Source organism: Streptomyces sp. NPDC104096 (assembly GCF_055584385.1).
Genome location: NZ_JBVJMD010000033.1, coordinates 1 through 55,540, shown reverse-complemented (window position 1 = coordinate 55,540; position 55,540 = coordinate 1). Strand labels below are relative to the sequence as shown.

Genomic DNA, 55,540 nt, shown 5'->3' with positions numbered 1-55,540 from the left:
CCGGTGACCACGATCAGCGCGTACATCTCGGGCACCGCCTGCGAGGTCTGCGCCACCGCGATGCGCGAACCCAACCCCGGTGCTCCGATGACCAGTTCGGCGGTGATGGCGAGGATCAGCGCGACCGCCGCGGCCAGCCGGACCCCGGTGATGACGTACGGCAGCGCGGTCGGCCACAGCACATGCCGGATCCGCGCCCAGGTGCCCAGGCCGTACGACCGCGCCGTCTCCTCCGCGACCGGGTCGACGTCCTGGACCCCGTAGAGGACCTGGATCAGCACCTGCCAGAAGGAGGCGTACACGACCAGCAGCAGCACCGAGCGCAGTTCGGTGCCGTAGAGCAGCACGGCCAGCGGGATCAGCGCGACGGACGGGATCGGACGGAGGAACTCGATCGTCGAGGCCGTCGCCTCGCGCAGACGGGGGACGACCGAGACGAGGACCCCGACCACGATGCCCGCGCCCACCGCCGTCCCCAGGCCCAGCGCCCAGCCGGTCAGGGTGTCGCCGAGGGCGCTCCAGAAGGCTCCGTCGGCGAGTTCGTCGGCGAACGCGCCCGCGATGCGGCTGGTGGGCGGGAAGTAGGCGGCCTTGACCAGGCCGAGCCGCGGCACCGCCTCCCCGAGGGCGAGGAAGGCGGCGAGCCCGGCCGCACCGAGGAGTGCGTTCAGTCCTTTCACGGCAGCAGCTTGTCCAGGTCGGGGGCCGTCTTGAACAGGCCGTCCTGCTGGCCCAGCTTCTCCAGCGCCTCGATGGAGGCACGGTCGGCGGCGGCCGGCCACTTCGGCAGGGTGACCTGGGCCAGCACCGAGGCAGGGATCTTGGTGTAGGTGGTCACGATGTCCCGGACCTCGTCCGGGTGGGAATCGGCGTAGGCGAGGGACTCGGCGGTGGCCTCCTGGAACTCCTTGACCACCTCCGGGTTCTGCTGCGCGTACTGCGTCGAGGTGAAGTACATGGCGACGGTGAGGTTCGGGGCGACGTCGACCAGGGGCGAGGCGATCTCCACGCCGCCCTGGCTCCTGACGGTGGCGAGCGCCGGTTCGACGACCATCGCGGCGTCGATCTGGCCGCTGTCGAGGGCGGCGGGCATCTGGTCGAAGGCGAGCTCGACGAACTTCACCTTGTCCGGGTCGCCGCCCGCCTTGCGGACCGACTCGCGCACCGCGGTCTCGTTGATGTTCTTCAGGGTGTTGATGGCGACCTTCTTGCCCTCCAGGTCCTTCGCGGACTTCAGGGGGCTGTCCTTCTTCACGGTGATGGCCCCGAAGTCCTTGCCCTGCGCGCCCGTCGAGGCGATGCCGTTGGCGATGGCCTTCACCGGGACGTTGTTGGACTGGGCGATCATCAGCGAGGTCATGTTGGAGAACCCGAACTGGAACTGGCCGCTGACCACGCCCGGCACGATCGCCGCACCACCCTGCGCGGTGGTCAGGGACAGTTTCAGGCCGTGTTCGGCGTAGAAGCCCTTCTTCACGCCGAGGTAGACGGGCGCCACGTCGACGATGGGGATGAGGCCCAGCTTGACCGTGGTGGTGCCGCCCGTCGTGGAGGACTTGCCCGACGTGCCGGAGTCCCCGGACGAGCCGCAGGCCGCGGTGGCGAGCAGAAAGGTACCGGCCGCGAGACCGGCGAGCAGACGACGCATGGCTCCTCCTGTGCAGACAACGGTGTTCCGACAGGCTGTGCGCAGACCGCACAGTAGTGCTCAATGGCTCAAGCGGGAACGTAGGTGCGGCTGTCCGGCCGGGTCAATGCCCTTGGCTGACAAAATTGTTGACAGTTATTGAATCGAGCCCCCAGCGTGTGGGGAACCGTGTCCGTGCGACCACCGGAGGCGACGATGTCCACGGCAGCCCGTGCAGCGCATTTCGTACGGTCCTTCGAGCGGGGGCTGGCCGTCATCCGCTCCTTCGACGCCGAGCGGCCCGCGCGCACCCTCAGCGAGGTGGCCCGCGCCTGCGGACTGCCCCGCGCGGCCGTCCGGCGCCTGCTGCTCACCCTCGTCGACCTCGGCTACGTCCACAGCGACGGCCGCCTCTTCCGGCTCACCCCCCGGGTGCTGGAACTCGGCTACGCCTACCTGGCCGGACTGACCCTGCCGCAGATCGCCCGGCCGCACCTGGAGCAACTCGTCGCCGAAGTACGGGAGTCGTCGTCGCTGTGCCTCCTCGACGGTGACGACATCGTGTACGTCGCCCGGGTCCCGACCCGCCGCATCATGTCGGAGTCGATCACCGTGGGCACCCGGTTCCCGGCGCTGGTGACCTCCGTGGGCCGGGCGATCCTCGCCCACGCCCCGGACGGGGAACTCGACGCCCGGCTCGCCCGGGCGTGCCCGCGCCCGCTGACCGCGCGCACGATCGTCGCCCCCGACGCCCTGCGCGCCGAACTGCGGCGCGTGCGGCGGCAGGGCTACGCCCTCGTCGACCAGGAGCTGGAGGAGGGACTGCGGTCCGTGGCCGTCCCGGTGCGGGGCCGGGACGGCACCGTCGTCGCGGGTGTGAACATCGCCGTGCACGCCGGCCGCACCACCGTCGCCGCCGTCCGCCGCGACCTGCTGCCCCCGCTGCTGGCGACCGTGGCGCGGATCGAGGCGGACCTGCGGATCCCCGGTCCGGCACCGGCCGCCGCCGACGCACCCCGCGAGGCCCGGGGGCCGCATCGGTCCGGGCCGCCGCGGACACCCGCCGGGTGAGCCGGTCGTCCGGCCGGTGGGCCCGCGTCCGCCCGGTGCGTACGGGCGTACGGGCGTACGGGCCTGCGGGCGCCCGTGGGACCGGTCCGCCGGCCACACGGGCGCCGGGTCCCGCACGGGCGGCCGCGGGGCGAGGTCCCGGCGGGGCCGTTCGGCGGCGGTCGGCGGCGGTCCTCGCGCTGCTTCGGCCGGGACGCAGCAGGATGGGAGGAGCGACGGACCGTTGCGCCTGCGACGGACCGTTCCGGATCCGATGAGGAGGCCGCCCGTGGTCGAGCCGCAGCGTGTGATCGCCCCGCCGGCCAGGTCCGCCGTGGTGCTCGTGGCCACTGTCACGCCGGGGCGCGAGGACCTGGTCCGCGCACTGCTGGAGGACGTGTCGGGCCTGCGCCGCTCGGTCTCCTTCCGCGCGCCCGACGACGAACTCGACTGCGTGGTCGGCATCGGGTCGGCGGCCTGGGACCGGCTCTTCGCCGGACCCCGGCCACAAGGTCTGCACCCGTTCGTGGAGTTGACCGGCGAACGCCACCACGCCCCGGCCACCCCCGGCGACCTTCTCTTCCACCTGCGGGCCCGCCGCATGGACCTGTGCTTCGAACTGACCCGGCTGATCGGGGAGCGGCTGCGCGACGCGGTCACGGTGGTCGACGAGGTCCAGGCCTTCAGGTACTTCGACGAGCGGGACCTGCTCGGCTTCGTGGACGGCAGCGAGAACCCCGAAGGGAGGCGCGCGGACGACGCGGTCTTCATCGGCGAGGAGGACCCCCGCTTCGCCGGGGGCAGCTATGTGATCGTGCAGAAGTACCTGCACGACCTGACCGCCTGGAACGCCCTGCCCGCCCAGGAGCAGGAGCGGGCCATCGGGCGCACGAAGTCGGCCAACGTCGAACTCCCCGACGACGTCAAACCCGCCGACTCCCACGTGGCCCGGACCACCGTCACCGACGAGGACGGCACCGAGCGCAAGATCATTCGCGAGAACATGCCGTTCGGCACGGTCGGCAGGGGCGAGTTCGGCACGTACTTCATCGGCTACGCGCGGACACCGGACGTGACCGAGCAGATGCTGCGGAGCATGTTCCTCGGCGACGGCCGGGCCACGCACGACCGCATCCTCGACTTCTCGACCGCGGTCACCGGATCCCTGTTCCACGTGCCGACCGCCACCTTCCTCGACGACCTGCCCGCCCGGCCGGCCTGAGCGTCGGCGCGGACCCGGCCGGCCACGGGCCCCTGCGTACGACCGGGCGCCGCACCGCGGTCGTGACCCGATGCCGTGGACGGGTCACGCTCCGCCAGGGACGGCTTCCCCGGTGAGGTGTCCGCCGGGTGTGCCGCGAGGCGTCCGCCGCGTGCCGCCGCGGTTGCGCGACTACCCTCGTTCCATGGTGCGCGACAAGGGAACGGAAGCGCTGTTCCCGCCTCGCGGAAGCAGTACTCCGCGAGGAGCCGACCATGCGCTCGGCCCGTGCCCGGGGGTGTCCCTGCCCACGGGTGATCGCTCGGGCGCGCACCGGAGGAGGACGGACACATGGGACACCACCACAAGTCCAACCAGGCGGTCGAAGGCGCCACCGACTACAGCCGGAGCAGGGGGATGCCCCTGCGGCCCGACCTCGACGCCCTCGAACTGCGCGCGGACCGCGACCGCCGGGAGATGGCCCTGCCCACCGCGACCCCGCTGACCCCGCAGGCCGCGTATCTGGAGGTGCAGGCCGAGGTCGACCGCCGGGCGAGCACGGGTGAGCTCCCGACGGGCACGGTCACCCGCAAGACACGTGCCCCCTTCCCGCCGACCGGCTACCAGGAGTGAGAGCTCCAACAAGCCCGCGACGGTCCGCAGATCATCCCTGTCCCTCGGGAGGCGTCCCGAGGGACACCACCACCGCCGTCACCCTGCGCTCGGGCGTGTCGTAGTGCACCGGGTCGCCCGCGCCACGGCCGAGGAGCGCCCGACCGAGCGGACTGTCGGCCGTGACCAGGGTCTGGTCCGAGGCCTCGGCCCGCTCGCCGATCTGGAAGGTCTCCGTCGAGCCGTCGGCGAAGCGCACGGTGACCGTGCTGCCCACACCGACCCGCTCGGTGGAGGGCCGGCCTGCCTCGGCCGCCTGGCCGAGCCGCGTGGTGATCTCCGAGATACGGGCGTCGAGCCGGTCGAGTTCGTTGGCGCGCTGCAACTCGTCGGCCTCGTCGGCGCGGTCGCCGACCGTGTCGGGGTCCCGCAGGGTCGCCGCGACCGTCTCGCGTTCCGCGCGGACGTCGGCGAGCTCCTGTTCGAGGGCGCGCCGGCCGGCGTCGCTGATCGGCGCGGGTTCGCTGGTCATTCCTGCTCCTCGGGACGGGCGGGGCGGGTGGGATGAATAGGGCGAAAGGCCTTATTTCTGCGCATCCTAACGGAGGTGGTGCGGCGTCACAGGGCTCGGTCGCACCGCCGAAGCGAGGCGTCGGGCCTGCCGCGGGCCCGTCCCGTGGCGCCCGGTGACCCGCCGGAATAGCCTGAGGAGGAGCGACGACCATCGGGCCGGGCGGTCACCGGGCCGGACCTCGACGGTCGAAAGGGATGAGTGCCTTGAACGCCTCCCACGCGGACCAGGGGCGACCGGAACCCCGAGTCGGCCCCGTCCCCACGGAAGAACCGCGCTTCCATCCGTACCACCATCCGGCCGCGGGCTGGGGCGCCGCCAAGAGCGTGACCCGTGTGCTGACGCGTGAGCGCGCACTCGTGGACGGGCCGCGGGCGATCATGCGGATGAACCACGAGAACACCGGTTTCGACTGCCCGGGGTGTGCCTGGCCGGACGACACCAAGGGTCTTCACCTGGACATCTGCGAGAACGGCATCAAGCACGTCACCTGGGAGATGACCCGCAAGCGGGTGGGCCGCGAGTTCTTCGCCGACCACACGGTCACGGAACTCTCCGGCTGGAGCGACTTCGCCCTGGAGGACCAGGGCCGGCTGACCGAACCGATGGTGTACGACCCCGAGTCCGACCACTACGTCCCGATCGCCTGGTCCGACGCGTTCGGGCTGGCCGGCCGGATCCTGCGGGAACTGGACGACCCGAACCAGGCGTCGTTCTACACCTCGGGCCGCCTCGGCAACGAAGCCACCTTCCTGTACCAGCTGTTCGCCCGCGAACTGGGCACGAACAACCTGCCCGACTGCTCCAACATGTGCCACGAGGCCAGCGGCCGCGCCCTTCAGGCGTCCCTGGGCACCGGCAAGGGCACGGTCGACCTCAAGGACTGGGAGACCACCGACGCCCTGTTCATCATGGGCGTCAACGCGGCCTCCAACGCGCCCAGGATGCTCACCGCGCTCGCCGAGGCGTACCACCGCGGCGCCCGGATCGTGCACATCAACCCGCTGGTCGAGGCGGCCGCCACCCGCACCATCGTGCCGCACGACTTCATGGACATGGCCCTGATGAAGACGACCAGGACCAGCACCCTGAACCTCCAGCCCCGGATCGGCGGCGACATGGCGCTGCTGCGCGGCATGGCCAAGGCCGTGCTCGAAGCGGCCAGATACGATCCGAAGGCGGTGGACCACGAGTTCATCGACCGCTACACGGCCGGCTTCGACGACTACCGCAAGGTGTGCGAGACGACCACCTGGGAGGAGATCGAGCGGCAGGCCGGTCTCGACCGCGCCGACATCCTCGCGGCGGCACGCGTCTACGGCGACGCCGACCGCAGCATCGTCAGCTGGTGCCTGGGCGTCAGCCAGCACGAACACGGCGTCGACACCGTCCGCGAGATCGTCAACCTCCTGCTGCTGCGCGGCAATCTGGGGCGCGAGGGAGCGGGACCGTCGCCGGTGCGCGGGCACAGCAACGTCCAGGGCAACCGCACCTGCGGCATCGACCACCGGCCCACCGAGGACTTCCTGGAACGCCTGGCAGAGGTCTGCAAGATCGACCCGCCGCACGAGCACGGGCTCGACACCGTCGCCACCATCCACGCCATGCACCGCGGCGACGTCAAGGTGTTCGTCGGCATGGGCGGCAACTTCGCCCTCGCCGCGCCCGACACCCCGTACACCTACGAAGCCCTGCGCAGGTGCGAACTCACCGTCCAGGTGAGCACCAAGCTCAACCGCAGCCATCTCGTCCACGGCCGCCGGGCGCTCATCCTGCCGTGTCTGGGCCGCACCGAGAAGGACGAACAGCGCGGTGGCCTCCAGAGCACCTCGGTCGAGGACTCGATGAGCATGGTCCACCTCTCCCTCGGTATGAAGCGGCCCGCCTCGCCGCACCTGCTGTCCGAGCCCGCCGTCATCGCCGGCCTGGCCCGCGCCGCCCTCCCCGGGAGTGACACTCCGTGGGAGTGGTACGTCGAGGACTACGACCGCATCCGCGACACGATGGCCCAGACCCTCGACGGCTTCGAGGACTGCAACCGCAGGGTGCGCCTGCCGCTCGGCTTCCGCATCAGACAGCCCGCCCGCGAACTGGTCTTCCTGACCCCCTCCGGGCGCGCCGAGTTCTCCGCCGCCCCGCTGCCCGACGTCGTCCCGCCCCCGGGCACCCTGGCGCTGGGGACCATGCGGTCCCACGACCAGTGGAACACGACCATCTACTCCGACGACGACCGCTACCGGGGCGTCAAGGGGCTGCGCACGCTCGTCTTCATGAACGAGGACGACATGCGCGAGCGCGGCGTCCGCGAGTTCGACCCGGTCGACATCACCGGCACCGCCAAGGACGGCAGCCACCGGCACCTCGACGGCTACCTCGCCATTCCGTACGACATCCCGCGCGGCTGCGCGGCCGGCTACATGCCCGAGATGAACGTGCTGTGCGCGATCGGCGACTACAGCACCCAGAGCGACCAGCCGTTGATGAAGCACGTCAAGGTCACCATCACCAAGGCTGCCTGACCCGCGGCTGCTTCAGGTGTCGGCGCCGGCGTCGGCGGCCGCGTCCTGGACGTCGTGGTGGCTGTGTGTCATCAGCTCGCCCATGTCGCCGACCGAGGGGTCGAGCTCCGCGGCCCGCGGCGCGACGCGTCTCAGGAAGTCGGTCGTGGCCAGGGCGGTCTCGACGGCCTTGTCCATCTCATGGTCGGCGAGATGCTCCTCGATCCGGAAGGCGAGGCCGGCGAGCGTCTCGTCGTCGGTCTCCGGCAGCAGACAGCCCTGAAGACCCGGCGGGACCGGCGTCTGCTCGCGGAACTCGCGCAGCGACGTGACCACGGCGGAATTCCCGCTGAACTCGTCGAGCAGACCCATCACGACGTACAGCCGGGCCGTCAGCCGGGGGAGGCCGGGGAAGCCGTCCAGCCAGCGCATCAGCTTCTGCTGACTGCCGACGTGCTCCAGGATCTGCGACATGACCGACGCGTAGGTGTTGGTCTGCGACCAGTGGAAGGGCAGCATCCCCGCCACCTGCTGGGCCAGTTGCACCTGCTGCTGCGGCGAGAGGGCGTCGTCGACGAAGCCGGCGGCCAGCTCGCCGTCGATCCCGAAACCGGGGGTCGGCGACCGGTGCTCCGAGGTGCGCGACAAACCGTGGCGCAGGCGCAACAGCTCTTCGCCGATCTTGCTCAGCGGCTTCTCCCGCATGGATCCTCCCGGCCTTGAGGTGCTGGTCGTCCCTGGTGGGCGCGTCTGGGCCCGCACCAACACCCTGCCGTCCAGGACCGGGGAGCGCGCGCCCGATGGCCCATGCGGGCTAGGACCTGTCGTTCGGATCAGGCCGGCCATGACCGACGTGACTGCTCGGCGGCCGGCCGGGCCGGCCGTGACGGTGCGGCCGCCGTGGTCGCCGTGGCGGCCGGAACCGGGAGCGTCCGTTAATGTCCAGATCCATGCGTATCTGGCTGCCGCTCTCCGCCATCCCACGGCTGGCCTGTGCCGGGCTCGTCGGGGCCGCGGTCGGCGCCGCCGTCGCCGTGCCGACCGACGTACCGCTCGGTGTGCTGGCCGGCATCGCCGCGACCGAGGCCTTCTTCGTGGTGACGGGCTGGATCGTGCTGTGGCCGATGGACGCCACCGCCACGCAGCGGCACGCCCGGCGCGAGGATCTGCGACCCGTGGCCGAGGAACTGGCGGTGATCGGGACCGCGGTGTGCGGACTGGTCGGCATCGTCGTGCTGCTGCTCGGCAACTCCGACCCCGGCCACGGCGTGACGGCACTCCTCGGCGTGTTCGCCGCCTGGTCGGCCCTGCACCTGATGTACGCCACCCGGTACGCCTACCTCTACTACCCGCAGTCCACGGGCGGGATCGACTTCAACTCCACGGAGCCACCGGCGTACCGGGACTTCATCTACTTCAGCTACAACCTGGGCATGACGTACCAGGTCTCGGACACCAGCGTGTCGAGCACCAGGATCCGCGCCATGACGCTGCGGCACTGCCTCCTGTCGTACGTCTTCGGCACCAGCATTCTCGCCAGTGCCATCAACCTCTTCGTCGGCATCGTCACCCGCTGAGCCCGCCGGGGGAGCATCACAGCTCCAGGACCAGCCGTTTCCCCCGGCAGCGGGAGACGCAGATCATCATGGTCGTGCCTTCCGCCCGCTCCTGGTCGGTCAGCACGGAGTCCCGGTGCTCCGGGGTGCCTTCGCGCACGTCCGTCTCACAGGTGCCGCAGGTCCCCTCGGCGCAGGAGTACAGCACCTCCACACCGGCGGCGCGCACGGTCTCCAGCACGGAGACACCCGGGGCGACGGTCAGCGTACGACCGCTCAGCGCCAGCTCGACCTCGAACGCGAACTCGCCCCCGGACGCTTCCTCCCGGCCCGTCGGCGGCGGCTTCGGCCGGAACCGCTCGACGTGCAGGACACCGGACGGACACCGCGCCTCGACGGCGTCGAGCAGCGCGCCCGGTCCGCAGCAGTAGACCAGGGTGCCGTCGGGGAGCCCGTCGAGCGCCGACCCGAGGTCGAGCAGACCGCACTCGTCCTCGGGCACGACGGTGACCCGCTCCCCGTACCCGGCCAACTCCCCGGTGAACGCCATGGAGTCGCGGCTGCGACCGCCGTACAGCAGCGACCACCGCGCGCCCCGGGCCTGGGCCGCCGCCACCATCGGCAGGATCGGGGTGATCCCGATGCCGCCCGCGACGAAGAGGTATCCGGGCGCGGGCCGCAGCGCGAAGTGGTTGCGCGGGCCGCGCGCCCGCACCGGGGCGCCCTGCCCCAACCGCTCGTGCACATGGGCGGATCCGCCCCGGCCGGCCGGCTCCCGCAGCACCGCGATCCGCCACGCGGTACGGTCCGCCGGATCGCCGCACAGCGAGTACTGCCGCTCCAGGTCCGGGCCGAGCAGAAGGTCGATGTGGGCGCCGGGCTCCCAGTCGGGCAGCAGTTCGCCCCGAGGGTGGCGCAGGGTCAGGGCGAGCACTCCGTCGGCCGCGAACTCGCGCCGCTCGACGACGAGTTCGACGTCGGGGACGGTCATGAACCGTCACCTCGGGGCTGGTGTCCTTCAGGGTGGCCGAGCATCCACTCCCACATCTGGACCGGGTCCTGCGCGCGGTGCTCGGCCCCGCAGTGGCAGGTGCCGTGCAGCACGTCGGTCCCCGGCAGCCAGTCGACGCGGTAGATCTCGCGCGGCTCCCGCGGCGGGAGGCCGCTCACCGGGCCCGCTCCACCGGCTTGCCGCCCTCCTCGACCAGCCGGGCGAGGATACGGCGGGCGGCCAGACCACCGGTGTCGATGTTGATGCTCAGCTCCTGGTGACCGGCGCGCTCGCTGCCGAGCGTCCGCTGGAGCAGGTTCAGCGCGTCGACGTCCTGCATGACGACGGTGTGGTTGTTGCTCCGCAGGAACTCGGTGACCTCCTCGTCGTCCGTCGCCCAGTCCCGCGACACCGCCCAGAAGTCGTACACCCTGCCGTCGGACGACGGCGTGATCGCGTACGTGATCTCGGTGTGGAAGCCGCCCGGGTCGCTGCCGTCCGCCTCGGGCAGCACCCCGGCCGGGGCGATCCGGCTGTGCAGCAGGTACAGACACGGCGCGTGGTACTCGATGTCCTGCCAGCGGGTGATCCGGCCCTCGATCCCGGTCGAACGGGCGTAGAACGGCGGGCACTCGGCGTCGTCCATGCGCCGGCTCACCCGCACCACCCCCGCGCCCTCGTCCACCTCGGTGCTGATCGGGGTCTCGGCGACCTCGGGCGTGCCGATGTAGCCGCCGTGCAGATACGTCTCGTGGGAGAGGTCGAGAAGGTTGTCGACCAGCAGCCCGTAGTCCGCGTCGATCGGCTCCATGCCACGGACCGTGGTCCAGCCGGGGGAGTCGAGATGCCGGGCGCGCGGAATCGTCCCGGGGTCGGCCGACGCCGGGTCGCCGATCCACACCCACACCAGCGAGTCCCGCTCGGCCACCGGGTACGAGGCGACGCGGGCCGTGCGCGGGATGCGCCGCTGGCCCGGCACGTACACACAGGTGCCCGTGGTGTCGTACGTGAACCCGTGGTAGCCGCACACGATCCGGTCGCCGTCCAGCCGGCTCTCCGACAGCGGGAAGCGCCGGTGCACACAGCGGTCGTGCAACGCCACCGGCGTCCCGTCCGCCTCCGTCCGGTACAGGACCAGCGGTTCCCCGAGAACCGTCCGTCCGAGCAGCTCCGCGCGCCCCACCTCGTGGCTGTAGGCGGCGACGTACCACTGGTTCCTGGCGAAGGCGGTCGTATGAGGCATGGCGTCCCCGTCCCTGGGAGCGGGGCCTCGTCGCCCCGCCTGGTGTGGTTCGAGCCAGGGTCCCGACGGCCGTGCCCGCCGCGCAACGCGCCTTCCGTCAGGCGGAAGTCCGGTCACAGGGCCCGTCCCCCGGCGAGTTCGGCGTCCGGATCCCGCTCGGCCCCGCGTCGCCCGGACGCCCGAGGGCGAAGCGTGGCGGCGCGGCTCCGGACTCCTGCTGGGCGAACCCCTGTATGGCTCGTGACCCGAACCGGAACACACGGGCGGCCGCCCGGCGGTGGTCAGCGCAGGCGGGCCGCCGCGGTGCGGGCCAGGGACAGGGTGCGGGAGCGGGCGGGGGCCGTGGGGCTGCCGGCCTCGCCGAGGATCACCAGGGTCGTGCCGACGACCACCAGCACCAGGTTCTCCTGCACGGTGAACGTCTCGCTGGTCACGGTGATCGTGGCATGCCACGAGACGTCGCCGATCCCCGCCGGGCCGAGCGCCGACACATGTTCCGTACCCGTCATTCCGTCGCTCCAGCCGATGCTGAACGTGCCGCACCCGGACAGCACGTTCGCCGCGTGCGCCAGCTCCTCGCGCGCGCCCCGACCGGGCGAGCGGCGCAGCACTTCCTGGAGGAAGGGCCCGCTCTGGCTCTGGGCGAAGGTGACCCTGGCCTCGACGGCGCCCGCGCGGGTGGTGCGGTAGGACTCCAGGGCGTTGAGCGTGTCGAGGCAGGCGACGTGGTCGGAACGGGTGGGCGGATCGTTCTGCAGCACCGTCTTCACGTAGCCGGACGGCAGTTGGGCGGTCGTCAGGAGGGCTGCCGAGAGGGGAGGGGCGGCGGAGGGCTTGGGGGCTGCGGTCCTGGTGGGCGGACGGCCCGAGCCGCCGGATCCACCTGAACCGCCGGACGTGCCGGACCCGCCGGACCCGCCTGAACCACCTGTGCCGCCGGACCCGCCGGTGGTTCCCGACCCGCCGGAAGTGCGCGATGTCGCGGAGGGCGAGGCGGAGGCGGGGGCCGAGGTCCTGGGCGTTCCGGAGGCCGGACCCGCAGTGGTGGGAGAGGCGCTGGTGGCGGAGGGCGCGGACGCGGTGGGTCCGGTCGGTACGACCATGCCCGACCCGTCGGAAGCGCTGCCGCACGCGGTCAGGGCGGTGGCCAGCATCGACACCGCGAGCGGTACGACGGCGGCGTACCGGCGTCGGCCGACGGGGGACCTCGAAGCGAGTGGCTGGTTCACGCGTGTCTCCTGGGGAGGCCGGTCGGGTCGGGCGGGTGCGCTTGTGCCGTGGGTCAGCGGTGGTAGCGGTAGTAGAGGTCGCAGCGCAGGAACGAGGCGATCACCGCCTCGTTGTCCACGGGTCCGGCCGGATCGCGCAGCAGGACGGTGGACGCGGCCCGCAGCACGGCGTCGTCGACGCCGCCCAGCTGCTCGGCCGTGTCGTGCCGGCGCCGCGGGTCGGTCCAGATGGCGGTTCCGCCGAGGGTCAGCGCTCGGCACACGAGGGCGGGGTCCGAGCGGGATCCGTCCGTCCGCTCCTCCTCGGGCGGGAGGACGGGGAGTTCGTCCAGGGGCACGGTCCGGTCACCGGAAGCGTCCGGTGAGCCGGTCGCTCCGGGTGGAGCGCTCACGGCGGTGGCCGGGGCCGCCGAGGGCACGGATCCCGGTGTGGTCCGCGGCCCGGCGGACCGCACCGCCGACGCCTGGACGAACCGGCCGCCGGCCGCCGCCCACCCGGCCCCCGCCGTGACGAGCACGCCCGACAGCACGAGCGCGAGCACCGGAGCGGGGCGCGGCCGGCGTACGACGACGGTTCCTTCGTGATGCCGACCAGGGACCGCGGCCGCATCGGGCGCCTGCGTCCGGCCCCCTGAGCGCAGGGCCGACCAGATGACGGGGGTCAGCGCGCCGACGACGCTCACCGCGACGCCCGTCACCCACCAGGGCGAGTCGACCACGCTCCAGCGGATGCCGGCCGCCGCGCGGGCCGCGGTCAGCCGGGCGAACAGGAACCAACTGCCCAGCGGTACGGCGAGCAGGAGCCCGGACAGCACGAGGACCGCCGCGCACAGGGAGGCCGAGCGCGGCCCGGTCACCGAGGCCTGTGCGGCGCGGGCGAGACCCCTGGTCCACAGCGCGAACAGCGAGCCGCCGATCACCAGGACCGCCGCCAGCGCCAGCACCTGCGCCAAGGGAGCGCCGGCCAGCGAGAGCTCCGTGGCCAGTCCGTCCGCGGTCCTGGTGTCGCGCACCCAGTCACCGGCCGCCCGCCCCGACAACTGGCTCCCGGCGAACAGGCCGAGGCCGAGCAGGGCCCCGGCCCCGGCCGGGCGCAGGCCGGCCGCGTCCCGGTGGCCCACCGCGACGGCCCGCCACCACGCCACGGTCACCACGCCCGCGATCGCCCAGCCGGTCAGCAGCCCCGTCACCGTGTACGCGAGCTGGGTCCGCGTCGGCATCAGGGCGGCGACCAGCAGGGCGAGGTCGGTGAAGAGCAGTCCGGCGGCCAGGCCCGTGGCCAGGGACTCGAAGGGCGAGACGCCCCAGGACCGCGCCGGGTCGGCGAGCACGTCGAGGCGGGCCGCGGGGGTGGGATGGCTGGCGAGACCCACGGCCCGCAGCAGTCGCCGACGCGGGCCCGGCGGGCGGTCGGAGCCGATGTGGTCGGCGGCCGCGCCCCGCGGCGCACGCGGATCCGCGTCCGCGCCGAGATCGGCGTCGTGCTCCCGTACGCGCAGCACCGAGTACAGGGTGAGCCGTACGGTCAGCAGGACGACCGCCATCCGCACCAGCAGGCCGGTGCCGAGCAGAGCCGGCTCGACCAGCAGCGCGACGCCGACCGGGAGGACGACGGCGGCGAGCAGGATCCACCAGGCCGCGGTGGCCAGCCGTACCCGGCCCACGTCCCGCAGACGCAGATGGGTCAGCTCGTGCCGGAACATCGCCTCCACCTGCCGGTCGGGGAGGTTGAAGACGTTGGAGTCGGCCACGATCCACGGCCTGCGCCGGGTGCCCGACGCGCGGGCCTGGACGCCGACGCGCCGCCCGCGCACCCACAGCGCGGGCCGGGGGCCGTCCGGGTCGGCCAGGGCCGCGGTGAGCCGGTCGGTGAGCGACGAGTCGTCGGGCCTCGCCCGCCACCACCACAGGTCCAGCCGGACCCTGGCGGCCCGGTGCACCAGGGCGAGGACCAGCAGGGCGAGCGGCCCGCACAGCACCACCGCCGCCTGGGCCAGCCGGACGTCGTCCACGCAGCCGGTGAACCGGGCGAGCACCGCGTCCGGGGACGGCCCGGCGCCGGGCAGACAGGCGAGTTGGGCGGCCGGCCAGTTGTCCTGCCCCAGGACCAGCCACCACCAGGTGCCGAAGGAGGCTCCGGCGGCCGCGACGAGGACGAGCAGCGCCAGCCGGGTGGTGGTCGGCAGGGGCAGCGGGCTGGACACGAGCGTGCGGGCGACGGCGCGCGGGTCGGCGCCGGGAGGGGTGGCGGGGGAAGGGGCGGTGGGGGGAGGGCCGGAGTCCGGCGTGGCGTCCGGCGTGGTGGTCATGAGGCGGGCGGGCTCGCGGGTGTCTGGGGTGTCTGGGGTGTCTGGGGTGTCCGGGCGTCGTCCGGTGCGTCGGGGGGCCGTGACGCCGAGCCGCCGGCCCGGTCCTCGGCCGGCGGTATCACGGCCATGACGATGACGAGGGCGCACCTCTCGGCCTGGGTGTGCGACAGACCCGCGTCCCGGCCCCGGTCGAGCGCCCAGTCCGTGAGTTCCTGGCGTGTCACGCCGGAGAGCTCGGGCACGGAGCCGGTCAGCGCCTCGCGTCGTTCCTCGGCCGCGGCGTGGCGTGAGCGGCGCTGCCGCCAGCGTCGGACCAGCCCGCCGCCGTGTTTCCGGATGCTCCCCGAGGCGAGGTCGGCGAGGACCTGCGCCACCACCGGCACGAGGATCGGCAGCAGGACGGTGGTCTCGACGCCGATGCCCAGCGGGTCGCTGCCGGGCCGGTGCAGCGGCTGCGGCGGGTAGGGCCGGGCCGCGTAGGCCCGGCAGGTCTCGTCCACTTTCGGCAGTTCGGCCGGGGCCAGGCGACGGGTCACGTCGCGCAGGACGTCCTGTCCGGTGCGGTGGTGCATGAGTTCCTCCCGTGGGGACGGACCTTCAGGGCGCGTGGGCGCCCTGTCATGCGGTGTGTTCGACGGGCCGTGTCCCATGGCCCACGACCCGTCGCAGGAGCGATCGGCGCGCAGGCCCCGGACGGCCCCGGGCCGCGCGGGTCAGCCCCGTCGGTCGCGGCGCAGGCGCCGGGCCAGCGCGAGGGCGGTGCCGGCCGCGCACACGAGCGCGGCCGCGCCGGCCACGGCGGTCAGGCCGGGAGTTCCGGTGTCGGCGAGCTGGTCACCCTCCGTACCGCCGGACAGCGGCGAGGGGGCGGGCGCGTCGGAGAGGGTCGGCGCGGCGGACGTAGTGGAAGGGGAAGCAGCGGCGGAGGCCGACGCGCTGCCGCTCGGTGTCGCCGACCCGCTCGCCGACCCGCTCGGCGTGGCGCTCGCCGAGGTGCTGGGCGTCGTCTTCGCGACGACGGAGTAGGACGCCTTGCCGTCCATCAGGAGTACCGGATCGATCTCCGGGAGGGGCTGGATGAGCCCCTGGGCGACGAACTGGAGGGTGGTCCCGGCCGGTACCGCGGCGGCCAGCGAGACGCGCAGGGAGATCCGGGCGGTGCCGCCCGCCGGGAGCGAGCCCACCGACGGCAGCCCGGCGTCCGTGCTGAGGTAGCCGGTGAGCGCGGTCTCGCTCGGGGTCAGTTCCACCGGGCGCCACACGGACGCGGCCGAGTCCAGCCACTCCACCGTGACCTGATCGGGCGTCAGCGCTGTCGCGGGCGGCGCCAGCCGCAGCCCGACGGCGACGATGAAGCTGTCCGTGATGTCGGTGTCCAGCGTGTTGTGGAACAGCGCGTCCATGGCCAGCGGGGCGCCGCCGGGCACCACCTGGCCGGAGGCGGGTGTCAGCTCGGCGTACGGCGCCACCGGGTCGGCGGCGCCGGCCGGTACGGCGGACAGGACCAGCGAGAAGAGGACAGTGGCGCAGCCCAGCAGGGCAGCGAGAAACGGTCTACGGCGCATGGCAGATCAGCTCCCCCGAAAGCGCGCCCCCAGCGCGCTTCTTGGCGTGATATCGGCGAGTTTAAAGGATGAAACGCTTGTAAGGGGAGAGGTGTTTCATTCCGACAATAAGGGGCGACGGTGAATCAGAGGGTCGGGTGGGGCGAATGAGAATGCGCATGTGAATCGCCGCACGCATGTGAATCGGCCCGCAGCTGTGAATCGTCGCGCGCATGTGAAGGGGAGCGCGAACGGAAAGGGGGTGCGAGCGGAAATGGAAAGTGAACGGGGACGAGGGGCTCGGTTCCGGGTCAGCAGGCCCGGCGCCACGTCCCCAGTTCCCGTTTCTTCAGCATCGACGACAGCTTCAGCTTGCGGGACTCCGGGCAGAAATCGCTGGTCGATCCCTTGTACTCCACGTGGAAGACCGCCTTGCCGGCCTCGACGAACGGAGTGAGCTCGGCGCACTCGCCGTACTGGGCGCATTCCTCGTTGACGGCGAAGTCGAAGTCGTTCAGCAGCTGGGGAATCTGCGGGAGATCGTTCTTGAGGCCCACCGGCAGGCCGCGGTCGTGCGCGATTTCCGAGATCATCCGGTTGTAGGCGAGCTGGTCGTGCGCGGTGAGCGGGAATCCGGTGTGGTTGTCGTAGCCCTCCACCAGGTCCGGCTCCACCGCGTCGAAGCCTTTGCCGCGGCACATGTCGAAGCGGCGTTCCATGATCGGGCGCAGCGTGGAGAGCTGCCGGATGTCCAGCCAGCGTTCGCCCTCCCAGCCGTTGGGCGCGCCGAGCAGGGCCTGCGGGAAGTCGCTCCGGTCGGGACGGAAGTCCTCCCAGGCGCCGACGTTGACGTAACAGATGACCTTGCGGCCGTCGCGGTGCAATCGGGCCACGTCCGCGGCGGAGTTCTCGAAGCCGTCGATGTCGTAGACGGACACGTCGGCGGCTGTCGGGTCGACCTTCCCGTCGAGCTGCCACTGCCAGGCCGCCCCCGGGCGCGGCTGCCAGCGCCCGCCGGTGGAGGAGCCGGCGGAAGGGTTGCCGGAAGACCCGGCGGAAGGCTTGCCGGAAGGCGTTCCGGAACATCCGGTCAGCGCCCCCGCCGCCAGGGTGGCCAGAAGTGTCGCGCAGATCAGTGCCGTGCTGTTTCTCATCGTTCCGTCCAGGTCAGGGCCGGGATCAACTGATATCAGGGGCGCGGCGGTCGTCCCGTCGCGGGTCCGCGGGCCGCGGCGCACCCGCACGTACCGGTGACTTTCACATCCCCGCCATCGCACCCTTCCCTGCCGTTCGGCGCCCTTGGAAAACTCCTTGCGCGCACGTCCCGTCACATTCCCGCCAGCCGTGTGCGTCACGACGAGAGGGGTACCTCAACCATGTCCGAGGTCAACCGGCGCCGATTCCTCCAACTCGCGGGCGCCACAACAGCGTTCACGGCCCTGTCGAGCAGCATCGCGCGTGCCTCCGCGCTCCCGGCCCACCACCGCACGGGGTCCATCGAGGATGTCGAGCACATCGTCGTGCTGATGCAGGAGAACCGATCCTTCGACCACTACTTCGGCTCCCTGCGCGGTGTGCGCGGCTTCGGCGACCCGCGCCCGGCCTCGCCCACGCCCGGCCGGACCGTGTGGCGCCAGTCCGACGGCACCAGGGACGTCCTGCCCTTCCACCCCGACGCCGACGACCTGGGCATGGCGTTCCTCCGGGACCTGCCGCACGGCTGGAACGACGGCCACGCGGCCTTCGCCGGGGGCAGATACGACAAGTGGGTGTCGGCCAAGTCGTCGACGACGATGGCGTACCTGACCCGCGACGACATCCCGTTCCACTACGCGCTCGCCGACGCCTTCACCATCTGCGACGCCTACCACTGCTCCTTCATCGGCTCCACCGACCCCAACCGCTACTACATGTGGACCGGTCACACCGGCAACGACGGCCTGGGCGGCGGCCCGGTCCTCGGCAACGACGAGGCCGGCTACGGCTGGACGACCTATCCCGAACGCCTGGAGCAGGCGGGCGTCTCCTGGAAGATCTACCAGGACGTCGGCGACGGCCTCGACGCGGCCGGCGGCTGGGGCTGGATATCCGACGCCTACCGTGGCAACTACGGCGACAACTCCCTTCTCTACTTCGACCAGTACCGTGACGCCAAGCCCGGCGAACCGCTCTACGACAAGGCCCGCACCGGCACCGACGCCCGCAAGGGCGAGGGCTTCTTCGACCAGCTCAGGGCCGACGTCACGGGCGGGAGACTGCCGCAGGTCTCCTGGATCGTCGCCCCCGAGGCGTTCACCGAGCACCCCAACTGGCCCGCCAACTACGGCGCCTGGTACATCGCCCAGGTCCTGGACGCCCTGACCGCCGACCCGGCCGTCTGGGCGCGGACGGCCCTGTTCATCACGTACGACGAGAACGACGGCTTCTTCGACCACCTGGTACCGCCCTTCCCGCCGGCCTCGGCCGCGCAGGGCAGGTCCACCGTCGACCCCGGCCCGGACGTCTTCAAGGGCGACAGCGGCCATGTCGCCGGCTCCTACGGCCTGGGCCAGCGGGTGCCGATGCTCGTCGTCTCGCCCTGGAGCAAGGGCGGTTACGCCTGCTCCGAGACCTTCGACCACACCTCGATCATCCGGTTCGTGGAGCGCCGCTTCGGGGTGCACGAGCCGAACATCTCGCCCTGGCGGCGGGCCGTCTGCGGCGACCTCACCTCGGCGTTCGACTTCTCCCGCGCCGACACCCGGCCGGTCGTCCTGCCGGACACCGACGGCTACCGGCCGCCGGACGGCAACCGTCACCCCGACTACGTGCCCACCCCGCCCGCCGATGCCGTACTGCCCCGGCAGGAATGCGGCTCGCGGCCGACCCGGCCGCTCAAGTACGCCCCGGTGGTGGACGGTTCGGCCGACCCGGACGCCGGGACGTTCACGCTCGCCTTCGCCTCCGGCGCCCGGGCGGGCGCGGCCTTCCTCGTCACCTCGGGCAACCGGACGGACGGCCCCTGGACCTACACCACCGAAGCCGGCAAGTCCGTCTCCGACGCCTGGAACACCGCGTACTCCGCGGGCTCGTACGATCTGACGGTGCACGGCCCGAACGGCTTCCTGCGCGCCTTCAAGGGGTCGGGCGCCGCCGCGGGCCCCGAAGTCACCGCCCGCCACCACGGCGACGCCGTCGAACTGACCCTCGCCAACAAGGGCTCGGCGACGGTGGAACTGAAGCTGGCCGACGGCTACGGCGGACGCGCGCGCACCCTCGAGGTGCGTCCCGGCGCCACGGTCCGGCACACCGTCGACCTGACCGCGAGCCGGCGTTGGTACGACCTCACGGTCACGTCCGCCACCGACGCGGCCTATGTGCGGCGATTCGCCGGACATGTGGAGAATGGTCGACCCGGTGTCAGCGACCCCGCCCTCGCCACCGGATGACCCGGCGCGCGGTCGTCGCGGACAGCCCTTTCCAGGGGCTGGTCAGGTCCCCGCATGTGCAGGGTAGTGTGCCCCGGTGACCACGCATTCGAACACACCTGCAGGCTGGTACCCGGATCCGCACGGGGCGTCCCAGACGCTCCGTTACTGGGACGGCGCGCAGTGGACCCAGCAGACCGCCCCCGACCAGAAGCAGGGCGGACAGGCCCCCGCGGCGCCGCACATTCCGCAGCAGGCCGACCCGCGCGTGCAGCAGCAGGTGCAGCAGGAAGCCGGGGTCGCCCCGAGCGGTCCCGGCGGCGGCACCTTGTTCTCCGAGCCGGTCCTGGTGGTGAACCAGAAGGCCAAGCTGATCGAGCTGACCAACGAGTACAAGGTCATGGATCAGAACGGCAACGCGCTCGGCTCGGTCGTCGAGGTCGGCCAGGGCGTGCTGCGGAAGATCCTGCGCTTCGTCTCCAGCCTCGACCAGTACCTCACCCACCGGCTGGAGATCCGGGACGCCCACGGCCGGCCCGTCCTGCGGCTCACCCGCCCGGCCAAGATATTCAAGTCCCGGGTGATCGTGGAGCGTGCGGACGGTCAGCCGGTCGGCGAGATCGTCCAGCAGAACATGATCGGCAAGATCAACTTCGCCATCAACGCCAACGGTCAGAAGATCGGTGCCATCAAGGCGGAGAACTGGCGCGCCTGGAACTTCGCGATCGTCGACCACGCGGAGAACGAGGTCGCCCGGATCACCAAGACCTGGGAGGGCCTGGCCAAGACCCTCTTCACGAGCGCGGACAACTACGTCCTCCAGATCCACTACCAGCTGCCCGAGCCGCTGCTGAGCCTCGTGGTCGCGACGGCCCTGACGGTCGACACGGCCCTGAAGCAGGACGCCAGGGGCCTCGGCTGACGCCGACGGCGGGGAACTCGCCCACGGACACACGGAATCCCGCGCGCCGCACCACTGCGGCGCGCGGGATTCCGTGTGTCTCGCCCCGGGTGTCCGGGTTCCCCGATGCGTGGTCACGTGCTCACAGCGGGGTCAGCTGTCCCGGACCCGGCGGGCGGGGCAGCAGCGCCGGTTCGGCCGACGCGGTCCTCGGCTCCAGCGCCAGCACCGCGGCCACGGGGTGGTCCTCGTCGACCGCCCCGACCGATTCGGCCGAGTCGTGGGCGGGGAGCGGGCCGGGTGCGTCGACCGGCGCGGGCGGCTCCGGTGCCGTACGCGACAGCAGGACGACACCCCACGCCGCCAGGCCGGCGCCGGCCAGCGCCAGCAGCACCCCCGGCGCCCCGCCCCGGAGGCGTTCGCCCAGCAGGGCGAGGCCGATCGTCGCGGCGGCCATCGGGTTGGCGAGCGTCACCACCGCCAGTGGCGCGCCCAGACCTCCCCGGTAGGCGGTCTGCGACAGCAGCAGCCCGCCGGCGGCGAAGGCCGCGACGAGCAGCGCCACCCCGATCACCTGCCAGCTCAGCACCCGGCCCGAGCGGTCGGTCGCGGCCACCGTCACCGTCTGGGTGAGTGCCGAGGCGACCCCGGAGGCGAAGCCGGACGCGGTCGCGTGCCGCAGGCCCGGCCGCGCGCCCGGACGGGACAGCAGTCCGATGAGCGCCGCTGTCGCCGCGGCGACCGCCAGTGCCTCGGGCGGGCTCAGGATCTCGTCGGGCGCGGACCCCGAGGCCATGACGAGGATCGCGGCCAGCCCGGCGAGGGTGTACGCGGTGCCGCGCCACTCGTCCGCGCTGACCCGGCGGCCCGCGAGCCGGGCACCCAGCGGCACCGCGGCGACCAGGGTGAGCGCGCCGAGCGGCTGCACCACGGTGAGCGGGCCGTACTTGAGGGCCACCACGTGCAGCAGGGCGGCGGCGGCGTTGAGCCCGACCGAACTCCACCAGGCGCCGCTGGCCAGCAGACGCAGCGTGCCGGATCCGGAGTCGGGTCCGGGGCCGGAGGTCCGGGAGGCGAGGCGTTCCTGGCCGACGGCCGCGGCCGCGTAGGCGACGGCGGAGAACAGCGACAGGACGACGGAGAGCAGGGTGGCGGTCATCGGACGCCCCCCGCAGGCGCGAGCGCCCCCGCAGGTGCGCGGTCCACGGTCGGTGCACGGTCCTGCGTCGGTACGAGTTCTTCCGGCGGTACGCGGTCCTGTGCCGGTACGCGGTCCTCGTGGACGTGTCCCGCGGTCGTGGCCGTCCGGTGCGGCGGGTGGATCAGGGCGAGCGCCAGGCAGAGCAGGGCGCCGGCCGTGATCGCGTCCAGCCAGTAGTGGTTCGCCGTGCCGACGATCACCAGCAGGGTCAGCAGCGGATGCAGCAGCCAGAGCGGGCGCCAGGGTGAGCGGGTCGAGGCGATCAGGCCGATCGCGACCATCAGCGCCCAGCCGAAGTGCAGCGAGGGCATCGCGGCGTACTGGTTGGAGAGGTGGTCGCTCGACGGAGGGCCGTACACGGAAGGCCCGTACACCTGTGCGGTGTCGACGAGTCCCGTCGCCGCGAGCATCCGCGGCGGGGCCAGCGGGAACGTGAGATGCAGGACCAGGGCGGCCGCGGTGAGCGCGGCCAGGACCCGGCGGGCCCAGACGTAGTGGGCGGGGCGGCGCAGATAGAGCCAGACCAGGAAGGCCACGGTGGCGGGGAAGTGGACGGTCGCGTAGTAGGTGTTCGCGAGGTGCGCCAGGGCTTCCCGGTGCAGCAGCGGGGCCTGGACGAGGCCCTCGCCGGGCAGGTGGACCGCCCGCTCCAGGTCCCACACGTGCCGGGCGTCGCGGAAGGCCTCGCCGGTGTGGCCGCTCGCCAGCTGCCTGCCGAGCTTGTAGACGAGGAAGAGTCCTGCGACGAGCAGGAACTCACGGACGAGCGGTGGCCGCGCTGTCGCGTCGGACTCCGCTTCTTCAGGCTCGGTTCGGTTCATCCCCCCGGCCCCCTTGCTGACGATGGTGCGTGCGCGCTGCGGCGAGCTCGGTGCCCGTCTCTCTGCGTACGCGTATGTGTATAAGGCAACGACACGCCGCCGTACCGATACGGTAGTGTACCGATACGTTGGTGTACCGGTACACTGACGTATCGATTGCATGCGACACACTGGAGAAGGGCCCGTCGGGCCTGTCGGACAGCAGTGAGGGGAAATGCCGATGACGTCGCAGGCCGCGGACGGACCGGAGACGGTCGTCGCCTCGCGCCGCTCCAAGCTCACCCGCGAGCGTGAGCAGGAGTTCTTCGACGCCGTCCTGGAACAGATCCGTGAATGCGGCTACGACTCCGTCACCATGGAGGGCGTCGCCGTGAGCACCCGGTGCAGCAAGTCCACGCTCTACCGGCAGTGGGGGACGAAGCCCCACTTCGTGGCGGCGGCGCTGCGCTCCACCCGACAGGCGCGCTTCGTCGGCATCGACACCGGAACGCTCGCCGACGACCTGCGCGCGGTGGCGCGGGCCGCGGGCGACTGGTCGGGCAAGGACACCAGACTGCTCCAGGCGCTCGGCCACGCCGTCATGCAGGACCTCGAACTCCAGAAGGCGCTGCGCGAGGCGCTCGTGGAGCCCGAGATCGCCGAGTTGGAGCGCATCCTCCGGCGCGGGGTCGAGCGCGGCGAGGTCGCGGCCGGCCATCCGGCGCTGGCCTACGTGCCCGCCATGATGTTCGGCGTCCTGCGGGTACGGCCCGTGCTGGTGGGCGAGTACGCCGACGGGGACTACCTCGTCGGGTTCGTGGAGGCCGCCGTGCTGCCGGCACTCGGCCTCGCCTGATACTCAGGCCGCCGTCCTCGGGATGACCGGACGGTGACCTGCTCGCGCCGCACCGTGGGGACGGGGGCGGCGCGCACCCCCCGGCCGGGTGGGGTTCCTCTTGAGCGGAGAGGTTCCCCACCCGGCCGACCGGCTTCTCGGGGCCGGTCAGACGTTCTGACCGCTGCCACTGCCGGTCGACACCTTGATGCCCGCGGTGATCTCGTCGATGACCGAGACCTTCTGGTCCGTGTCGACACCGAAGCGGACCACGGCGATCCGCGCGGGGTTCGCCGGAGAGGGGAACGCCAGCGACTCGACATAGCCGTCGGCACCCTTGCTCGTGACCGCCTTCCAGCGGACCAGATAGCCCTTCTGCCCGGCCACCGTCACCGCCTTGGAGGCCAGCACCTGATGCGAGGTGATCTTGCCGTAGGTGGTGCCGCCGTAGGACTCCTCGGCGTTCGTGGCGATGTCCGCCTTGGCGACCGCCTCCGCGGTCGAGCCCTTGGTGCCCAGGGCGATGGCGGGGGCCGAGTAGGCGCCGCCCTTGGTGCACTTCTGGGAGGTGTCGCCGGGGCAGGCGTACGAGTTGTTCGACGTGACCTGCGCGCCGACGCTGATCTCCTGGCCGTACCAGTCGTCCGGTATGGGGATGCTGATCCCGCTCACCGCGTCGGTGACCGAGCCGCTCTTGATCTTCGGCGCCTCCGACCGGTCGGGCGCGGGCGACTGTCCGCCGTCGCCCGAGCCACCGTCGCCGCCGGAGCCCCCTGGGCCGCCCGGACCACCCTGGCCGCCCGACTCGCCGAAGGGGCCGCCCTGCCCGCCGGAGCCGTTCTGGCCGCCCTGGCCCTGCCGTGCGTCGTCCGTGCCGCCGCCACCGTCGTCCTTGGTCAGCGCGAACACGCCGATGCCGATGCTGGCGAGCACCGCCACCGCGACGCCGACGGCTATGCCGGTCCGCAGCCCGCGCCGCCGGCCGTCCGTCGGCGGCTGCGCGGGGTAGCCGGGATATCCGGGGTAGCCGGGATATCCCGGCTGTGTGGGATAGGAGGAGTCGGGCGAGACGTACGGCTGCGTACCCTCGGGCGACACCTGCATCGGCGGACCCCAGCCGGCGGCCTCTCCCGCGGGGCGGGTCTGGTCCGTCCACGTCTTGCCGTCCCACCAGCGCTCGGTGGGGGGACCATCACTTTTCTGCCCGGGGTCGGGGTACCACCCGGGAGGAGTCACCTGCGTCATGCCCCCACCGTATGAGGCGTCGGTGAAAGAGGGATGAGAGGGATCCCGTCTTCGCTTCCGCGCCCCCTTTCCGCCACCCCCCGGCGTGCCCCGAGCCACCCCCGGCCCGCCACCGGGTCACCCGCCCCCGGCGTGCCACCGGGCCGTCCCCGCGGCGCGTCCCCGGACCACCGGGCCCGGTGCGCCACCGGGCCACCCGTTCCCCGCGCGTCCCGCACCACCCCCCTCGCGGCGCGCCCCCGGATCGCCGGGCCCGGCGCGCCACCCGACCACCCGCCCCCGGCGCGCCACCGGACCACCCCTCGCCGCGCCACCGAACCGCCACCCCGGCCGGCCCCCGCCCACGTGAGTTCACCGTCAATTCGCTTTTTCCGCAACGCCGTTGACGCTCGGCAGTCGTCCCGCACGGGACCCCGCGTCGTCCCGGCGTACCTGCCGTCACCCTTGACGGCAAGAGGTGCGCGGACCGGCCTCCGGTTCGCGGGCGGGGCGGCTACGCTCGAGGTCTGTACGTCGTTCGGGCGACTTCGGGAGGTAGCGGGATGACGGAGGCCAGGCCCGGGTCGGCCGCCTCGGCTTCCCTGTGGGAGCGCGACGAGGAAGTCGCCGCCATCGCTCGCGCGGTGGAGACCCTGTGCGCCGACCGGTCCTCCGCGGGGAGCCTGGTGGTGCTGCGGGGCGAGGCGGGCCTCGGCAAGACCGCGCTGCTGGCCGAGACGCGTCGTATCGCCGAGGCCCGTGGCTGCACCGTGTGGTCCGCGCGTGGCGGTGAGACCCTGAGGTCCGTCCCCTTCAACGTCGTAAGGCAGTTGCTCCGGCCCGCCCTGATGTCGCTGCTGCCGGAGGAGGCTCGCGAGTACCTCGGCGACTGGTACGACGTCGCGGGCCCCGCCCTCGGCATCACGGAGCCCGGCGAGCGCCACGCCGACCCGCAGGGCGTCTGCGACGGACTCGTCGCCGCCGTGCGCCGGCTGGCCGGGCGGGACTGGCCGCTCGTCCTGCTGATCGACGACCTCCACTGGGCGGACCAGGAGACCCTGCGCTGGCTCAGCGCCTTCACCGAGCACCTCGACGACCTTTCCGTCCTGGTCGTCGTGGCCCGCAGGCCCGGCGGGGTCGGCGGCGAGAGCGCCCGCCTCCTGGACGGCATCGCCGCGGTGGGCGGCCCCGTCACCCAGCTGAGCGCCCTGACCCCGGACGCGGTGGCCGGTCTCACCCGGGCCGCGCTCGGTCCGCACGCCGACGCCCCGTTCTGCCGGGAGGTGTGGGCCGTCACCGGCGGCAATCCCTACGAGACGATCGAACTCCTCGTCAAGGTGCGGAACAGCGAGCTGGAGCCGACCGAGTCCTCGGCCGGCGAACTGCGCGCCCTGAACCGCTCGGCCCGCGGCGGTGGCCTCGTCGCCCGCCTGGAACAACTCGGCATCGACGCCACCCGGTTCGCCTGGGCCGCCGCCATCCTCGGCAGCGGCATCTCGGTGGAACTCGTGGCCCGGCTCGCCGCGATGCGCCACGACGAAGCCGTGCGCTGCGCCCGACTGCTGTGCGACGCCCGCTTCCTGACCGAACCGGACCCCAGCGCGGGCCCGGTGGCGGTGGGGGAACTCCAGTTCCTCCACCCGCTGATCGCCTCCGCCGTCTACAACTCCATCCCGGACGCGCTGCGCACCGCCATGCACGGCATCGCCGCCCAGGTCGTCACCGACTCGGGGCGGGGAGCGGCCGCCGCGGCACGCCATCTGCTCCAGGTCCATCCGGACGACGACGAGGAACTCGTCGAGCAGTTGCGGGAGGCCGCCCGCGAGCATCTGTCCGTCGGCGCCCCGGACGCGGCCCGCGCCTGCCTCGAACGGGCCCTGCTGGAACCGCCCCGGCCCGAGGTGCACGCCCGGGTGCTGTACGAACTGGGCTGCGCCGCCCTGCTGACCGCGCCCGCCCGGACCATCGGCCATCTGCGGACCGCCCTCGGCATGCCGGGCCTGGGCGGTGTCGAACGCGTCGACGCCGTCGTCCGCCTCTCCCAGGCGCTGCTCCACAACGACCAGTTGGAGGAGGCGGTCCGCACCGTCGAGGCGGAGGCCGCCCGGCAGGGGGCCGGACCCGCCCGGATGCGGTTGCAGGCCGTGCAGTACATGTGGGAGGGCGTCTTCGGCGAGACGACCTCACCGGGCCGGTCGGAGCGCCTCGCCGAGCTCGCCCGCACCTGCGCCGGCCGCGACAACTCCGAGCGCGCCGTGCTGATCCTGCGCGCCTTCGACCTCATGTCACACGGCGGGAACGCCGAGGAGGTCGTGGAGTTCGCCGACCGCGCCCTCGTCAACGGCCGCCTCGCGCCGGGCCTCGGCTGGACCGACAGCGAGTGGGGCGTCGAACTGCTGATGATGCTGGGCAGTTCGTACGTCTACGCCGACCGCCTCGACCGGGCCGAGAGCCTGTTCGCCGAGGCGCTGCGCGTCTACACCACGGCCGGCTGGAGCGGCGGCCATCTCGCCCTGGCCAACGCGTTCGTCGGGCTCGCCTACCGCAGACAGGGCCGCCTCAGGGACGCGGAGACCATCCTGCGCGAGTCGTTGCGGCTGGCCGAGCGGGTCGGCCGTGGTCTGCCCCTGTACTGGTCGGCGTCCTGCGGGCTCGTCGACACGCTGCTGGCCCGCGGCCACGTCCAGGAGGCCTGGGCGGTCGCCGAACGCTACGGCTTCGCCCCGCCGTACCCGTCGACCATCGTGCTGCCCGACCCGCGCTCCGTACGCGGCCGCCTGCTGCTGGCCGTCGGCCGCACCAAGGACGGGGTCAACGAGCTGGAGGCGGCCGAGAAGGCGGCCGCCGCCCGCGGCGGCCACAACCCGGTGCTCGCGCCGTGGACGGTCGACCTGGCCAGGGCGCTGGCCGTCGAGGATCCCGTCCGGGCCGGACGGCTCGCCGCCGACGCGCGCCGCCAGGCCGAACGCCTCGGCACGGACACCGCCATCGGCGAGGCCCTGCGCTGTGCCGCCGCCCTGGAGACCGGACAGCGCGCGGTGCGGCTGGCCGGCCAGGCGGCCGCCTACCTGGAGTCCTCGCCGTGCCAGTACGAACACGCGGCCGCCCGGGTCGAGTACGGCAGCGCCGCCCGCTCCGTCGCCGACCTCAACCGGGGCCTGGCACTGGCCCGTTCGTGCGGCGCCGACGGTCTGGTGCGACAGGCGCGCGCGGCCCTGGACACGGCCCGCGGCCCGCGCTGAGGCCGGGTGCCGCGACCGGGCCCCCCGGGGGAAGGATCCCGACGGGCGGCCCCCCGGGACCAGGGCCGTCAGAGCCACCCGCCGCGTCGCCCCGGGGCCGCGGCCGTCACCTCACCGCCGCCCCGCCTCGGCGCCACGGCCGTCGGGAGGCTCACTCGCCGCCCCGTTCCTCCTCGGCCAGCACCCGCTGGGCCGTGGCGAACGCCGAGTTCGCGGCCGGGACCCCGCAGTACACGGCCGTCTGCAACAGCACCGCGCCGATCTCCTCGGGGCTGAGCCCGTTGCGCCGCGCCGCCCGGACGTGCATGGCCAGCTCCTCGTAGTGGCCGTGCGCCACCAGCGCCGTCAGCGTGATCATGCTGCGTTCGCGGCGGCTGAGCGTCGGATCGGTCCAGATCTCCCCCCACGCGTAGCGCGAGATGAAGTCCTGGAAGCGTGCCGTGAACGGCGTCTGCCGGGCCTGCGCGCGGTCCACGTGCGCGTCGCCGAGGACCTCGCGCCGGACCTCCATCCCGCGCCGGGCGGCTCCGCCGAGGTGCGCCCGCAGCGCCGTCAGCACGGCCTCCGGGCACTGCGCGGGCGCCAGGTGCGAGGCGCCGGGCAGTTCGACGAGCGTGGCCTGCGGCACCGCGTCGGCGATCTCCCGCAGATGCGCGGGCGGGGTCGCCGGGTCCTGGCGGCCGGCGATCAGCAGGGTGCGCACGGAGATCTCGCCGAGCCGGTCCCGCAGGTCGAACGCGGCCAGCGCGTCGCAGCAGGCGGCGTACGCCCCCGGGTCGGCCTCCCGGTGGTCCCGGACCAGCCGGGGCACACTGAACCCGGGGGTGAACCAGCGGGCGTCCGCGCTCCCGGCGAGCCCGGCCAGTCCCTCGCGCCGCACCAGCGCGGCCCGTTCCTGCCACGGTCGCGCGCTGTTGAAGTGCGCCGAGGAGCAGATCACGGCCAGCGACGAGACCCGCTCGGGGTGGCGCAGGGCGAGGTGCAGGCCCACCGCGCCGCCGAGCGACACCCCCGCGTACCCGAACCGCTCGATCCCGAGCGAGTCGGCGAGCGCGAGCACCAGGTCGGCGAGGTCCCCGACGGTGGCGCCGGGGCCGATCAGGTCCGGCGCGCTGCCGCCGTGCCCGGGCAGGTCGAAGCGGACCACGCGGTGGGCGGCCGACAGCTCGGGCGCCACCTTGTCCCACAGTGCGTACGACGTGCCGAGGGACGGTCCCAGCAGCAGCGGGGGAGCGGAAGCGGGCCCCTCGGCCAGGTGGTTGAGGAGTGTGGCGGTCAACGTCGCTCCAGACAACGGTCGGTGAGGGCTCCGGAGGCGCCGGTGTAACGGGTGGGATCGGCCGCGTCGGTGAGCCCGATCCCTTTCGACTCCGGTTCCTCCGAGAGGAGTTCGGCCAGCGGGCGGCCTTCGGTGTGGGTGCGCCGGGCGAGGTCGGTTAGCAGCTCCTTGGCGCGGGCCCGGCCGAGCACCCCGGCCAGCTCGGCCGACAGCCGCTCGGAGACGATCAACCCGTGGGTGAGGTCGAGGTGTTCGCGCATGACGTCCGGGTGCACCCGCAGTCCCTCGGCGAGTTCGGCGGCGTCCCGGGCTGCGCCCCCGACCAGCCGCAGCAGCTCCCGCAGCGGCTCCCACTCCGCGTGCCAGGCGCCGGCCGGCCGCTCGTCCTCGGCGACCAGCGCCCCGTGGAGCGTGGCCGCGAGCTGGGGCGCCCGCCGGGCAGCCGCCACGATCAGGGTCGACCGTACGGGGTTGGCCTTGTGCGGCATGGCCGACGAACCTCCGCCGCCGCCCTCCGCGACCTCGCCGATCTCGGTGCGGGTCAGGGTGAGCACGTCCACGGCGGTCTTGCCCAGCGCCCCGGCCGTGAAGGCCAGGGCCCCGGCCAGGTCGGCGATCGGGGTGCGCAGTGTGTGCCAGGGCAACAGCGGTTCCCTGAGCCCGAGTTCGCGGGCGTAGGCGGCGGGCAGGGCGAGCGGGTCGGCGGCGCCGTACACCGAGAAGGCCGCGAGGGTCCCGGCCGCGCCGCCGAGCTGGGCGGGCAGCGTGTCGCGTACGGCGGTCAGCCGGTCGCGCGCGTCGAGCACCAGCGACCGCCAGCCGGCCGCCTTCAGTCCGAACGTCGTCGGCACGGCGTGCTGGGTGAGCGTCCGCCCCGGCATCGCGGTGTCCCGGTGCGCGGCGGCCAGCGCGGCCAACGCCCGCTCGGTACGGGCGAGATCGTCGAGGACCGGGCCGAGCGTGCGCACGGCCACCAGCATCGTCGCCGTGTCCATGATGTCCTGGCTGGTCGCGCCCCGGTGGACGTACGGACCGTGCTCCGGGCCGACCGCCTTCGTCAGGTCGGCGACCAGCGGGATCACCGGGTTCCCGCCGGTCCGGGCGCGCAGGGCCAGATCGTGCACGTCGAAGCCGGCGCCCGCGGCCGCCTCGGTCACCGCCGTCGCCGCCGCGGCCGGGGCCAGGCCCAGCGCCGCCTGTGCCCGGGTCAGCGCGGCCTCCGCGTCCAGCAGCGCCCGCAGAAAGGCGCGGTCGCCGGTCGCGGACGCGGCGGGGGAGCCCGCCCACCCGGGGGCGAGCAGGCCGGTGTCGGGTTCGGCAGCTGTCACTGGAACTCCAGGAAGACCGTCTCGCCTTCGCCCTGAAGGCGGATGTCGAAACGGTACGTGCCGTCGCCCCCGTCACGGGCGATCAGCGTGTCGCGGCGCTCCTCGGCCAGCCCCGCCAGCAGCGGGTCCGCGGCGAGCGCCGCATGGTCGCCCGGCAGGTAGATCCGGGTGAACAGGTGGACGAGCAGCCCCCGCGCGAAGACGCACACACTGAGATACGGCGCGCTGCGCCCGCGTGCGCCGGGGCGCAGGGTGCGCGCGTACCAGTGTCCGTCGGCGTCGGTCTGGATCCGGCCCCAGCCGGTGAACTGCACGCCGTTGCGGCCCAGGTGGCCGCCGGTCGCGGGATCGCGCCGCATCGATCCGTCCACCGTCGGCACCCGGCCGTCCGGGCCGGGTCCCCACAGTTCCACGAGGGCGTCGGGCAGCGGGTTGCCCTCACCGTCGTACACGTACCCCTGGACGGTGACGGTGTCCGGGTGGCCCACCGGGGCGATGTCGCCGCCGCCCGGGAACGGCAGCGCGTAGCCGTAGAACGGGCCCACGGTGTGCGACGGCGTGGGCAGCACGCTCTCCGGCCTGCTGGTGTCGATCTTCGTCATGTCCGGTCAGCGCCCTTCTTCGATCCAGGTGGCGTTCGGTCCGTCGAGGACCAGGTCCCAGTGGTAGCCGAGCGAGAACTCCGGCACGGACAGACCGTGGTCGTACGTCGCGATCAGCCGCTGCCGGGCGGCGTCGTCCGTCACGGACTGCAGGATCGGGTCGTAGGGGAAGAGCGGGTCGTTCGGGAAGTACATCTGCGTCACCAGCCGCTGGGTGAACGCCGAGCCGAACACCGAGAAGTGGATGTGCGCCGGGCGCCAGGCGTTGACGTGGTTGCGCCACGGGTACGGGCCCGGCTGGATCGTGGTGAAGCGGTAGTGGCCGGAGTCGTCGGTGAGCGTGCGGCCCACGCCGGTGAAGTTGGGGTCCAGCGGGGCGTCGTGCTGCTCGCGCCGGTGGGCGTAGCGGCCGGCCGAGTTCGCCTGCCAGATCTCCACGAGCTGGCCGCGCACCGGACGCCCGTCGCGGTCCAGCAGCCGTCCGGAGACGGTGATCCGCTCGCCGATCGGCTCGCCGCGGTGGTGCCGGGTGAGGTCGTTGTCGATCTCGGTGACGTCACGCTCGCCGAAGGCGGGGGAGCGCAGCTCCACCAGCTCCGGGTCCTGGGTCACGTCGATGGTGACCGGCGGCTGCTTCGGGTGCCGCAGCACCGAGGAGCGGTACGGCGCGTAGTCCCGTCGTGGCTGGTGCTCCACGGGCGCGCCGCCGGCGAGCCGCTTCTCGTAGGCGGCGCGTTCGGCCGCGATCTCCTGGTCGATGTCCTGCTGGGTGAGAGCCATGGGGGTCCTAGCGGTTCCTAGATAGTCAGCGCACTGAGTATTTCGGTGGGGGTTCCCTCACGCTGTCACCGGTGGGCTCGGGCGTCAAGACCCGCGAGAAATACGTGGTCAGTACCTGTCCCACTCCCAGGCAGTGTCCGATTCGGTCGCGTATTGTTCAGTGCACCTACGAATTACGACCGCTGACTACGACCACGGGAGCGCACATGGCCGCGGTGGACCTCACCACCCACCCCGGGCACCTGGCCCGGCGGCTCCAGCAGGCCCACCACCTGCTGTGGAACACGATGGTCTCCGAGGAGATCACCTCTCCGCAGTTCGCCGTGCTCAACACGCTGGTCGCCGAGCCCGGCCTCGACCAGCGCACCGTGGGGGAGCGGGTGGGGCTGGACCGGTCCACCATCGCCGAGGTGGTCAGCCGGCTCGGCCGGCGCGGGCTGCTGGACAAGGTCCGCGACCCGCAGGACGGCCGCCGCTCCCTGCTGCGCCTCACGGACGACGGCCTGCGCACCCACCGCAGGCTGGCCGTCCGCACCGCCCGGATGAACCAGGTCTTCCTCGCCCCGCTCTCCGCCGCGGAGCAGACGCAGTTCTTCGAGCTGATCCGCCGGGTCTCGGACGCGGCCGAGGGGCTGCGCAACCCGGCGGAGCCCCTGGCCGGTCAGACCTGATCACGCCTTGGCCAGCACCACCCACACCTGGCCCTTCGCGAAGTTCACCGGCGAGCCGTCCGGGGTCGTGAACGTCGTGCCCGCGGCGGCCGTCGGCCGCGCCCAGCGGACGTCGTAGCCGCGTCCGTCGCGCAGCACCTCCGCCTTCCCGGCCCCCACCGTCTCGGTGTACGGCGTGTAGTTGCCCAGCACGTCGTGGTAGCCGGACCTGCGGATCTTCACGTACTGCACGACGACCGTCGCGGGCGCCAGCCGCCGGCCCGCGGCGGTCACCGTCGGCGTCCCGTCCTGGGTGACCAGCCAGCGGTGCCGGTCCGCGGACCAGGTGAAGGTGACGCGGGCGGCGGGGTAGCGGACGGTGCGGGTGGTGCGGGGACGCCCGCCCTCGGGCGCGGCGCCGTACCGGAAGCCGGTGGTCAGCGCCTCGGGACCCGGCGCCGAGTGCATCAGCTTCGACGGTCGCAGATACAGGTTGTGGGGTGCGACGTGGTCGCCGCCCCGGAAGTAGGCGCCGGGCACCCGGTCCGCCGGCTCGGCGCGCAGCGGCGCGCGGTCGATCAGTGGCAGCAGCTTCCCCTGCGCGCCCGAGAACGCGAGCGTCGGCCGGTCGAACTGGCCCAGCAGTTCCAGGTCGGACTCGCGGGCGCTGCGCACCGGACCGATCACCTCCGGCAACCTGGTGGCGTACACGGCCATCAGCCGGCTCAGCCCGCCCTCGACCTGCTCGACGTACACGACGTCCGCGGAGTCCAGCCCGCGCTGCGGCCGGGCCGCGGAAACGTTGTCGATCTTCACCGCGAGCACCGATCCGCTGCTCGTCCGGGTCGGGGCGGCGGAGGGGCTGGGCGTGGCGGGTGTGCTGTGCGCCGACGGCCGTGCCCGGCCCCGCTCGTCGTCGCCCGGACGGTGCGACGTCGTACAGCCCGCCGTCCACGCGGCCACCACCGCGGTGACCAGCAGCGCCGCGGTCGTCGCGGCCCCCCGTGTGCGCGTTCTTCGTCCCTTGCCCAACGTCGCCACCCCGTTCTGTGCCCATGCTTGTGCGTTCAACGTCTTTTGATGCCTCTACCCGCTCGGCACCGATCGCGTGCGTCCGCCGCGCCGCGTGATCCGGCGGCGACCGGTCCGGAAGGCGCGCGGGCCCGGGTCGCGGTTCGGCTCCGGGCCCAGGGGTACCCGGCAGGTCACCGCTGTGGCGGACACACCCCGGCGCCGGAGGGAGCGCGGCACGATGAGGGCAGTGACTTGGCAGGGCAGACGCGACGTGCGGGTGGAGGACGTGCCCGACCCGACCATCCAGGAACCGACGGACGCCGTCATCCGCATCACCTCCAGCGGTCTGTGCGGCTCCGACCTGCATCTCTACGAGGTGCTCACCCCGTTCATGACACCGGGCGACATCCTCGGCCATGAACCCATGGGCATCGTGGAGGAGGTCGGCGCGGGGGTGCCGGACCTGGCGGCCGGTGACCGGGTGGTGGTGCCGTTCCAGATCGCCTGCGGCAACTGCTGGATGTGCCTGGAGGGACTGCCGACCCAGTGCGAGACCACCCAGTGCACCGGCGAGGGCATGGGCGCGGCCCTGTTCGGCTACACCCGCCTCTACGGCGCGGTGCCGGGCGCCCAGGCCGAGTACCTCAGGGTGCCGCAGGCGCAGTTCGGCCCGATCAAGGTTCCGGAGGGACCGCCCGACGACCGGTTCGTCTATCTGTCCGACGTCCTGCCCACCGCCTGGCAGGCGGTCGCCTACGCGGGACTCAAGCCGGGCGCCGACATCGCGGTGCTCGGCCTCGGGCCCGTCGGCGAGATGGCCTGCCGGGTGGCCCAGGTACGTGGCGCCGGACGGGTGTTCGGCGTGGACCTGGTCACGCGGCGGCTGATGCGGGCACGCGAGCGGGGCGTGGAGACCTTCGACCTCAGGGAGTTCGACAGCGAGAAGGAACTGCTCACCGCGATCCGCGACCGGACCGCCGGCCGGGGCCCCGACGCCGTCATCGACGCGGTCGGCACGGAGGCGCACGGCAGCGCGGTCGCCCGGCTGGCCCAGCAGGCCTCGACGATGCTGCCCCGCAGGCTGAGCGGTCCGCTCGCCGAGCACTTCGCCGTGGACCGGCTCGCCGCCTTCCACACGGCCATCGAACTCGTGCGCCGCGGCGGCACGATCTCGATCGTGGGCGTGTACGGCGGCACGGCCGACCCGGTCCCGATGCTCACCCTGTTCGACAAGCAGGTCCAGATCAGGATGGGCCAGGCCAACGTCCGCCGGTGGAGCGACGAGATCATGCCGTACCTGACGGACGAGGACCCGCTGGGCGTCGACGACTTCGCCACCCACCGGCTGCCGCTGGGCGAGGCACCCGAGGCGTACGAGATGTTCCAGCGCAAGGAGGACGGCGCCGTCAAGATCCTCATGCACCCGTGAGGATCCACGCGAGGCCGTGCCGGGGCGCGTCCCGGGTCCGGCTCGGGCCGGTGCCTGGACGCGCTTCGGGTTCGGCTCGGTCCGCTGCCGGGACGTGCCGTTCGGCTCGGTCCGTTGCCGGGGCGCACCCCGGGTCCGGCTCAGGCCGGTGACCCGAGGACCTCCGCGAGGTCGTAGCGCACCGGTTCCCTCAGTTGCGCGTACGTGCAGCTCTCCGGCGTACGGTCCGGGCGCCAGCGGCGGAAGCGGGCGGTGTGCCGGAAACGCGTCCCGTTCTCCATGTGGTCGTACGCCACCTCGGCCACCCGTTCCGGCCGCACCGGCACCCAGGACGGGTCCTTCCTGCCCGACCAGCGGCTGGGCGCGCCGGGCAGCCGGGCCGTGTCGTGCGCGGTCTCGTCCGACCAGGCGGCCCACGGATGCCCCTGGACGTCCGTGAGCCGCAGCGGCTCCAGCTCCTCCACCAGCTCGGCGCGCCGCTTCGTCGTGAAGGCCGCGCAGACGCCGACGTGCTGGAGGACGCCCCGGTCGTCGTACAGGCCCAGCAGCAGCGAGCCCACGACGGGACCGCTCTTGTGGAACCGGTAGCCGGCGACGACCACGTCCGCCGTCCGCTCGTGCTTGATCTTGAACATGGCCCGCTCGTCCTGTCGGTAGCGCAGCGTCAGCGGCTTGGCGATCACACCGTCCAGACCGGCCCCCTCGTACTGTTCGAACCATCGCTGTGCCACCTCGACGTCCGTGGTCGCGGGCGCCAGGTGCACCGGCGCCGTCACCCCGGCCAGCGCCCCGGTCAGCAGGGCCCGCCGGTCGGTCAGCGGCAGGTCGACCAGCGACTCGTCGGCGAGCGCCAGCAGGTCGAACGCGACGAAGGAGGCGGGGGTCCGCTCGGCGAGCGTGCGCACCCGGGAGGCGGCCGGATGGATGCGCTCACCGAGCGCGTCGAAGTCGAGCCGGCCCTCCCGGACGATCACGATCTCCCCGTCGACCACGCACCGCTCGGGCAGCCGCTCCGCCAGCGCCTCGACCAGCTCGGGGAAGTACCTGGTCAGCGACCTGCCGGTGCGGCTGCCCAGTTCGACCTCGGTGCCGTCACGGAACACGATCGCCCGGAAGCCGTCCCACTTCGCCTCGTACTGCATGTCCGGCGGGATCCTGGCCACCGACTTGGCGAGCATCGGCTTCACGGGCGGCATGACAGGCAGATCCATGCTCCGATCCTGTGCGCACACATCACCTCACGCCCGGTGTGCGGGGCGGTGGCGGTCGGCCTACCGTGGCCGCATGGGTGACGCGGTGGAACTGGCAGCGGGCGGCCGGACCGTACGGCTGTCCAGCCCCGACAAGATCTTCTTTCCCGAGCGCGGCTACACCAAGCTGGACCTCGCCCAGTACTACCGGGCCGTCGCGCCCGGCATCCTGCGCGCCCTGCGCAACCGCCCCACCACTCTGGAGCGCTACCCCGACGGGGTGACGGGCGAGTCCTTCTTCCAGAAACGGGCCCCGAAGAACATGCCCGACTGGATCCCGACCGCCCGCATCACCTTCCCCAGCGGCCGCAGCGCGGACGAGATGTGCCCCACGGAGGAGGCCGCCGTCCTGTGGGCCGCCCAGTACGGCACGCTCACCTTCCATCCCTGGCCGGTGCGCCGGGACGACGTCGACCACCCCGACGAACTCCGTATCGACCTCGACCCGCAGCCCGGCACCGACTACGACGACGCCGTCCACGCCGCCCACGAACTGCGCGCCGTCCTCGACCAGTACGGCGGCCTGCGTGGCTGGCCCAAGACCTCCGGCGGCCGGGGACTGCACGTCTTCGTGCCCATCGAACCCCGCTGGACCTTCACCCAGGTCCGGCGGGCCGCGATCGCCGTCGGACGGGAGCTGGAGCGCCGGATGCCCGACCGGGTGACGGTCGAGTGGTGGAAGGAGGAGCGCGGTGAGCGCATCTTCCTGGACTACAACCAGACGGCCCGGGACCGCACGATCGCCTCCGCCTACTCCGTACGGCCGCGTCCGGACGCCCCCGTCTCCGCCCCCCTGCGCTGGGAGGAGGTCGGTGAGGCGCACCCCCGGGACTTCGACCTCGTGACGATGCCCGCCCGCTTCGCCGAACTCGGCGACGTGCACGCCGACATGGACGACCACGCGTTCTCGCTGGAGGCCCTCCTCGACCTGGCGGCGAAGGACGAACGCGACCACGGCCTCGCCGACCTGCCGTACCCGCCGGAGTACCCGAAGATGCCGGGCGAACCCAAACGGGTCCAGCCGAGCCGGGCCCGGCACGAGGAGCGGGGCGAGACGTGAGCACTCGGCCGGGGTGCAGCGAGAGCGCTCTCACCGATCTCCGGGGCCGGGGCTATCCTGATCCGCAATCGACGGTGAGGAGTCCCGAGATGACCGAGACAACCGCCCGTCCCACGCTGGAGGCGGTGGCCGCGCGGGCCGGCGTCTCCCGGGCCACCGTCTCCCGGGTGGTCAACGGCGGCGACGGGGTGCGCGAACCCCTCGTCGAGCGGGTCAGACGGGCGGTGGACGAACTCGGATACGTCCCCAACCAGGCCGCCCGCAGCCTGGTGACCAAACGGCACGACGCGATCGCCGTGGTCATCGCCGAGCCGGAGACCCGCGTCTTCGCCGACCCCTTCTTCGCCCTGCAACTGCGCGGCATCAGCAAGGAGCTGACGGTCCACGACAGCCAGCTCGTCCTGCTGCTCACCGAGGGCCGCGACGACCACGCCCGCGTCGGCCGCTACCTCGCCGGTGGCCATGTCGACGGGGCGCTGGTGTTCTCGCTGCACCTCGACGACCCGCTGCCCGGACTGATCCAGGGCGCCGGAGTGCCGACCGTGTTCGGCGGCCGCCCCGGCTGGAGCGACGGCGCACCCGGTCCGGTCTACGTCGACAGCGACAACCGGGGCGGCGCCCGGGCGGCCGTGCGCCACCTCGTCGGGCTCGGCCGGACCCGGATCGCGCACATCGCGGGCGCCCTCGACCAGACGTCCGCGGTGGACCGGCTCGACGGCTTCCGGGACGTCATGCCGGACGCCGACCCGAGGATGGTCGTCGAGAGCGACTTCACCCCGGCCGGCGGTGAACGCGCGATGCGTGAACTCCTCGACCGCTGCCCCGACCTGGACGGCGTGTTCGCGGCCAACGACCTCACCGCCGCGGGCGCCCTGCGCGTCCTGCGCGAACGCGGACGGCGGGTGCCCGAGGACGTCGCCGTGATCGGCTTCGACGACATGCTGCCCGTCGCCGAGCAGACCGACCCGCCGCTGACCACGATCCGCCAGGACATAGAGGAGATGGGCCGTCTGATGGCCCGTCTCCTGCTCCGTCGCGTCGACCGCGGCACCACCGGCCGGACCGACGCGGACACGCCGGCCGCCGTGGTCCTCCCGACGACCCTGGTGCGCCGCGCCTCCGCCTAGGGCCTGTCCGGCGGATCAAGTCGCAGGAAAGCGGCGATGCCCCATCAGCCCAGGTGAGCGGGGTCTGGTGCGTCCAGATGCAAGGCGGAGGAGGGAGTCGACGCGGAGTGTCGGCGAGTGACGACAACGCCGCAGCTGGGCGTGCCAGACCCCGCGTCTGCGGCATGATCCGCCGGACAGGCCCTAGCTCAGGCTCCGGAGCGGCGCGGGGCCGGTCAGGGCTGCTGCTGCGCGCTCCGGATCACCGCGAAACGGGCTCCGGCCGGATCGGCCAGCTTGGCGATCCGGCCCACGTCCGGCACGTCCGTGGCCGGCATCCGGACCGTGCCGCCCAGCTCCTGCGCCTTGGCGACGGCCGCGTCCGCGTCGGTCACCTCGAAGTACGGCAGCCAGTACGGACCGGTCGCGGCCTCCGTCGGGTCGTCGGCCAGCGGTACCAGACCGCCGAACATGGCGTCCTCCCCGCCGTCGGCGGGGTTCAGACAGGTGTAGGTGCCGCCGGGGAACGGGAGGGCGGACGTCTCGTGGCCGAGCACCTTGTGATAGAACGCGGCAGCCGCCGCGATGTCCGGCGTGTACAGCTCGACCCAGCACAGCGAGCCGGTCTCCTCGGCCACGTCCACCCCCTTGACGCGCCCCGGCTGCCAGAGGCCGAACTGCACCCCGGCCGGGTCCGCGAGGATCGCCATGTGGCCCTGGCCCATGACGTCCATCGGCGGGTGCAGCACACGGCCGTGGGTCTGCTCCGCCGTCTTCGCGGTGGCCTCCACGTCCGGGCTCTGGAAGTACACGTTCCAGGACGGCGGGCCCTGTTCCGCGGTGGTCTGCATACCGCCGGCCGCGGTCCGCCCGCCGAGCTGGAAGAAGCCGTAGCCACCGGCCTCGGGGCCCGCCGAGACGAACTGCCAGCCGAACAGGGCGGCGTAGAAGGCGGTGGCGCCCTCGAGGTCGGACGTGCCGAGGTCGATCCAGTTCGGGGAGCCGTCGACGAAACGGGTGGTGAGCATCTGCGCCCTCCTTGAAGGGGGTCCCGGTGCCTGCACTGCCGAGTCTTGCACCGCCCACTGACACCCGCTGCCGTGGCGACCCGACGGAGCGGGGCACGACGACGGCGGACACGGAGATCACCTTCCGTGACGGCGGATGCCCCGATTGTTCCTCCCGCCTCCGCGCGCCGCCGTGCGCCACGGCGGTGCGCGGGAGGATCATCGGGCGGCCGGAGCCGTCGGACCGACGCGTTGATCCGGCGTTGATCGAACGTTTTTCGCCGTCCGGCACGATCCTGTCCATGCAGACCGACACCATCGCCACGCCCGACCTCGCCTGGCAGGCCGGGGCTCTGTGCGCGCAGACCGGGGCGGACTTCTTCTTTCCCGAGCCGGGCAGCTCGGTACGGGAGGCGAAGCGCATCTGCGGAATGTGCGAGATGCGCTCCGCCTGCCTCGACTACGCCCTCGCCAACGACGAGCGCTTCGGGGTCTGGGGCGGCCTGTCCGAGAAGGAACGGCTCGAGCTCCGGCGCACGGCCAACTGAAAAACCCTGTGTTCCACCGCCACCCGGCCGGTTACGATCATGGTGCGTCCGGACGTAGAGCAGAGGCAGACTCGCCGCCTTGTCAGGGCGGATACGCCGGTTCGAATCCGGTCGTCCGGACGCGTTCACGGTCCCGTGGAGCAGAGGCGGACTCGCCGCCTTGTCAGGGCGGATACGCCGGTTCGAATCCGGCCCGGACCACGGTACGACGGACACGGGGCGGGCGGGACGGATGGGCGAGCTGATCACCGGGTCGGACACCGGGGCGATCATCGGATCGGACACCGGGTCGCAGACCGAGCCGGCGGTCGACGCGGTCGGCGGGTCGGAGACCGAGGCGGCCCACGCAGCCGCCACCGAGGCCCTCACCGAGGCGGAACTGGCTGCCTTCCACCGCACCGTGGGCAAGCTGCGGGCGCTGCCCGTCGACGACGCCCGCAGGCTGCGGGCGGAGCAGGTCGCCGCGTCCTTCGCCCGCGACGGACGGCTGCGCCGCCGCAAGTCGCGCAGCACCGAGACCTCGGCCGCCGACGCGGCGGCGATGGCGGCCACCGCGACCGGCGCGCCGGACCGGCGCGAGGACGCGCCCCTGGCCGTGCCCGGCACCGGCGGCAACTTCCGCAGACCGCGTACCTGCTATGTCTGCAAGGAGCCCTATCGACAGGTCGACTCCTTCTACCATCGGCTCTGCCCGCGGTGCGCCGAGGACAACACGACCCGCCGGGGCCTGAGCACCGATCTCGGCGGCCGACGCGTGCTGCTCACCGGCGGCCGGGTCAAGATCGGGTTCCAGCTGGCCCTGATGATGCTGCGCGACGGCGCGGACGTGCTCGTCACCTCCCGCTTCCCGCACGACACCGTGCGCCGTTTCGAGGCCGCGCCCGGCAGCGCCGAATGGCTCGACCGGCTCACCGTGCTCGCCGTCGACCTGCGCGACCCACGCCAGGTGCTCGGACTCTGCGAGGAACTGCGCCGAACGGGTGAGCCGCTGGACATCCTCGTCAACAACGCGGCACAGACCGTGCGCCGACCGCCCGAGTCGTACGGGCTGCTCGCCGCCGGCGAGTACGACGCCCTGCCCGAGGGCGCCCGTCAGGCTCCGGGCTTCCGCCCGATGCGGATGCTGGCGGGCTCGGCGGCCGCCGTGCCCGCCGCCCTGCGGGAGGCCGACGAGGCCGGGCTGCTCCCCGACCCGTCCCCGGAGAACTCCTGGTCGGCGCGGCTCGGCGCCCTCGACCCGGCCGAGGTGCTGGAGACCCAACTGGTCAACGCCCTCGCCCCGGCCCTGCTGTGCGACCGGCTGCTGCCGCTGCTGCTCGCCTCCCCGCACCCGCGTCGCTACGTCGTCAACGTCACCGCGGTCGAGGGCCGGTTCGCCGTGCGCAACAAGACCGCCGGCCATCCGCACACCAACATGGCCAAGGCGGCCCTGAACATGCTCACCCGCACCAGCGCCGCCGAACTCGCGGAGCAGGGCGTGCACATGTGCGCCGTCGACACCGGATGGATCACCGACGAGAACCCGGCGCCGAAGAAGGCACGGATGGCCCGGGCCGGGTTCCGCACCCCGCTGGACATCGTGGACGGCGCGGCCCGCGTCTACGACCCGATCGTGCGGGGCGAGTCCGGCGAACCGCTGTCCGGCGTGTTCCTCAAGGACTACCGAGAAGCGGCCTGGTGACCACCGCCCGGGCTCCGGTCCGGGCGCCGCATCGTCGTGAACACCTCGGTCCAGAAGCGCTGTTGCTGCGGCGACGCGCCCACCAGATAGGTCGCGCGCAACTTCGCCGGCAGCAGCGGGACGAGCCGGGACACCGCGGCGCGGTGCTTCTTCAGCTGTGACAACTCCGCGTTGGCCAGCAGCTGATGGACGATGTCGCTGTCGTCGCCGCCCTCGTCGGAGTGCTCGGCCGCGCGCCGCAGCCGGGCCTCCCAGACGTCGATGTCGCGGGCGAGCTCCCGCAGACCGGTGACCGGACGGCCCCGGAACCGGTCGATCAGCGCGGTGAGCGGTACCGGCGCGTACTCGCCGTCACCCAGATAGACCGTGGCCATCTCCAGCGGCAGTCCGCGGCGGTGCAGCTTGATCAGCCGCTCCATGGTGCGCTTGGTGATCCAGGCCCGGCCGTCGTCGTCGATGTCGTGCTTCCACCACTCCAGGACCGTCTCCGCGTCCGCGCCGTAGCGGGCGAGCAGCCACTCGTTGGCCGGGATGTCGTCCGGCTCCACCTCCAGGGACGCGGTGAACCGGGACGCCTGGGCGATGTTGTTCCGCGACACCAGCAGTTTGCGGCCGAGGTGGTACGGCGGGTTCTGCACGGCTATCTGCGCCCGTAGCTGCTCGATCCGGCGGCCGGCCAGCGACCACTCCTGGGTGATCTCCATCAGCTTGGCGAACGCCGCCTTGTCCTTGGGCCGGTTGTACTCGTCCCACACGATCACCTTGGGCTCCGGGCCGGTGAACCTGGCGGCCAGCAGGTTGTCCAGGGTGCCGTCCGCCGCCGGGACCGGTGCGCACAGGTCCTCGACGTTGGTCACGGGCAGCGAGAAGTACAGGGCCTCCCGCCCGAGCCCCGCGCGCACCGTCTCCCGCACCAGTTCCGTCTTGCCGCAACCCGGCGGTCCCTGGAGCAGCACCGTCCAGCGGTTGCGCAGCGCGGCCCGTACGACCTGCCGTACCGGGTCGGCGATCCGCGACGGGTTGGGCACGTTCAGCGCCGCCGCGACCTGGTCGAGGATCTCGGCCGTGCGGTTCGGGCCCGGCCTGCCGTCCGGACCGGGCTCGGCCAGCCGCAGCCGTTCGCCGTCGACCAGGGGCAGGCCCCAGCGCAGCGGGAAGCCCTCGCGGGCGTTGGCCAGGACGTGGTCGAGGGTGCGCGGGGAGAACAGCTCGCGCAGCGCCGGAGGCAGCGACGCCCACAGGGCGAAGACCGGACGCAGGTCCCACGGACGGTACTTGGCGGCGAGATGGCGTCGCCAGGAGGTGTCGTTCGCCGTGATCCGCAGGGTGACCATGCGGTCGAGGAGCGCCAGGTCGCTGCGCCGGGCCGAGGTCTCGGCCAGCGACTCGTTGTCGGTGAGGAAGACGCCGACGCAGCCGAGGGCCCGCAGATCGTGCTCGCCGAGGGTCCAGTCGCAGGCGATCTGCATCAGCTGCGACTGGATCGTGTCGCCCGCCTGGAGGGAGTCGTCGACGAGCAGCACGAACGGACGGCCGGGCTTGAGCTGGTTCATCACCAGCTGGCGCAGCACGAGTTCGCCCGTGTGCGGATCCCGTACCGGCGCGTTGACCAGCAGGTCGTCCGGCGTCAGGTTCGCCGCCGGGACGTACACCAGCGTGGCGTCCGGGTGGGCGCGGGCGACGTGCGAGAAGAACGTCGCCGTCTTGCCGATGCCGTGCTCGCCGAAGACCTGGCCGGTCTGCCCGAGCTCGATCATCGCGTCGATGAACTCCTCGAGGCGTGAGACCTCACCGGCCCCGCGGCCGGGGTCGGCGGCGGCGAACTCCCCTGCAAGCGTGCTCATTCGTCTGTCCCCGTGTGTCCGTCTGTCCGTGTGTGCGTGCGCCCGGTCACCCGGGTCTCCCGAGCGGCGGTGTCTCCGTGGGCACGCGATGGCAGGCCATCGCCGGTGTGTGCGCCTCGGGCCACTCGCTGCCGCCCTCGGTGATCAGCCAGATCCATTTCTCCGGCTCCGCGGGCGTGATCGCGGGGGCGTACCCGTCGGTGAGGACGACGACCGCGTCCGGACGGACGTCGAGACGCCGTCCGTTCACCTCCGTACGTCCCTCCACGTAGTCCGCGACGGCCTGGAAGCTCGTGCCGCCCCCGCCGTACACCCGCTCTCCCGGGGCGAAGGGCATCACCACGGCGTCGAAGGACAGCCAGTGCGCCTCGACCCCGTCGATCCGGCCGACCAGTCCGGTCAGCCAGGTCACCACGTGCTGCGGCATGGAGCCCGAGGTGTCGTAGGCGATGACGAGGACCTTCTCGCGCACCGGGCCGCGCCGCGCGAGCATCGGGTCCTGGCCGAGGGCGGCGAGCAGGGCGCCGCGCTTCTTCGGGTACACCAGCCGCTCGCCGTCGCGCAGCTTCGAGCCGAGGACGTCGACGAGCCAGCGCTGCCACCAGTGGACGGTCCGCGTGCGCGCGGTCTCGCCGCGCAGTACGCCCGCGCCGAGGCTTCCCCAGATCCGCGCGGTCCGCGCCGGACCGTCCTCGGTGCGGCGCATCAGGTCGAGCAGTTCCCGCTCCGCGCCCGTGTGCCCGCGCCGGGCCGCCAGCAGGGAGTTGAGCAGCACCGAGGACACCACCGCGTCGACGGTCTCCGGGTCGGCGGGCACCCCGCCCTCCGCCAGATGCACGCACAGCCGCCGCTGCGGGACCGGCGGATGCCGCATCCGCTTCAGCTCGCCGTGGACGCGCAGGTCCGTGACGACGAACGCCTCGTACGGGACGGGCTCCAGGCCGTGCGCGGTCAGGTCCGCGCGGTAGGCCTCGTACACCTCGCGCGGGTCGACTCCGGTGGGCCGGCCGTTCAGCGTGGGCAGCGCCGTCCGGCCGAGGCGGACCAGTGCCACATGGTTGATGGACACCTCGGCCGCCAGCTCGAACACCGGGTCGTCGCGCAGTTCGGGCTCGGCGTACAGATGCCGGTGCACCAGGTGGCGCGCCTCGTGGAACAGCACGAACTTCACGCCGTCCAGGCCCAGTCGTACGAAAAAGTCCGGGTTGAACAGCAGCAGACAGGTGCCGTCGCCGGAGGCGACCACGGCCGCCGTGTCCACCGCGGTCGTCGGGATCTGATGGTGGCACTTGGCGTACAGCCAGGACGCCACCGCCGACTCGGTCAGGCCGAAGTCCAGCAGGGCGGCCTCCTTGAGCCGCCGTGCCTCCGCGACCACGGCGGGGTCCGCCGGACGGTACCGCTCCAGCGCCCTGCGGTCGGCCAGGTCCACGACCGGGGGACGCCGACGCCCCCGCTCCCCGTACGCCATCCCGTGCCCCCCGTCCCCCCGTGCAGCGCGTCAGGTGCCAGGCGTCAGGTGTCCCCGTGCCGCATGGCATGTGACCGCGTGACTCATTGGTACCAGCCCGCACCGACAACGGGCGAAGGCATTACGCTCGGGCCCAAGGGCGGGGCCGTAGCGCAGAGGCAGGCGCACCGGTCTCCAAAACCAGAGCACGCTGGTTCGAATCCAGCCGCCCCGCCCCCTCACCTCGCCCCGCCCCACCGCCGGTTCAGGCGATGGCGCCCGCGGTCGCCACCAGTTCGGGGGCGGTGCCGTGGAAGGTGGGCATCAGCTGCGCCAGTACCGCCCAGGCCTCCTCGCGGTCGCCCAGGTGGTCGTGCACGAGCGGGCGCAGGGCGTCCCGGGCGCCGGCCAGGCGCGCCGGGAACAGCGTGTGGCCCAGGGACAGCAGCCCCAGTACGCGCGCGGCGGGGCCGTGCTCCGTCGCGTACTCGGCCGGGCCGCTCAGGATTCCGGCCTGCCGCACGCGGTGGGTGAACTTGCGATGGGTGCCGAACCCGGCGCGCAGCGCGGGCGGACAGTCCGGCCGTACGGACAGGGCCCAGCGCGCGTAGCCGGGCAGCGGACGCTCCCGGTCCGCGTCGGCGGCCTCCTGCCAGTCCGGGCGCTCGACGACCATGGAGGCGGCGGCGCGTCCCCCTTCCATGGAGGTGGCCGCGCGCAGGGCGCCGACCAGGCCGAGCCGGGTGAAGCTCTCGGGCACCGGGGGTTCCAGTCCGCGCAGCCTGGGGGCGACGGGCACCGGTGCCGTACGGCCGGGGCCGAACGGCACACCGCGGACGACGGCCCGGCGGATGCCGTCGTTCGCCGGCAGGTGCCGCCACACCACGGTGTTCAGGTCGGGGTCGTCCTCCTCCAGGACCCACAGCAGCAGGGACGCGGGCACCGGCGGCCACGTCCACATGGACAGCAGTCGCCGCTGTGCCGTCGGGGACCGGTCGGGGCGGGACAGGCCGATGCGCCGGCGGACCCGCCTGCCGGTCCGGTTCTCGACCAGGCCCAGCAGGAAGTCGACCGCCTGCTGCGAGGTGCTGTCGTCATGCATGGCGGCATGATGCCGCAGGTCCGCGGCGGGCCGCACCGGGAATTCGGCCCGCCGCGCGCGTGCGGTCAGCCCGCGGCCCGCGCCGCCATCCGCGCCTTGCGGGCCGCGAGCTTCTCGTCGAACTTCGCGGCCTCCGAGTCGAGGCCGCCCATGAACAGGCCGAGCTCTTCCTGCGCCTGGAGGCCCTCGGGGCCCAGGCCGTCGATCTCCAGGACCCTCAGGTGGCGCAGGACGGGCTGGATGACGTCGTCGTGGTGGATGCGCAGGTTGTAGACCTCGCCGATGGCCATCTGCGCGGCGGCGCGCTCGAAGCCGGGCATCCCGTGACCGGGCATCCGGAAGTTCACGACGACGTCCCGGACCGCCTGCATGGTCAGGTCGGGGGCCAGTTCGAACGCCGCCTTCAGCAGGTTGCGGTAGAAGACCATGTGGAGGTTCTCGTCGGTCGCGATGCGGGCCAGCATGCGGTCGCAGACCGGGTCGCCGGACTGGTGTCCGGTGTTGCGGTGCGAGATGCGGGTCGCCAGCTCCTGGAAGGCGACGTACGCGACCGAGTGCAGCATCGAGTGACGGTTGTCCGACTCGAAGCCCTCGCTCATGTGCGCCATGCGGAACTGCTCGAGCTTGTCAGGGTCCACCGCGCGCGAGGTGAGCAGGTAGTCCCGCATCACGATGCCGTGCCGGCCCTCCTCGGCGGTCCAGCGGTGCACCCAGGTGCCCCAGGCGCCGTCCCGGCCGAACAGGGTGGCGATCTCGTGGTGGTAGCTGGGGAGGTTGTCCTCGGTCAGCAGGTTCACCACCAGGGCGATCCGGCCGATCTCCGTGACCTTGGACTGCTCCTTGCCCCAGGCCTCGCCGTCCTCGAAGATGCCGGGGAAGTTACGGCCGTCGCTGAACGGCACGTACTCGTGGGGCATCCAGTCCTTGGCGACCTTCAGATGACGGTTCAGCTCCGTCTCGACGACCTCCTCCAGCGCGTACAGGAGCTTGGCGTCTGTCCACGCGGCAGAGCTGCCGAGGTGAGGGGAGGTGATCGTCACGGGTAACTCCAGGGGACGCGGTGCACGGTCGAACGGTCCGGCGAGCGGTGCCGGAACTTACGGAATCGTAGGCTACGAAGCCGTAGGTTACGTTGCCGTAGGTTAAGTTCTCCGTAAAGACCGCTGATCAGCCCGCCTTTTTCCGTGAAAACCGCATGTTTCCCGCGGCCGGGTTCAGGGCGGCGCGACACCCCGGGAGGGGCGGCTCCCAGGGCTGGACGGGTGATGTTCACCCGAACGGGCGTATCGCGGTAACGGGAGGTACGGGAGGTACGGGAGGTACGGGAGGTACGGGAGGTACGGGAGGTACGGGAGGTACGGGAGGTACGGGAGGTACGGGGCATGCGGGGTGCGCGGGGTGCGCGGGGTCAGACGTAGAGGTCCCGCAGGCGCACCGACAGGCAGGTCACGCAGCCTTCGAGCTTCTCGAACTCGCTGATGTCCACCACGACCACCTCATGGCCCAGGTCCGTGAGCAGCTCCGCCGTCTTCGGCGCGCTCGCGGCCATGAGCAGCTTGCCGCCGCCGAGCAGCACCACGTGCGAGCCGGACTCCTCGGGCACGGGGAGGAAACGGGGGAACAGCGAGGGCTGGTCCACGTTCGGGATGTACCCGAGGACCGTCCCGTCGGGCAGCGCGGTGACCGCCGACTTCAGATGCAGCACCTTGCTCACGGGCACGGTCACGACCCGCGCGCCCAGCGGCTCGAAGGCGGCGCGCAGCTGTTGCACCCCGGCCGCGTTGGTGCGCCCGCCCCGGCCGACGTAGACCGTGTCGTCGATCTTCAGGACGTCGCCGCCGTCCAGCGTGCCCGGCTCCCAGATCCAGTTCACCGAGCAGCCCAGCCGGGCCACCGCCTCCTCGACCCCGGCGGTCTCCTCGCGCCGGGCCTCGGCGCCGGGCCGGGCGATCACGGCGACGTTCCGGTACATGACCACCGTGTCCTCGACGAACACGGAGTCGGGGCAGTCGTCGGCCGGCTCCACCTCGACCGTCTCCCAGCCGTGCGCCTGGAGCGCCGCCACGTACGCCTCCCACTGCTCGACCGCGAGATCGACGTCGGGCTGCTCCCGCTCGATGTGTGTCACCAGGCCTTCGGCGAGGCGCGGACCGGGGCGGCGGACGAGGGCCTTCTTGCTGGGCACGAGGAGTCTCCGTATCCACTGTGTGTACTCGGTATCCATGATGCGGCGCAGGCTGGACATCATGCAGCGCGGGCGGACGCCGACATAACCCCCGGTGAGAGGCTGTGGCCCTCCTGAGACACGGCCGCCCGGGCCGGGCGCCCGGCCCCGGCGCCCGGCCGCCGGGACGGTGGACGCCGGGACACCGGGAAGGGCCACTACCCGATCTCGTCCGGGGTGATCTCCCGCAGCTCCCCGTCCAGCAGCAGCCAGCGCGTGATGCCCAGCGACTCCAGGAACGGCAGGTCGTGGGAGGCCACGACCAGCGCGCCCTCGTAGGACTCCAGGGCCGTCGTGAGCTGCCGCACGCTCGCCATGTCGAGGTTGTTCGTCGGCTCGTCGAGCAGCAGCAGCTGCGGTGCGGGCTCCGCCAGCATCAGCGCGGCCAGGGCCGCCCGGAAACGCTCGCCGCCGGAGAGCGTCGCCGCCTGCTGGTCGGCGCGGGCCCCACGGAACAGGAAGCGGGCCAGGCGGGCCCGGATCTGGTTGTTCGTGGCGCTCGGCGCGAACCGGGCCACGTTCTCGGCGACCGTCAGCCCGCCGTCGAGGACGTCGAGCCGCTGCGGCAGGAAGCGCAGCGGGACATGCGGCTGCGCCTCGCCCGCGACCGGCGCCAGCTCTCCGGCGACGGTGCGCAGCAGCGTCGTCTTGCCCGCGCCGTTGCGCCCGATCAGCGCCACCCGCTCCGGACCGTGCAGGTCGAGGCCACCGGCCACGCTCGCACCGTATTCGAGTTCGAGGTCGCGCAGGGTGAGCACGGTCCGGCCCGGCGGTACGGCCGTGTACGGCAGGTCGACGCGGATCTCGTCGTCGTCCCGTACGGCCTCCACCGCGTCGTCGAGCCGGTCGCGCGCCTCGGCGAGCCTCTCCTCGTGCATGATGCGGTGCTTGCCGGCGGACTCCTGCGCCGAGCGTCTGCGCGCCCCCATGACGATCTTCGGTTCGCGTTTCTGCTCGAACATCTTCTGGCCGTACCGCTTGCGCCGCGCCAGTTTGACCTGCGCGTCGACCAACTCGCGCTTCTGCTTGCGCAGGTCGGCCTCCGCGACCCGCACCATGCGCTCGGCGGCCTCCTGCTCGGTGGCCAGCAACTCCTCGTACGCGGAGTAGGTGCCGCCGTACCAGACGATCTCGCCGGAGCGCAGGTCCGCGATCTGGTCGACCAGTTCCAGGAGTTCGCGGTCGTGGCTGACCACGACCAGGACGCCCGGCCAGGCGGAGACGGCCGCGTACAGCCGCTTGCGCGCGTACAGGTCGAGGTTGTTGGTGGGCTCGTCGAGGAGCAGGACGTCCGGGCGGTCCAGCAGGAGTGCGGCCAGCCGCAGCAGCACGGACTCGCCGCCCGACACCTCGCCGATCGTGCGGTCCAGGCCGATGTGGCCGAGACCGAGTTCGCCGAGGGTGGCGAGCGCGCGTTCCTCCACGTCCCAGTCGTCGCCGATGATCTCGAACTGCCGCTCGGACGCGTCGCCCCGTTCGATGGCGTGCAGCGCGGCGCGCCGGGCGGCGATGCCGAGGGCCTCGTCGACCTTGAGGGCGGTGTCGAGCGTGACGTTCTGCGGGAGGTAGCCGACCTCTCCCGCGATCCGGACGGTTCCGTCGGCCGGGACCAGCTCCCGGGCGATCAGTTTCAGCAGGGTCGACTTCCCGGAGCCGTTGACGCCGACGAGACCGGTTCTGCCGGGGCCGAAGGAGATGTCCAGGCCGTCGAACACGGAGGTGCCGTCGGGCCAGGCGAAGGAGAGGGACGTACAGGTGAGGGATGCGGACATACGGGCCTCGCGGTTGCTTGATGCGGTCAGGGCAAGCGCGTATCAAGACACCGCGGGGCAATCGCCGGAAAGTCCTGTGCCGGAACTCAGGAGGACGGCTCGGACGCCGAGGTCGCACACCAAACACACACCCTCGGGTGTGTGCGGCGGTGTCTCAGGACCTCAGACGAGCAACGTCCTTCTCCGATCGACGACAACAGGAACGTCATCCACGGTACGAAGGCCCTGGGGGGACGTCAATCGAATTAGGACGCGGTCCGCTGTGCCGTGCGACTCCTGCCATGCGACTCCTCCGGCCCCGGGACCCGTCGGTGTCGGATTCCTGCCAGCCGAGCCGGGGGAACCGCTGCTTGAGTGGTGCCCATGACGAACCCGAGCACCCTGCGCGAGCGCGCCCTCGCCTTCCGAGCCCTGCACATCCCCGGACGCCCGCTCGTCCTGCCGAACGCCTGGGACGCCGCCGGTGCCCGGGTCGTCGAGGACGCGGGCGCCGCGGCGGTCGCGACCACCAGCGCCGGCCTGGCCTGGTCCCTGGGCGCGCCCGACGGCGGCCGCCTCGACCGGGAACGGGCCGTCGGGGCCCTGACGGCCGTGGTGTCCGCGGTCCGGGTGCCGGTGAGCGCGGACGTCGAGGGCGGCTACGCGCCGGATCCGCAGGGCGTCGCCGCGACCGTCCGCGCGGTGCTCGCGGCGGGCGCCGTGGGCGTGAACCTGGAGGACGCGCTGTACGACGGGCCCGAGCCGCTGCGGCCGGTCGCGGAGCAGGCCGAGCGTATCGCCGCCGCCCGTGCCGCCGCCGACGCGCAGGGCGTGCCGCTGTTCGTCAACGCCCGGATCGACACCTTCCTGCGGGGCGCCGGGGGAGTGGACCGCACGCTGGAACGGGCCGCCGCGTTCCTCGCCGCGGGCGCCGACGGGATCTTCGTCCCCGGGACCGTCGACCCGGAGACCGTCAAGCTCCTCGTCGACGGCGTGGACGGTCCGCTCAACATCCTGGTCGGCCCCGGCTCCCCCTCGGTCGCCGCACTGGCCGGGCTCGGCGTCGCGCGCGTGAGCGCCGGTTCGGGCCTGGCCGAGGCGGCGTACGCCGAGGTCCGCCGGGTCGCGCGGGAGCTGCTGGACACGGGGAGGTACGACGTGCCGGCCGGCGGGCCCGGCTACGGCGGGCTGAACAAGCTGCTGGCGGGCAGGCCCTAGCCGGCGTCCCGCAGCAGTTCCGCCAGGTCGTGGTCGAGGTCGAGGTGGAGGTGCTCCTGGCCGATCCCGACCAGCTCGCTCGTGGCGTGCAGGAAGCGGCGGATCTCCGCCGAGTGGACGTGCACGACGGCGGTGCCCTCGGGCGCGTGGAACTCCATGACGGTACGGCCGTACCCGTACGGCCGGATGCGCACGTCGCCGTGGCCCTCCGGGCCGTGCAGGCCGGCCGTGAGCAGGTCGCGGGCGAACGTCCAGCACACGTCGACGCCTTCGAGGGTGGCCGGGGCCGGGAAGGTCATGTGGATCGCGAACGGGTCACGCCGGTCGTAGTGCAGCGTGGCGGGGATGCTCGGCACCCGTGGCGCGGCGGCGACCAGACGGGCCTCTACGGACTGCTCGATGACGGTGGACAACGCCTTGCTCCCTAGGACGGCTGGACGGCGGAACCGGACGGGACGGGTACTGGTAGAGACGTACCGAACGGCCCATCCGTGCACCCGGGTGCCGAGTGACCTCGGTCACCGACTTCAATCCGGGAGCGACCGGGAAGTGACCGAGGGAGCGGCCGGGGCAGTGGCCGGGAGCGGGCGGGGAGAGCTACTGCCTTTGCATTCAAGGCAGTTGAGGCGATTCGAGATGACCCGAGGCGCTCTGGACGCGGGCGGTGCGGTGGGCTAGCTTCCCCCGCCATGAGACGTACGGCGCACCTGGGGAAGACGAGACGCACGACGACCGCCGGCCGGTCGCGCCGGTCCGCCCGCCTCCTGGCCGCGGTGACGGCGGTGACGGCGGCGGTGTGCGCGTCGGTCGCCGTACCGGCGCAGGCCCGCACACAGCCTCGGCCGGCGGCCCACGGGCAACCGCAGGCACCCGCGCAGTCCCGGCCGCACCCGAAGCCGCACCCGACCCCGCACTGGGACCTGAAGGACACCGGCGTGCCCGGCGTCCGCCTGCGCGGACTGTCCGCCGTCGACCGGGACACGGCCTGGGTGGCCGGGACCGGCGGCACGGTCCTGCGCACCACGGACGGCGGGGCGGGCTGGCGCGACGTCTCACCGCCGGGCGCCGCCGACCTCCAGTTCCGGGACGTCGAGGCGTTCGACGCGCGGCGCGCCGTGGTGCTGGCCATCGGCGAGGGCGAGGCGTCGCGGGTGTACCGCACCGACGACGGCGGGGCGAGCTGGACGGAGTCCTTCCGCAACACCGACGCCAAGGCCTTCTACGACTGCCTCACCTTCTTCGACCGGCGGCACGGCCTGGCGATGAGCGATCCGGTGGACGGCCGGTTCCGCATCCTGTCCACCGGCGACGGCGGCCGCACCTGGCGGGTCCTGCCGAGCGTCGGCATGCCGGCCGCCCTGGACGGCGAGGCGGGCTTCGCCGCGAGCGGCCAGTGCCTGGTCGCCTCCGGGCCGCGGGACGTCTGGCTGGCCACCGGCGGGGGCGCACGCGCGCGTGTGCTGCACTCGGCCGACCGCGGTCTGACCTGGACGGCGGCCGACACCCCGGTCCCGGCCGGCGACCCGGCCCGCGGTGTCTTCGCGCTCGCCTTCCGCGACCGCGGCCACGGTCTCGCGGTCGGCGGCGACTACCGTGCCGACCAGGCGTCCCCGGACGCGGCGGCCCGCACCTTCGACGGCGGCCGCTCCTGGGGGCCCGCCGCCGCGCCCCCGCCCGCCTACCGTTCCGGTGTCACCTGGCTTCCGCGCAGCCGTACGGCCGCCCTCGCGGTCGGCCCCACCGGCACGGACCTGACGACGGACGGCGGCCGCACCTGGCGGACGGTCGACCCGGGCTCGTACGACACCGTGGACTGCGCGGCCGTCGGCCTCGGCTGCTGGGCCGCGGGGGAGAAGGGGCGGGTGGCCCGGCTGGCGTACTGACCGGGCCGCGCCTCAGCCGAGCGTCTCGCGGTACGGCTCCAGCGCGGGGGCCGTCTTCGTCGCCGTGAACTCGGTGATGCGGTACGCGCACACACCGGCCACGACGAAGGGGTCGCCCGCGGCGACCTCCTCGATCCGGGCCCGGTCCGCCGCGACGGCGAGGATCACCCCGCCGTCGCGGGGGTTCTTGCGCCCGGAGGCCAGGAACAGCCCCTTCTCGTACTGCTCGTCGAGCCAGGCCACATGGGCCTCCAGCGCGGCGTCGACGGCTTCGAGCGGGGCGGTGTAGGTGAGCTCCAGTACGAACATGATCAGGAGCCTAGCCCCCGGTACGGGCGGCGGGGCGGGGCCGTAGGCTCGTCGCACCATGACGACCGTACCCATCCCCGCGGGCTGGCCCGCGACCGAGGAAGAGGCCCGTACCGTCCAGGACGAGCTGCGCGGCCGGGTGGTGACCGACGAACCGGGGCCGCCGCCCGGGACCGGGCACGTCACCGGTGTCGACGTCGCCTACGACGACGAGCGGGACGTCGTGGTGGCGGCGGCCGTGGTCCTCGACGCGGCCGGGCTCGGCGTCGTCGCCGAGGCCACGGCGGTCGGCCGGATCTCCTTCCCGTACGTGCCCGGCCTGCTCGCGTTCCGCGAGATCCCGACGGTCCTCGCCGCCCTCGCGGCCCTGCCCTGCCCGCCCGGCTTGGTCGTCTGCGACGGCTACGGCCTCGCCCACCCGCGCCGCTTCGGTCTCGCCAGCCACCTGGGCGTGCTCACCGGCCTGCCGACGATCGGCGTGGCGAAGAACCCCTTCACCTTCGCGTACGACGAGCCGGGCGCCCGGCGCGGAGCGGCCGCGCCGCTCCGGGCGGGCGCGGAGGAGGTCGGACGGGCCCTGCGCACCAGGGACGGCGTCAAGCCGGTGTTCGTCTCCGTCGGCCACCGGGTCGACCTGGACAACGCCTGCGCCCACACGCTCGCCCTCACCCCCGCCTACCGGCTCCCGGAGACCACCCGCCGGGCGGACGCGCTGTGCCGGCGGGCGCTTCAGGAGGCGGTCACGCGCCAGGAGCCCACCTCGCGGTAGTCGGAGTCGTGGACGGCCGCCCCGTCGCCCGGTTCGAGCGCGTAGTGGTGCAGGTTGCCGCCCCAGTACCGCAGGATCCGCCCCAGCTCGCCCGCCGGGTCCTGCGCCGGTTTTCCTTCGTCCACCGTGACCTCGAGCAGGAACTTCACGTCGAACCTCGCCTTCCGTTGCTCCGCCGTGCTTTCGCGGCCAGGCTTCGATCGTTTCATTGAACCGCCCGTTGAGACTTCTCCCGCGACAGGCCCCGGCGGGGCCCGTCGTGAGTCCGATAAGTCTCAAATCCCGCAGCAAGGTGCGCAGACGGCGGCCCGTCACCGGATCGCCGGAAGTCCCGCCGCCGCACCCGTGCTCGGGGCGCCCGCCCCCGAGTGCCGTACTGAGTACCTGTTCTGAGTACGTGTACGGATGTGGCCCGGACGGGCCGGCCGACAGGCTGGGCCGCATGACGACGCAGCGTTCCCCGAAGCCCCTCGCCGACCCGGACCGGCCGGTCGAGCGGGCCGTGACGGCCGCCCTGGTCCTCGCCGCGCTGGCGGGCCTCGCCTGGATAGCCGGGATGATCTACACGGTGGCGGCCTGGCCGCTCTAGTCTTCCGAGTCGGGAATTCTGTTCAGATATGAGGCGAGGCGTTCGAGGATCTCGTCCGCGGTCTTCGTCCAGACGTAGGGCTTGGGGTCGGTGTTCCAGGCGGCAATCCAGTTGCGGATGTCCTTCTCCAGGGCCTGGACGGACCGGTGGACGCCTCGCCTTATCTGCTTGTTGGTCAGTTCGGCGAACCATCGCTCGACGAGGTTCAGCCAGGACGAGCCGGTCGGCGTGAAGTGCAGATGGAACCGGGGGTGGGCCAACAGCCACTTCTTGATCGCAGGGGTCTTGTGGGTCGCATAGTTGTCGCAGATCAGGTGGATATCCAGGTCGGCAGGCACTTCTTTGTCGAGCTTGACCAGGAACTTCTTGAACTCCTCCGCCCGATGCCTGCGGTGCAGGGAGCCGATCACTTTGCCGGTGGCGACCTCGAGCGCGGCGAACAGCGTCGTGGTGCCGGCACGGACGTAGTCGTGGGTCGCCCGCTCGGGAACCCCCGGCATCATCGGCAGCACGGGCTGGGACCGGTCCAGCGCCTGGATCTGCGACTTCTCGTCGACGCAGAACACCAGGGCCCGCTCGGGCGGGTCCAGATACAGGCCCACGACATCGTGGACCTTGTCGACGAA

At 72.8% G+C, this 55,540-nt stretch carries 51 protein-coding genes and 3 tRNA genes (1 of these 54 cut by a window edge); 22 read left to right on the top strand and 32 right to left on the bottom strand.

Features of this window, described 5'->3' with window-relative positions:
- Positions 1-680 carry the 5' portion of an ABC transporter permease gene (locus ACZ60B_RS28100; protein ID WP_469391670.1) on the bottom strand. It extends 94 nt beyond the left edge of the window, so 680 of the gene's 774 nt are visible here — the first part of the coding sequence; the start codon lies at positions 678-680; the stop codon falls past the left edge of the window.
- Complete coding sequence (locus ACZ60B_RS28095) at positions 677-1,648, bottom strand: ABC transporter substrate-binding protein (RefSeq protein ID WP_469391667.1); 972 nt, start codon at positions 1,646-1,648, stop codon at positions 677-679. The genes ACZ60B_RS28100 and ACZ60B_RS28095 overlap by 4 nt, the downstream gene beginning before the upstream one ends.
- A 195-nt stretch (positions 1,649-1,843) precedes the next feature.
- On the opposite strand from ACZ60B_RS28095, the gene ACZ60B_RS28090 reads away from it, so the two are divergent.
- The 3 genes from ACZ60B_RS28090 to ACZ60B_RS28080 all read left to right on the top strand — a co-directional run bounded on the left by ACZ60B_RS28090 (position 1,844) and on the right by ACZ60B_RS28080 (position 4,511).
- Entirely contained in the window at positions 1,844-2,698 is an 855-nt protein-coding gene (locus tag ACZ60B_RS28090; RefSeq protein ID WP_469391665.1) for an IclR family transcriptional regulator domain-containing protein, read from the top strand.
- A 268-nt stretch (positions 2,699-2,966) separates the two neighbouring features.
- A complete protein-coding gene (locus ACZ60B_RS28085) occupies positions 2,967-3,899 on the top strand; it encodes a Dyp-type peroxidase (RefSeq protein WP_469391663.1) in 933 nt (310 codons plus the stop codon).
- Between the two features lie 330 nt (positions 3,900-4,229).
- The gene (locus ACZ60B_RS28080) at positions 4,230-4,511 is read left to right on the top strand and encodes a hypothetical protein (protein ID WP_450665358.1); all 282 of its coding nucleotides are present in this window, start codon (positions 4,230-4,232) and stop codon (positions 4,509-4,511) included.
- A 31-nt stretch (positions 4,512-4,542) separates the two neighbouring features.
- Here ACZ60B_RS28080 and ACZ60B_RS28075 read toward each other — a convergent pair whose 3' ends face one another.
- On the bottom strand, positions 4,543-5,022 hold the full coding sequence (locus tag ACZ60B_RS28075) for a GreA/GreB family elongation factor (RefSeq protein ID WP_469391661.1): 480 nt from the start codon (positions 5,020-5,022) through the stop codon (positions 4,543-4,545).
- Between the two features lie 236 nt (positions 5,023-5,258).
- Here ACZ60B_RS28075 and ACZ60B_RS28070 point away from each other — a divergent pair, with 236 nt between their 5' ends.
- Entirely contained in the window at positions 5,259-7,580 is a 2,322-nt protein-coding gene (locus ACZ60B_RS28070) for an FdhF/YdeP family oxidoreductase (protein ID WP_469391659.1), read from the top strand.
- A gap of 12 nt (positions 7,581-7,592) precedes the next feature.
- Here ACZ60B_RS28070 and ACZ60B_RS28065 read toward each other — a convergent pair whose 3' ends face one another.
- Positions 7,593-8,264 (bottom strand): hypothetical protein, encoded by a 672-nt coding sequence (locus ACZ60B_RS28065; RefSeq protein ID WP_469391657.1) that lies wholly within the window; start codon positions 8,262-8,264, stop codon positions 7,593-7,595.
- Positions 8,265-8,509: 245 nt separating this feature from the next.
- On the opposite strand from ACZ60B_RS28065, the gene ACZ60B_RS28060 reads away from it, so the two are divergent.
- Positions 8,510-9,136, top strand: coding sequence for a DUF1345 domain-containing protein (locus tag ACZ60B_RS28060; protein WP_469391729.1), 627 nt, complete (start codon positions 8,510-8,512; stop codon positions 9,134-9,136).
- Between the two features lie 16 nt (positions 9,137-9,152).
- On the opposite strand, the gene ACZ60B_RS28055 is transcribed toward ACZ60B_RS28060, so the two are convergent.
- The 8 genes from ACZ60B_RS28055 to ACZ60B_RS28020 all read right to left on the bottom strand — a co-directional run bounded on the left by ACZ60B_RS28055 (position 9,153) and on the right by ACZ60B_RS28020 (position 17,585).
- Entirely contained in the window at positions 9,153-10,106 is a 954-nt protein-coding gene (locus tag ACZ60B_RS28055; RefSeq protein ID WP_469391655.1) for a PDR/VanB family oxidoreductase, read from the bottom strand.
- Positions 10,103-10,285 (bottom strand): hypothetical protein, encoded by a 183-nt coding sequence (locus ACZ60B_RS28050; RefSeq protein WP_469391653.1) that lies wholly within the window; start codon positions 10,283-10,285, stop codon positions 10,103-10,105. Before ACZ60B_RS28050 ends, ACZ60B_RS28055 begins: the two co-directional genes overlap by 4 nt.
- A complete protein-coding gene (locus ACZ60B_RS28045; protein ID WP_469391651.1) occupies positions 10,282-11,349 on the bottom strand; it encodes an aromatic ring-hydroxylating dioxygenase subunit alpha in 1,068 nt (355 codons plus the stop codon). The genes ACZ60B_RS28050 and ACZ60B_RS28045 overlap by 4 nt, the downstream gene beginning before the upstream one ends.
- 281 nt (positions 11,350-11,630) lie before the next feature.
- The gene (locus ACZ60B_RS28040) at positions 11,631-12,578 is read right to left on the bottom strand and encodes a hypothetical protein (protein ID WP_469391649.1); all 948 of its coding nucleotides are present in this window, start codon (positions 12,576-12,578) and stop codon (positions 11,631-11,633) included.
- Positions 12,579-12,631: 53 nt separating this feature from the next.
- The gene (locus ACZ60B_RS28035; protein WP_469391647.1) at positions 12,632-14,887 is read right to left on the bottom strand and encodes a hypothetical protein; all 2,256 of its coding nucleotides are present in this window, start codon (positions 14,885-14,887) and stop codon (positions 12,632-12,634) included.
- The gene (locus tag ACZ60B_RS28030; protein WP_469391645.1) at positions 14,884-15,459 is read right to left on the bottom strand and encodes a hypothetical protein; all 576 of its coding nucleotides are present in this window, start codon (positions 15,457-15,459) and stop codon (positions 14,884-14,886) included. The genes ACZ60B_RS28035 and ACZ60B_RS28030 overlap by 4 nt, the downstream gene beginning before the upstream one ends.
- Positions 15,460-15,600: 141 nt before the next feature.
- Entirely contained in the window at positions 15,601-16,452 is an 852-nt protein-coding gene (locus ACZ60B_RS28025) for a hypothetical protein (RefSeq protein ID WP_469391643.1), read from the bottom strand.
- A 290-nt stretch (positions 16,453-16,742) separates the two neighbouring features.
- Entirely contained in the window at positions 16,743-17,585 is an 843-nt protein-coding gene (locus tag ACZ60B_RS28020) for an endo alpha-1,4 polygalactosaminidase (RefSeq protein WP_469391641.1), read from the bottom strand.
- Positions 17,586-17,807: 222 nt separating this feature from the next.
- On the opposite strand from ACZ60B_RS28020, the gene ACZ60B_RS28015 reads away from it, so the two are divergent.
- On the top strand, positions 17,808-19,859 hold the full coding sequence (locus tag ACZ60B_RS28015; RefSeq protein WP_469391638.1) for a phosphocholine-specific phospholipase C: 2,052 nt from the start codon (positions 17,808-17,810) through the stop codon (positions 19,857-19,859).
- Between the two features lie 76 nt (positions 19,860-19,935).
- Complete coding sequence (locus tag ACZ60B_RS28010) at positions 19,936-20,760, top strand: LURP-one-related family protein (RefSeq protein WP_469391636.1); 825 nt, start codon at positions 19,936-19,938, stop codon at positions 20,758-20,760.
- A gap of 121 nt (positions 20,761-20,881) precedes the next feature.
- Here ACZ60B_RS28010 and ACZ60B_RS28005 read toward each other — a convergent pair whose 3' ends face one another.
- Both ACZ60B_RS28005 and ACZ60B_RS28000 read right to left on the bottom strand, forming a co-directional pair.
- Positions 20,882-21,898 (bottom strand): DMT family protein, encoded by a 1,017-nt coding sequence (locus ACZ60B_RS28005; RefSeq protein ID WP_469391634.1) that lies wholly within the window; start codon positions 21,896-21,898, stop codon positions 20,882-20,884.
- Positions 21,895-22,761 carry a phosphatase PAP2 family protein gene (locus ACZ60B_RS28000; protein WP_469391632.1) on the bottom strand — a complete coding sequence of 289 codons (867 nt, stop codon included), beginning with the start codon at positions 22,759-22,761 and terminating at the stop codon, positions 21,895-21,897. The genes ACZ60B_RS28005 and ACZ60B_RS28000 overlap by 4 nt, the downstream gene beginning before the upstream one ends.
- A 220-nt stretch (positions 22,762-22,981) precedes the next feature.
- On the opposite strand from ACZ60B_RS28000, the gene ACZ60B_RS27995 reads away from it, so the two are divergent.
- Complete coding sequence (locus ACZ60B_RS27995) at positions 22,982-23,596, top strand: TetR/AcrR family transcriptional regulator (RefSeq protein ID WP_469391630.1); 615 nt, start codon at positions 22,982-22,984, stop codon at positions 23,594-23,596.
- A 147-nt stretch (positions 23,597-23,743) separates the two neighbouring features.
- Here the strand turns inward: ACZ60B_RS27995 and ACZ60B_RS27990 are convergent, their stop codons facing one another.
- Positions 23,744-24,820 carry a DUF2510 domain-containing protein gene (locus ACZ60B_RS27990; RefSeq protein WP_469391628.1) on the bottom strand — a complete coding sequence of 359 codons (1,077 nt, stop codon included), beginning with the start codon at positions 24,818-24,820 and terminating at the stop codon, positions 23,744-23,746.
- A gap of 542 nt (positions 24,821-25,362) precedes the next feature.
- On the opposite strand from ACZ60B_RS27990, the gene ACZ60B_RS27985 reads away from it, so the two are divergent.
- Positions 25,363-28,041 (top strand): ATP-binding protein, encoded by a 2,679-nt coding sequence (locus ACZ60B_RS27985; protein WP_469391626.1) that lies wholly within the window; start codon positions 25,363-25,365, stop codon positions 28,039-28,041.
- A gap of 151 nt (positions 28,042-28,192) precedes the next feature.
- On the opposite strand, the gene pcaDC is transcribed toward ACZ60B_RS27985, so the two are convergent.
- From pcaDC to pcaH, 4 genes are read right to left on the bottom strand one after another with little or no spacing between them, the layout of a single operon-like run.
- The gene (gene pcaDC / locus ACZ60B_RS27980) at positions 28,193-29,320 is read right to left on the bottom strand and encodes a bifunctional 3-oxoadipate enol-lactonase/4-carboxymuconolactone decarboxylase PcaDC (RefSeq protein ID WP_469391624.1); all 1,128 of its coding nucleotides are present in this window, start codon (positions 29,318-29,320) and stop codon (positions 28,193-28,195) included.
- Positions 29,317-30,648 (bottom strand): 3-carboxy-cis,cis-muconate cycloisomerase, encoded by a 1,332-nt coding sequence (gene pcaB, locus ACZ60B_RS27975; protein WP_469391622.1) that lies wholly within the window; start codon positions 30,646-30,648, stop codon positions 29,317-29,319. Before pcaB ends, pcaDC begins: the two co-directional genes overlap by 4 nt.
- Positions 30,645-31,250 (bottom strand): protocatechuate 3,4-dioxygenase subunit alpha, encoded by a 606-nt coding sequence (gene pcaG, locus ACZ60B_RS27970; RefSeq protein ID WP_469391620.1) that lies wholly within the window; start codon positions 31,248-31,250, stop codon positions 30,645-30,647. The genes pcaB and pcaG overlap by 4 nt, the downstream gene beginning before the upstream one ends.
- A gap of 6 nt (positions 31,251-31,256) precedes the next feature.
- A complete protein-coding gene (gene pcaH / locus ACZ60B_RS27965) occupies positions 31,257-32,030 on the bottom strand; it encodes a protocatechuate 3,4-dioxygenase subunit beta (protein WP_469391618.1) in 774 nt (257 codons plus the stop codon).
- 206 nt (positions 32,031-32,236) lie between these two features.
- Here pcaH and ACZ60B_RS27960 point away from each other — a divergent pair, with 206 nt between their 5' ends.
- Positions 32,237-32,701, top strand: a complete 465-nt coding sequence (locus tag ACZ60B_RS27960) for a MarR family winged helix-turn-helix transcriptional regulator (protein WP_450665378.1) — start codon at positions 32,237-32,239, stop codon at positions 32,699-32,701.
- Here the strand turns inward: ACZ60B_RS27960 and ACZ60B_RS27955 are convergent, their stop codons facing one another.
- On the bottom strand, positions 32,702-33,751 hold the full coding sequence (locus tag ACZ60B_RS27955) for a DUF3048 domain-containing protein (protein WP_469391615.1): 1,050 nt from the start codon (positions 33,749-33,751) through the stop codon (positions 32,702-32,704).
- A gap of 181 nt (positions 33,752-33,932) precedes the next feature.
- Here ACZ60B_RS27955 and ACZ60B_RS27950 point away from each other — a divergent pair, with 181 nt between their 5' ends.
- Complete coding sequence (locus tag ACZ60B_RS27950; RefSeq protein WP_469391613.1) at positions 33,933-35,123, top strand: zinc-dependent alcohol dehydrogenase; 1,191 nt, start codon at positions 33,933-33,935, stop codon at positions 35,121-35,123.
- A 140-nt stretch (positions 35,124-35,263) separates the two neighbouring features.
- Here ACZ60B_RS27950 and ACZ60B_RS27945 read toward each other — a convergent pair whose 3' ends face one another.
- A complete protein-coding gene (locus tag ACZ60B_RS27945) occupies positions 35,264-36,334 on the bottom strand; it encodes an ATP-dependent DNA ligase (protein WP_469391611.1) in 1,071 nt (356 codons plus the stop codon).
- 73 nt (positions 36,335-36,407) lie between these two features.
- On the opposite strand from ACZ60B_RS27945, the gene ligD reads away from it, so the two are divergent.
- Positions 36,408-37,433 (top strand): non-homologous end-joining DNA ligase, encoded by a 1,026-nt coding sequence (ligD, locus tag ACZ60B_RS27940; RefSeq protein WP_469391609.1) that lies wholly within the window; start codon positions 36,408-36,410, stop codon positions 37,431-37,433.
- Between the two features lie 89 nt (positions 37,434-37,522).
- Positions 37,523-38,560 (top strand): LacI family DNA-binding transcriptional regulator, encoded by a 1,038-nt coding sequence (locus ACZ60B_RS27935; protein ID WP_469391607.1) that lies wholly within the window; start codon positions 37,523-37,525, stop codon positions 38,558-38,560.
- Positions 38,561-38,775: 215 nt separating this feature from the next.
- Here the strand turns inward: ACZ60B_RS27935 and ACZ60B_RS27930 are convergent, their stop codons facing one another.
- Positions 38,776-39,567, bottom strand: coding sequence for a VOC family protein (locus tag ACZ60B_RS27930; RefSeq protein WP_469391605.1), 792 nt, complete (start codon positions 39,565-39,567; stop codon positions 38,776-38,778).
- A 281-nt stretch (positions 39,568-39,848) separates the two neighbouring features.
- On the opposite strand from ACZ60B_RS27930, the gene ACZ60B_RS27925 reads away from it, so the two are divergent.
- From ACZ60B_RS27925 to ACZ60B_RS27910, 4 genes are all read left to right on the top strand, one after another.
- Positions 39,849-40,094 carry a WhiB family transcriptional regulator gene (locus ACZ60B_RS27925; RefSeq protein WP_469391603.1) on the top strand — a complete coding sequence of 82 codons (246 nt, stop codon included), beginning with the start codon at positions 39,849-39,851 and terminating at the stop codon, positions 40,092-40,094.
- A 48-nt stretch (positions 40,095-40,142) separates the two neighbouring features.
- Positions 40,143-40,214: transfer RNA gene (locus ACZ60B_RS27920), tRNA-Asp, on the top strand.
- A 9-nt stretch (positions 40,215-40,223) separates the two neighbouring features.
- A tRNA-Asp gene (locus ACZ60B_RS27915) sits at positions 40,224-40,295 on the top strand.
- A 31-nt stretch (positions 40,296-40,326) separates the two neighbouring features.
- On the top strand, positions 40,327-41,775 hold the full coding sequence (locus ACZ60B_RS27910; RefSeq protein WP_469391601.1) for an SDR family oxidoreductase: 1,449 nt from the start codon (positions 40,327-40,329) through the stop codon (positions 41,773-41,775).
- On the opposite strand, the gene ACZ60B_RS27905 is transcribed toward ACZ60B_RS27910, so the two are convergent.
- Together ACZ60B_RS27905 and ACZ60B_RS27900 are read right to left on the bottom strand one after the other, a co-directional pair.
- A complete protein-coding gene (locus ACZ60B_RS27905) occupies positions 41,754-43,619 on the bottom strand; it encodes an AAA family ATPase (RefSeq protein WP_469391599.1) in 1,866 nt (621 codons plus the stop codon). The genes ACZ60B_RS27910 and ACZ60B_RS27905 overlap by 22 nt on opposite strands.
- 46 nt (positions 43,620-43,665) lie before the next feature.
- The gene (locus ACZ60B_RS27900) at positions 43,666-45,090 is read right to left on the bottom strand and encodes a DUF2201 family putative metallopeptidase (protein ID WP_469391597.1); all 1,425 of its coding nucleotides are present in this window, start codon (positions 45,088-45,090) and stop codon (positions 43,666-43,668) included.
- A gap of 139 nt (positions 45,091-45,229) precedes the next feature.
- Between ACZ60B_RS27900 and ACZ60B_RS27895 the strand changes: the two genes are divergently transcribed.
- Positions 45,230-45,305, top strand: a tRNA-Trp gene (locus ACZ60B_RS27895).
- A 29-nt stretch (positions 45,306-45,334) separates the two neighbouring features.
- Here ACZ60B_RS27895 and ACZ60B_RS27890 read toward each other — a convergent pair.
- The 4 genes from ACZ60B_RS27890 to ACZ60B_RS27875 form a co-directional block, all read right to left on the bottom strand.
- Positions 45,335-46,171, bottom strand: a complete 837-nt coding sequence (locus ACZ60B_RS27890) for a hypothetical protein (protein ID WP_469391595.1) — start codon at positions 46,169-46,171, stop codon at positions 45,335-45,337.
- A gap of 65 nt (positions 46,172-46,236) precedes the next feature.
- Complete coding sequence (locus ACZ60B_RS27885; protein ID WP_469391593.1) at positions 46,237-47,211, bottom strand: acyl-ACP desaturase; 975 nt, start codon at positions 47,209-47,211, stop codon at positions 46,237-46,239.
- 368 nt (positions 47,212-47,579) lie between these two features.
- A complete protein-coding gene (ddaH, locus tag ACZ60B_RS27880) occupies positions 47,580-48,356 on the bottom strand; it encodes a dimethylargininase (RefSeq protein ID WP_469391590.1) in 777 nt (258 codons plus the stop codon).
- 197 nt (positions 48,357-48,553) lie between these two features.
- Entirely contained in the window at positions 48,554-50,167 is a 1,614-nt protein-coding gene (locus tag ACZ60B_RS27875) for an ABC-F family ATP-binding cassette domain-containing protein (protein WP_469391589.1), read from the bottom strand.
- Between the two features lie 363 nt (positions 50,168-50,530).
- Here ACZ60B_RS27875 and ACZ60B_RS27870 point away from each other — a divergent pair, with 363 nt between their 5' ends.
- Entirely contained in the window at positions 50,531-51,364 is an 834-nt protein-coding gene (locus tag ACZ60B_RS27870) for an isocitrate lyase/PEP mutase family protein (protein ID WP_469391587.1), read from the top strand.
- On the opposite strand, the gene ssgD is transcribed toward ACZ60B_RS27870, so the two are convergent.
- Positions 51,361-51,777 carry a spore wall synthesis regulator SsgD gene (gene ssgD / locus ACZ60B_RS27865; protein ID WP_469391584.1) on the bottom strand — a complete coding sequence of 139 codons (417 nt, stop codon included), beginning with the start codon at positions 51,775-51,777 and terminating at the stop codon, positions 51,361-51,363. The two genes, ACZ60B_RS27870 and ssgD, sit on opposite strands and share 4 nt — an antisense overlap.
- A gap of 276 nt (positions 51,778-52,053) precedes the next feature.
- On the opposite strand from ssgD, the gene ACZ60B_RS27860 reads away from it, so the two are divergent.
- Complete coding sequence (locus ACZ60B_RS27860; RefSeq protein ID WP_469391582.1) at positions 52,054-53,247, top strand: WD40/YVTN/BNR-like repeat-containing protein; 1,194 nt, start codon at positions 52,054-52,056, stop codon at positions 53,245-53,247.
- A 12-nt stretch (positions 53,248-53,259) separates the two neighbouring features.
- Here ACZ60B_RS27860 and ACZ60B_RS27855 read toward each other — a convergent pair whose 3' ends face one another.
- Positions 53,260-53,556, bottom strand: coding sequence for a YciI family protein (locus ACZ60B_RS27855; protein ID WP_469391581.1), 297 nt, complete (start codon positions 53,554-53,556; stop codon positions 53,260-53,262).
- 58 nt (positions 53,557-53,614) lie between these two features.
- Here ACZ60B_RS27855 and ACZ60B_RS27850 point away from each other — a divergent pair, with 58 nt between their 5' ends.
- Entirely contained in the window at positions 53,615-54,325 is a 711-nt protein-coding gene (locus tag ACZ60B_RS27850; RefSeq protein WP_469391579.1) for an endonuclease V, read from the top strand.
- Here ACZ60B_RS27850 and ACZ60B_RS27845 read toward each other — a convergent pair.
- Positions 54,286-54,474: a hypothetical protein gene (locus ACZ60B_RS27845; protein WP_469391577.1), complete on the bottom strand. Its 189-nt coding sequence runs from the start codon at positions 54,472-54,474 to the stop codon at positions 54,286-54,288. The genes ACZ60B_RS27850 and ACZ60B_RS27845 overlap by 40 nt on opposite strands.
- Positions 54,475-54,767: 293 nt before the next feature.
- Between ACZ60B_RS27845 and mmpA the strand changes: the two genes are divergently transcribed.
- Positions 54,768-54,914, top strand: coding sequence for a morphogenic membrane protein MmpA (mmpA, locus tag ACZ60B_RS27840; protein WP_469391575.1), 147 nt, complete (start codon positions 54,768-54,770; stop codon positions 54,912-54,914).
- Here mmpA and ACZ60B_RS27835 read toward each other — a convergent pair.
- Positions 54,911-55,540 (bottom strand): IS630 family transposase (locus ACZ60B_RS27835; protein WP_469391573.1); only part of this gene is annotated, 630 nt, incomplete at its 5' end. The genes mmpA and ACZ60B_RS27835 overlap by 4 nt on opposite strands.

Bases quoted from the DNA above. Each gene is read 5' to 3' on its own strand.
- ACZ60B_RS28095 (WP_469391667.1), bottom strand. From the start codon at position 1,648: ATGCGTCGTCTGCTCGCCGGTCTCGCGGCCGGTACCTTTCTGCTCGCC.
- ACZ60B_RS28090 (WP_469391665.1), top strand. From the start codon at position 1,844: ATGTCCACGGCAGCCCGTGCAGCGCATTTCGTACGGTCCTTCGAGCGG.
- ACZ60B_RS28080 (WP_450665358.1), top strand. From the start codon at position 4,230: ATGGGACACCACCACAAGTCCAACCAGGCGGTCGAAGGCGCCACCGAC.
- ACZ60B_RS28075 (WP_469391661.1), bottom strand. From the start codon at position 5,022: ATGACCAGCGAACCCGCGCCGATCAGCGACGCCGGCCGGCGCGCCCTC.
- ACZ60B_RS28070 (WP_469391659.1), top strand. From the start codon at position 5,259: ATGAGTGCCTTGAACGCCTCCCACGCGGACCAGGGGCGACCGGAACCC.
- ACZ60B_RS28065 (WP_469391657.1), bottom strand. From the start codon at position 8,264: ATGCGGGAGAAGCCGCTGAGCAAGATCGGCGAAGAGCTGTTGCGCCTG.
- ACZ60B_RS28060 (WP_469391729.1), top strand. From the start codon at position 8,510: ATGCGTATCTGGCTGCCGCTCTCCGCCATCCCACGGCTGGCCTGTGCC.
- ACZ60B_RS28055 (WP_469391655.1), bottom strand. From the start codon at position 10,106: ATGACCGTCCCCGACGTCGAACTCGTCGTCGAGCGGCGCGAGTTCGCG.
- ACZ60B_RS28045 (WP_469391651.1), bottom strand. From the start codon at position 11,349: ATGCCTCATACGACCGCCTTCGCCAGGAACCAGTGGTACGTCGCCGCC.
- ACZ60B_RS28035 (WP_469391647.1), bottom strand. From the start codon at position 14,887: ATGACCACCACGCCGGACGCCACGCCGGACTCCGGCCCTCCCCCCACC.
- ACZ60B_RS28030 (WP_469391645.1), bottom strand. From the start codon at position 15,459: ATGCACCACCGCACCGGACAGGACGTCCTGCGCGACGTGACCCGTCGC.
- ACZ60B_RS28025 (WP_469391643.1), bottom strand. From the start codon at position 16,452: ATGCGCCGTAGACCGTTTCTCGCTGCCCTGCTGGGCTGCGCCACTGTC.
- ACZ60B_RS28020 (WP_469391641.1), bottom strand. From the start codon at position 17,585: ATGAGAAACAGCACGGCACTGATCTGCGCGACACTTCTGGCCACCCTG.
- ACZ60B_RS28015 (WP_469391638.1), top strand. From the start codon at position 17,808: ATGTCCGAGGTCAACCGGCGCCGATTCCTCCAACTCGCGGGCGCCACA.
- ACZ60B_RS28005 (WP_469391634.1), bottom strand. From the start codon at position 21,898: ATGACCGCCACCCTGCTCTCCGTCGTCCTGTCGCTGTTCTCCGCCGTC.
- ACZ60B_RS28000 (WP_469391632.1), bottom strand. From the start codon at position 22,761: ATGAACCGAACCGAGCCTGAAGAAGCGGAGTCCGACGCGACAGCGCGG.
- ACZ60B_RS27995 (WP_469391630.1), top strand. From the start codon at position 22,982: ATGACGTCGCAGGCCGCGGACGGACCGGAGACGGTCGTCGCCTCGCGC.
- ACZ60B_RS27990 (WP_469391628.1), bottom strand. From the start codon at position 24,820: ATGACGCAGGTGACTCCTCCCGGGTGGTACCCCGACCCCGGGCAGAAA.
- ACZ60B_RS27985 (WP_469391626.1), top strand. From the start codon at position 25,363: ATGACGGAGGCCAGGCCCGGGTCGGCCGCCTCGGCTTCCCTGTGGGAG.
- pcaG (WP_469391620.1), bottom strand. From the start codon at position 31,250: ATGACGAAGATCGACACCAGCAGGCCGGAGAGCGTGCTGCCCACGCCG.
- pcaH (WP_469391618.1), bottom strand. From the start codon at position 32,030: ATGGCTCTCACCCAGCAGGACATCGACCAGGAGATCGCGGCCGAACGC.
- ACZ60B_RS27960 (WP_450665378.1), top strand. From the start codon at position 32,237: ATGGCCGCGGTGGACCTCACCACCCACCCCGGGCACCTGGCCCGGCGG.
- ACZ60B_RS27950 (WP_469391613.1), top strand. From the start codon at position 33,933: ATGAGGGCAGTGACTTGGCAGGGCAGACGCGACGTGCGGGTGGAGGAC.
- ACZ60B_RS27945 (WP_469391611.1), bottom strand. From the start codon at position 36,334: ATGGATCTGCCTGTCATGCCGCCCGTGAAGCCGATGCTCGCCAAGTCG.
- ligD (WP_469391609.1), top strand. From the start codon at position 36,408: ATGGGTGACGCGGTGGAACTGGCAGCGGGCGGCCGGACCGTACGGCTG.
- ACZ60B_RS27935 (WP_469391607.1), top strand. From the start codon at position 37,523: ATGACCGAGACAACCGCCCGTCCCACGCTGGAGGCGGTGGCCGCGCGG.
- ACZ60B_RS27930 (WP_469391605.1), bottom strand. From the start codon at position 39,567: ATGCTCACCACCCGTTTCGTCGACGGCTCCCCGAACTGGATCGACCTC.
- ACZ60B_RS27925 (WP_469391603.1), top strand. From the start codon at position 39,849: ATGCAGACCGACACCATCGCCACGCCCGACCTCGCCTGGCAGGCCGGG.
- ACZ60B_RS27910 (WP_469391601.1), top strand. From the start codon at position 40,327: ATGGGCGAGCTGATCACCGGGTCGGACACCGGGGCGATCATCGGATCG.
- ACZ60B_RS27905 (WP_469391599.1), bottom strand. From the start codon at position 43,619: ATGAGCACGCTTGCAGGGGAGTTCGCCGCCGCCGACCCCGGCCGCGGG.
- ACZ60B_RS27900 (WP_469391597.1), bottom strand. From the start codon at position 45,090: ATGGCGTACGGGGAGCGGGGGCGTCGGCGTCCCCCGGTCGTGGACCTG.
- ACZ60B_RS27890 (WP_469391595.1), bottom strand. From the start codon at position 46,171: ATGCATGACGACAGCACCTCGCAGCAGGCGGTCGACTTCCTGCTGGGC.
- ACZ60B_RS27875 (WP_469391589.1), bottom strand. From the start codon at position 50,167: ATGTCCGCATCCCTCACCTGTACGTCCCTCTCCTTCGCCTGGCCCGAC.
- ACZ60B_RS27870 (WP_469391587.1), top strand. From the start codon at position 50,531: ATGACGAACCCGAGCACCCTGCGCGAGCGCGCCCTCGCCTTCCGAGCC.
- ACZ60B_RS27860 (WP_469391582.1), top strand. From the start codon at position 52,054: ATGAGACGTACGGCGCACCTGGGGAAGACGAGACGCACGACGACCGCC.
- ACZ60B_RS27855 (WP_469391581.1), bottom strand. From the start codon at position 53,556: ATGTTCGTACTGGAGCTCACCTACACCGCCCCGCTCGAAGCCGTCGAC.
- ACZ60B_RS27850 (WP_469391579.1), top strand. From the start codon at position 53,615: ATGACGACCGTACCCATCCCCGCGGGCTGGCCCGCGACCGAGGAAGAG.
- mmpA (WP_469391575.1), top strand. From the start codon at position 54,768: ATGACGACGCAGCGTTCCCCGAAGCCCCTCGCCGACCCGGACCGGCCG.